This is a genomic window from Myxosarcina sp. GI1(2024) (genome assembly GCF_053543375.1).
This window is the reverse complement of sequence record NZ_JBKGTY010000002.1, coordinates 152,295-209,798: the sequence shown is the minus strand read 5'-3', so window position 1 is coordinate 209,798 and position 57,504 is coordinate 152,295. Positions and strand designations below refer to the sequence as shown.

Sequence of the window (57,504 nt, the reverse complement as noted above, 5' to 3'; positions counted from 1 at the left end):
TTATTTTTTAGGTATAATTTAAAGTTGTTATATAACTTATTTCAAATATACAAAGTACGTACGAGTTTGTTCCCAAACCAAAATTTCTGTTGTGTAGTTTGTCGGTAGGCGAGCATTCGAAATTGATTTTAACCGAAGTGTAGTTCATCAATTTAAAAACCGCTATATTACCTCGACTCTTGTTGTTTTGCTAATATTTCAACCAATCTTTTGTTGATGGTCGACAATGCCGAGCGAAAAATACCAAATACCTTTGCAGAAACGGTTCGATTGGTAGAACGATATGCTTTAGAGCAAATCGCAAGTGAGACAGTCAACAAACAGCTTTACTATCACACTGTAGCTCATGCATTAGCAGTCAAACGTAGGGCTAATTTTATATTTGGGGCAATAGAACCAGTTTTAAAAGAAGAGAGAAAATCGTTAGACTATAGTAGACTTAACAACCTGCTCGAGCTTTGTGCCATCGCCCATGATATGGTACAAAACTTTATCGAGTCGAGCCAACTGCATACTTCGAGAAAACGCCCCGTAGGAGTTAGCGAAACAAAAACCATAGCCAAATTAATTAAATATATCCAGGACTTAGATCGAAAATTATCAACTTGGAAAGTCCCCAATTCGGTAAGATTTACTAGTTCCGATCTAGAAACCATTCAAGAGTCGATCTCCGCTACTATTTGCGAACGAGATCCCCTAGCTGGTAAGACAGACTATAGTTTTTCAGAATATTCGATTTATCAACCATACCTTTACAATTCGATTGATAACAACTCGATAGTAGCTCAAATTATTGCTCTAGCCGATCTCGGTACCTTGGGAATAGATGGCATCGAATCTTATCTTCAAGAAGGAGTATTGATTCTGTTAGAAGATAATCCCGATCTAGTCAGGTTAATTTTAAATCGCGAACTTGCCGATCTTACTAATGATTTAGAGCAGGTAACCAAATTTAGACTGGTCGAAATGACTCGGTTTATGGTCAATTTCGCTAAAGAAAGATACTCTCGTTTTCCACGAGAAATTGCTGGATTTAGCACTCGCGCCCAAGATATTCTGCGGCATCGAGTGTTTAAACATCTAACTTTAGAAAACGTTCGTCAAATCGAACGGTTAACGCCAACCAAAACAGACACCAGTTTAACCGAGTTACTGAGTTTTTTTAGCGAGAAATTAGAAAAGACCAGCTTAGATCCGTTTAGAAACCTCTAATAGCAGTCAATTGTCCCCCAGGACTTTACTCAGAGAAGACGATTGAGAAATATATTGAGTAAAATTGAACTTATATATATGAAATGGTTTATTAAACAAATTAAATGCTTACTTGGGTTAGGTTAGGCGGGTAGAAAATAGCATAAATCTTCGCTAGCAAAATTTATCTTTCAGGTTACCGTTTGCCGTCACCCAAAATTTATTAGATACTCTAATATGACATCTATTGGTTCTTATTCTAAAAAAGAGCGAGAAAATAGCCTTACTGTCGGTAAACAATATCAATCGCTTTCAATTATTTTAGCAATTAGCTTACTACTGTTTGGCGGTATTGGTTGGCGTTTGAGCTATTTGCAACTAGATCGAGGAAAAATCAACTTAGCTAAAGCTGAAAATAATCGCATTCGGATCGTTCCCAAACCTCCCGTAAGAGGTAGTATTTTAGACCGTCAGGGAAAAATTTTAGCCACAACTCGCTTATCTCACTCAGCTTATTTGTGGCCTAAAGCACAAAAACAGGAAAATTGGTTGGAGATTAAAGCACTGCTCGCCCAAATCTTAGCAATTCCCGCTTCAGAGCTACAGCAACGAGTAGAGAGCGCAGGTTACAACTATCCTAGCTTAATTCCTATCGCTCGCAATCTTAGCCCCGCCCAAGTAACGGCGATCGAGGAATATCGTCCTCAATTACAGTGGGTAGAAGTGGATATCGACAAAGTACGCTATTATCCCCAGAAAAATCTAGCCGCTCATATTCTAGGTTATACCGGAGAACTAGATCGAGAAGAACTAGCCCTCAAGAAGCCAGAAGGTTATCGTCTGGGAGATGTGACGGGTAAAATGGGAGTAGAAGCTGCCTACGAACACTTGCTCAGAGGCGAATGGGGCGGCTTAAAATTAGAAGTCGACGGAACGGGAAGTGTCTTAAGCTTTTTAGGAGAACGTCCTGCTAGATCGGGACGAGATATTACTCTTACAGTTGATGCCAAAGTGCAGCAAGCTGCTGAAGCTGCCCTAGGAACGCAAAAAGGGGCGATCGTCGCTCTAGATCCTAATAATGGTGCAGTATTAGCAATGGCTAGCTATCCTAGTTTCGATCCTAATATTTTTTCCTCTCGCGTTACGCCTGAAATTTGGCAAGAATTACAAGCTCAAGGCAATCCTTTCTTAAATCTAGCTTTACGGGGCTTCCCCCCCGCTTCTACTTTTAAAATTGTCACCGCTACAGCAGGAATAGAATCTGGTAAATATCCTTCTAATACTTTGTTGTACACTGGTGCTTATTTATCCGTAGGAGGAACGAGATTTGGCGAGTGGAATAAAGCGGGCTTTGGTACGATTGGTTATGTGACGGCTTTGGCTTGGAGTAGCAATACTTTTCACGGTCAAATCGGGCGAGGAGTCGGTGGTGAAACTTTGATTAAATGGGCACGGCTATATGGTTTTGGAGAAAAAACCGGCATAGAAATCAATGGAGAAACCCCTGGGTTGATTGCAGATGATGCTTGGAAACGCCGTAACTTTAAAGATTGGGGTTGGACTGTAGGAGATACCGTAAATATGTCCATCGGACAAGGTTTTACTCTAGCAACTCCATTACAAGTGGCGGTAATGTTTGCCGCAGTTGCTAATGGCGGCTATAAAGTGCAGCCACATTTGTTACAAGCCGACAATCCAATTTACCAACAGCAAAAAGTAAGCTTGAATCTTCAGCCAGAAACCATATCCACCCTGAGAAAAGGTTTGAGAGCAGTGATAACTAACGGTACGGGAAGTAGACTTAACGTCCCAGAATTACCTCCCATAGCCGGAAAAAGTGGTACGGCAGAAGCTCCTCCGAGAGAATCTCATGCTTGGTTCGGGGGTTTTGCGCCCTTTGACAAACCAGAAATTGTCGTAGTGGCTTTTGCCGAACACTCTGGTGGTGGTGGTAGTTCTATGGCTGCACCATTGGTACGTCAAGTTATGGAAGCTTATTTCCAAGAGTAAGACAAATCTAGGGTTCTCCTAACAAAATTACCGAACACTTCAAACTTTCCAATAGGGGTTTAGTGGCAGCATTTAACGCCAAACCATCGGCACCAATACGCTGACGTTGCGATCGCAATATTACCAGTTGTTGGTTTTGGCTGGCATTCAAAATTGCCATAACATAGAAATTCTGAGCGGTTACTCTAACATCTACAGTGGTTTCGCCAGAAAAACGAGTAGCTAATTGCTGTAATTGACTATACAGTCTCTCTCTGCGCTCTTTAGAAGTTCCCGAAGAACAAACGTGGAGTAGGGTTATTTCCTTTCCTGGGGTTGTAGCTAGTTTTTGTGCTAAACCCAGTGGATGCAGTCCCTCAGATGACATATTTTCTATGGGAACTAAAATTCGTTTGATTTTCAATGGTGAGTCTAGTAAACGCGCTACGGCAACCGAGCAGTGAGCCGACCACAACACGCTGTCGGCGATCGAGCCAAACAATCGATATTGAAGCATATTACGAGATCCAAAACCGAGAAGAATTAGATTGGCATTGACTTCACGGCTAGTATGACTGATACTCTGAGCTACATCATAATCAATTCTCAGTTCCGATCTGACGGTAGTATTTAATTCTTCGCCAATCTCTCTGGCTTGAGTCAGCAGTTTTTGACTGCGTTCGACCGCTTTATCTAATTGAGGAGAGTCGAGACGAGCTTGCGCTTTGGCGATCGCTAGAGTAATAATTTCACCTTTTTCACCTTGAACTAGTAAAGATGCTAATTCTAATAAGTAACGCTGTGTCTGAGGATTGTAGACGGGGACGACTACTCGCACCGATTCGACGTTGCCAGACAAACTATCTGCTTCAGATTCGGGATCGCTATCTGAAGTAAAAGTTAGCCTTTCGGCAGCCCGAGCCGTAATTAACGGTCCTGCAACTGCGGTCACCAGCATGAGCAAGATAACGCTATTGAAAACTCTTTCGTTAATAATTTGGGCTTGAAACCCGACTAAAGCTGCAGCTAGAGTAGCGGCCACTTGAGGCAAAGATAGCGACCACATAGTCAAAGTTTGCTGCCAACTGTAGCGATAAAGTATCTTAGCTACATATGCGGCTAAAAACTTACTGACGATTAAAACAGCCAAAATTGACAGAGGAATACCGACCGAGCGAAAGATATCTTCAAAAGCCTGGAGATCGAGCAGCAATCCCATCTGCACGAAAAAGATCGGGATAAACAAAACCGACCCAAAAAACTCAGTTTTTTCTTTTACTGCACCTTCGCCAACCACATCGTTAACCGCCAATCCTGCCAAAAAGGCACCGACAATTTTTTCAATCCCAATTAATTCGGCAGTTACAGAGGAGAGAAATACGGCGAGAAGCACGAAGAGAAACTGATTCCCCCCCTGTTTCGAGCGACGAAAAAATGCTCTGCCTAAACTATCCAAGCCAAATAAGACTACCGAAGCGTAGATAATCAAAGATATAAATAGCTTTGCCAAGTCAAAAGCAGTAAAATTACCTTGATTGACTCCTATACAAATTGCTAGCATTAGCAAAGCACCGATATCAGTAAAAATTGTCGCTCCTATAGTAACGGTGACTGCTTCATCTTTGACCACTCCTAACCGTTGGACAATTGGGTAAGCCAGCAATGTATGAGAAGCTAACAACGAACCGATTAACACCGAGGTATTCCAGCCAAAATCAAACCAGCGTCCGACTAAAATTCCTGCGATTAAAGGTATGGCAAAAGTTGCCGCCCCAAAACCAAGAGAGCGATTTTTAGTTCTGCGGAACTGCTCTAAATCGATTTCTAGTCCCGCTACGAACATGAGGTAAATCTTACCAATGTCTGAAAGCAGTACCATAGTTTCCGACTTACTGTTGAGAAAGCCCAGTCCGCTAGAGCCCAATACGACTCCTGCTGCTAGCAATCCCACTAATCCAGGTAACCGCAGTTTTTCAAATACAGGAGGCACTAGCAAAATTACAGCCAAAAGTAACGCAAAGGTAACAATTGGTTCTCGTATAGCAGCAGTAATTGTTTCCATAGTTTCTCTTCCAAGGATTTAAATATCGAGCACTTACCTGCTCGTGGCATTGCTCGAGTCGCTGGTTGGATATGCCTCACTCTAGATCCCACTCAAATTTTCACAAACCTGCTGAGTAGAAAAGTTACAACTTTCTACCAGTACCTCTGAAAACGTCAGTTCGATAAATTCTGAAACTTGAATGGTGTAGATGGTTAAAGGGTAAAGGAGAAAGGGAAAAGGTATATTTTTCGTTCTAACAATTACTCCATTTCCTCAAATTGTCTCTGAAAAATCTTTCGTCGAATTGACGTTCTGAAAGATTTGGCATCGATCTCAAAATAGCAATGAGATCGCAAAGCATCAAAATACTATTGCTGCTAAGAACCTTAAAATGGGAAGAATTGACCCTTTTATTTTTATTTACTGTTGCTGGATATTCGATCGCTCTCCTAATAGTATTAAAAGCGATCGAATTAAATAAATATTTCATTTGCCATGTCTCCACTCAAAAAGCAGACCGTTTGAAATAAACTGGTATCGTTGAGAATTCCGTCGAGTTAGACATTGCAGGCAAATGTTCCCTCTTCAGTCTTCTCTCAAAGCTGACGAAGTTAGCTGAAGGGCTAGGATTGAGAGATCTCCCCTTCTTACTTCTATTTAAGACACTAAATATAAAGATAAGAAGTGCGCCCCGAATTTTGGATCCTCCGCTCTAGCCAACCTTCGATCGGGCAAAGTTCGCTAGATTAAGCTGACCGATGCTCCAAGATTAAATCTTTGATTCAAAAAAAAATACACTTTGTCTAAGCAAAATGTTAACTCATTCTAAAAAATAATTTTAGTATTATTATAAAATTTTTATGTAGTATAAAATTGTAGCTATAAGTAGGGTTGCTTTATGGCAATCATCCTCTAACAGAGGCACTGGCTACAAACCTTTAAAAAAGTAAACAGACAGTAGAAATTTCAACTAAACTTGCGTTTTGTAACGATAAGAAAAGTTCGAGCCTGGAAGTTTGAAGCAAGAAGAGAAAAGTTTTTGCCTTCTTACTTCTTTCTTCCTACTTCTTACTTTGGTGTCAATTATCGTACCTTGATTCAGCAACGCTAGACATCGTTTATCTTGCCTTACTCACTGAATGTATTCACTAATATCTTCACCGCATTCATCTGCTAAATACGATAGTGAACGAAAGCGTAAAGTTGTAAATTGTTCGTAAAGTGGGTTTAATTTGCACAACGGCGGGATATGAGCGATGGTACGCCCAAAAAGATTAATGTCTCTCTCAAAAGGACATTGAGGCGGAATTACCTTACACACGAAACGAGCTAGACGGGGATCTTTGATTTCCATGTCGTCTAGCCAGTCTTTAACGGGATGGAGTAAATCTGGACGACTTTTCGATCTATCGTGAGAAGGTGGAGATAAAGGAGATGCAGTGGAGCTTGTTTGCGATTCTGGATGATAGAGGGTTTGTTCTAGAGATTTGAGTGCCTCTACTTTAATTTCTAAAGCCTCACTAAACTGATAGAGCAGTTTGTATTCGGGAGTAGAATAAACCCCGTCGGCGACAGCTACCAGTACAGCGGTTCTGAGAAAGTTTTCCGCGGTTTCGGATTCTTTTCCCAAAGCAGTTGCCAATTCCTGGGGATTAATTGGCTTGAGACCGTCTATATCGTCAATTTCGGCTAATTCTTTGGTCAATTGGGCGATTAATTCTTCTTCTTCTGGGTCGTAATTTCCATCTGCCCAAGCTACTGTATATAAACCTCGTAGCCAAGCAGAGATTTGACTATCGGTGTAAATAGATTTTGTAGTGTCGATCATCAGAATTGATTGAATTTTGATATTTAGCTAATTCGAATGTAAATGAGCTCTTTTAAGAAAGTTTTAATAACATTATTTATTGTAAACTCTAGTTTGTCCTAGGTAGCTTAGTTTTCAGTTCGGTTATTTCCCTCCCCATTTTCTCTAAAATGGAAACATAGGAACAGTAGAGTTTAATGTACCAACTATTATTCAAGAAATTAATTTACAAGTAGCAAGGGGCGATCGCCTCGATCGCTGGCTGTCGCAACAACTACCCGATCTTTCTCGCTCGCGCCTACAAAAACTCATTGAGGAAGGCAAGATTGACCTCAACGGTAAAGTATGTACCAGCAAAAAAACTAAGTTAGTTACTGGCGATCGCCTAAAACTAACCATTCCCCCACCACAACCGCTAAATCTAACCCCAGAAACTATTCCTTTAGATGTTCTCTATGAAGACGAGCATCTAATTATTATTAATAAGCCTGCTGGTTTAGTAGTCCATCCCGCACCAGGACATCCTACAGGCACCCTGGTTCATGCTTTATTGGCTCGCTGCGATCGCCTGGCGGGAATTGGGGGAGTAGAACGCCCAGGTATCGTACATAGACTCGATAAAGACACCACCGGAGCAATTGTCGTGGCTAAAAGCGATCGCGTCCATCAAGATTTACGAAGTCAAATTCAAGCCAAGACTGCAGTCCGAGAATATTGGGGAATAGTTTGTGGTTCCTTTACAGCGAACGAGGGGACGATCGACTTGCCTATTGGTCGTCATCCTGTAGACCGAAAAAAAATGGCTGTAGTTCCTTTAGATGGCGGCGGTAGAGCTGCAACCACTCACTGGAAAATTCTCGAAAGATTGGGCAACTACACCTTAATGCAATTTTGTTTAGCAACGGGACGTACTCATCAAATTCGAGTTCACTGTAGCCATACAGGACATCCTATCGTCGGCGACCCTTTATACAGTTCTGGTCGCGGTATTAAGGTCAATTTATCCGGTCAGGCTCTCCACGCCCGTCAACTCAGTCTAGTGCATCCAGTATCGGGGGAGTTAATTGAAGCGATCGCCCCTTTACCCGCAGAATTTGTCAAGCTGTTAAAGGTGCTGCGAAACAGAATAAATAAGTAGATCTTGAGGGAAGCTAAAAGGCAGCAGGTCACAGACAATAAGTTTTATAGTTTTTGGGTCTACCTACAACTATTTAGAATTCCTTAACCCAAGAGAGATCGCAAATTAACAACGCAATCTAGCTTTAATGCCAAACTACTCTGCTAATCTCCAATCTCTCTAGCTGAATCAGTTAAATAGTATAACGTAACTATTATTTTTTGCGATAGGGAACTTTGTCCAAGCTAATATTCATTGCCGAGACTCTAGGAGGCATATTGCCTTTGTTAGAACCAATGCTACGCGCCATATTTAAATATAGAGCGGGACTTCCCGGACGGGTCTGTTGTTCCTGGGGAGTAAAACGACGAACTTCGGTTTGCCAAATAATTTGAGGAAAACCTAAAATACTCCGATAGTATTCGTCATAACGAGGAGATTTAATATTAAAAGGTCTTTCTCCTTCTTGACGACCTGCTAGAATGCGACGGCGTTGGAAAGGTACGACATCGTAACCAAAGTTTTCCATGTACTCATCGCTGTCTAAAAGAGCATCGATAAAGCCTTCATAACCTAAAGTCGCAATTTTGATCGACCAGGCAATTTTTTCTCTTTCGTTATAGGGATCGCGTCCTAGAGCGCGTTGGATACACTGTTCGACGAAACGATAGTTACTGTTTTTCTCGTAAAAGCTATTTCTAAAAGTAGAAGAAAGCATCAAGCCGCGAATAAAGTCACGAACTGTAATTTGACCATCGCGTAATTGAGATTCGAGAAAAGTTTCGCGATCGCTCTTAAAAGCGTAGAAAAACATCTGACGATAGGCTGCATCAATCAACTCGTTTTTTTCTGTTGATGAGAGCAAATTTTCCGCAGAATAAATTCTAGGTTGGTCGTCAGTGCCGACTTCAAATCCTTCGACACGAGTGTTCTGGGATCTGGGTTTGTATTCTAATAGAGGGATAGACAAATTGAAACCTCCGTTTATTTTTGTCAAATATTAAAAAAAGGCTTAATCCCAATCATACGGCAGTTTGGGACTATAAATTAAGGAAAGTAACAAACTATTACAGAACCTGGCGTTAGAACACGGCGAAAAGCAGAGCGAGTAGGATAAATCTAACAATCTAGAATTATGAGCAGTCAGAACTTAATCTAAGGAGCGAGTAGCAACCATTTCTGCTTTTACTCTTGCTTGCTCCTCAGTCAAATTATCTGGCAAGCGTAATTTATCAACTACCCAAAACCATCAGAGCGACTATTTTTGCCACGAAACTACAATACTGTTGGGTTGACCGAGATTACCTTCAACAATTAAACTGCGATCGTTAGCATCGAGATGGCGGATTATCTGATAAATAGTTTCAATCTGGTCTTCGGATTTAGCGGTTGCTGCGAGTTCGGCTAGGGATAGAGAAGACTCTGTGTGTTTTAAGATATCGACGATGCGATCTTGGAGTTTGAGTACTGAATTAGCAGCTTTTTTGCCTGCTTCTACTCCTGGTTGATGATAGGCATTAATATTAATTAGAGCAGCGTAGATGCTCACCGTACGTTCGTAAAGAGCGATTAGAGCACCGACATTTTTTTCATCCACTTTAGGAATGGTAATCGTAACTGACTCTCTTTGCTTATCGTACAGTGCTTTACGAGTTCCCAATAAAAATCCTAGTAAATAGTCTCCTGAAGTAATTCCTGGTTCGATTTCTACTGGTTCGCCTTCTCTGTCTTGCAGCACCTCGATAAAGGTTACGAAGAAATTATTTATCCCTTCTCTTAACTGCTGAACGTAGGCGTGTTGGTCGGTAGAACCCTTATTACCATACACGGCGATTCCCTGATTGACTACGTTGCCATCGAGGTCTCGTTCTTTGCCTAAAGACTCCATGACCAACTGCTGGAGATAGCGGCTAAACAGCAAGAGGCTATCTTTGTAGGGTAAGATAACCATGTCTTTTTCTCCCTTGCCATTTCCTTCATAATACCAAGCCATAGCTAATAAAGCGGCGGGATTGTCTTTGAGGTCATGTTTTCTGGTGAGAGCATCCATAGCTTTGGCTCCTGCCAGCATTTGCCTGATGTCGATGTCTTGAAGCGCTGCGGCGACTAGACCTACAGCCGATAATTCAGAAGTACGACCGCCTACCCAATCGTGCATGGGAAAAATATCCAACCAACCTTCTTTTTTAGCAATCGCTTCTAATTTGCTTCCTCTACCGGTAATTGCGACGGCATGGGCGGCAAAGTCTAAATTTCTGTCCTGATAGGCTTTTTCGACTTCTAACATCCCGTTGCGGGTTTCTGCGGTTCCTCCCGATTTAGAAATTGTTAAGACTAAAGTAGTATCTAAGCGATCGCCAAGTTGAGCTAGAACCGTATCGATGCCTTGAGGATCGCTGTTATCGATAAAGTAAATGTCTAGAGGTGCATCTAGGGGAGCTAAAGCCTGAGCAACAAACTGAGGACCTAATGCCGAACCTCCGATACCGATGGAGAGAATATCGGTAAATTTGCCGCCTGTAGGCGCCGCAATTGCACCACTGTGAACTTTTTGGGCAAACTCGAGAATATGGTCTAGAGTCTCGATAATGTCTTCTTTAAGTTCGGAAGTAGGAGAGAGATCGGGGTCTCTCAACCAATAGTGACCGACCATCCGGTTTTCGTCTGGATTGGCAATTTCACCTGCTTCAATAGCGTCGATCGCTTTAAATGCCCGCTCGAATTTAGGTTTCATTTCTCTGACAAAGCCATCGTCAAAGCTAATCCGGCTAATGTCCAAGTAAAACTCTAAATCTTTGTCGTAGTAAAGCCAATCTTGGTAGCGTTGCCAAAGTTTAGCAGTATCCATAAATTTCTCGTAGTCTCAGCAAGCAGTTCAATAGTTAAGTGTAGTAGAAGCTATCTCGACTTCTCTAGCTACTTTAGATTTTCTCTAATTTTGAGCAATGGCAATAATTAATTACCTATGACTCCTTCGATAATTGTTTTGCCACTATTAGAGTCGAAGAGAAATAATTTGTCTGCATCAAATTGAACTTTTAACAGATCGCCTTTACTTCCTTGCCAGTTAGGAGTTGCAATCAGATTGAGGTTTAGAGGACAGTGAGGCAAACTAGCTTTAATCAAAGTTTCTCTGCCCAAAGGTTCGATTAAGTCTACGATTAGAATAATCCCCGAGGAAGATTCTGGCGGCAATACGGTAATATGTTCTGGTCGAATGCCCAATTCGAAAGTCTGTTCCCTCAAGCTCTGTAGTCGATGAGCGATCGCTGAGTAAACTGGGATTTTTTGCTCTTGGAAACCGTTAGAGGATAATTCTCGATCCCTAGTAGCATTTGAGCGGCGATTGAGAATAATCAACTGATTATCTCGATAGGTTGCTGGCAAAATATTCATCGGTGGATTACCCAAAAAGCTAGCTACCATGCGATTGGCAGGATGAGCGTAAACTGCTTGAGGACTACCGATCTGCTGAATTTTACCGTTTTCTAATACTACAACGCGATCGGCTAGAGTCATAGCTTCTACCTGGTCGTGAGTGACATAGACTGTAGTAATGCCAACGCGATCGTGTAAGCGTTTTAATTCGGCTCTAGTATCGTCTCTTAATTGAGCATCTAGGTTAGATAGAGGTTCGTCTAGTAAAAATACTTGGGGTTGACGGGCGATCGCTCTACCCAATGCCACTCGCTGCTGTTGTCCCCCCGATAGTTGTTTGGGTTTGCGCTTGAGCAAATGTTCGATATTGAGCGTTTGCGCTACTTCTTCGATTCTGGTCGTGATTTTACTCTGGCTCTCATTACGCATCTTTAAACCAAAAGCGAGGTTTTCTGCTACGGTCAAATGGGGATAGAGGGCATAGTTTTGAAACACCATCGCTACATCTCGCTGTCTGGCAGGAACTTGGTTAACTAAGCGATCGCCAATATAGAGTTTGCCACTGGTAATCGATTCTAATCCCGCGATAGTTCTTAAAATAGTCGATTTACCACAGCCCGAAGGACCGACTAAAACCCAAAAAGCGCGATCTTCTATATCAAAAGTTATATCTTCGATCGCCGTTACATTTCCAAATTTACGAGTAATTCCTTGCAAGCTAACTTTTGCCATCTGCGATCTAACTTAGTTATCTATTTTCAGTTACTTATTATCGACGATCCCTACCTCCGGTACTCAAAACCGTAGCATCAAAAACTCGTGCCATTTAGATCGATAATTTACTTGCAGAGCAGAGCGATTTGCCGATTATTTGATTAAACTGAAGTTAGCTTGACGAGTATAGCAATCCATACCCTAAGCAGTAGCCTAATCGCGTCCAAAAAAACAAAAAACATTTTTTATTTCGCTCGTAATTTTCTCTCGATGAAAGACAAAATTAGTCAATCGCAACCGCTCTTACATCGTAGCTGGATACGTTTTTTACCTTATACAGCTTTGGGAGCTTTTTTAATTTCTGTTAAATCTGCTGCTAATTTGAGTTCTTTAATGACGATTTATTTGTCACTAATGGGAGTACAGCTAGGAGCAATCGCCATTTATTTTTTGCTCAATTGGACAAAAGAGCGTCAAAAATAAATTAGTTGACCACGTTTGACTCATCCCTCACCGAAAATAACTCTTTAAGAGTAAAGAGTTGGCTATCTTCTCTGCTTCCATCACCTTCTCTAATGATTTTGTACTCCTCATTAAATGTCAAAGTAATAGCGTACTGCTCCCGTGTCGCGATCGTTGTCAATATAAGCTAAGCCTTCTTTTAAGGCTCTTTGTAATAGTTTTTCAACTGTTTCTACGGAAAGTTCTGTAGCAATGATTGCTTGTCCGATTGATAGTACATTATTATGAGCCTCAGCAGCTTTGAGTAAAATTAACATGGGATCTGTTTCGGATTGGGCTTGTTGATCTGTAGTCGCAACGACATGCTGCTCGAGCATTGCTTTTTGGGTATTAACTAAATTTGTTAGCTCGTCGATTGCCGCGTGGTGTAAGAGATGGCGATTTCTTTCCGCGGTCATCCCAGGTATCAAAAATAAGTCGATAAATTGACCGAAGCCGAATAAACCAAAAGTAAACAGATATAGTAAACCACTAACAATTTTTCCCAGATAAAAACGATGAATTCCACAAATTCCAAAACAGCCAAAAATCCAAAGAATATAAGCCGTTCCTATATTAAGCTTTTGTTGTCGATAATTCATTATTAAGCCGATACAATTTATCCTTAATCTTATTTATAGCTTGTTTAAATTTATTTAGTACGGTGGTTTTTGCTCTACGTCGCCCAAAATGTAGTATACTGTCTATAATACGAGCTTATTTTTAAAGTTATTTTAAAGTTAATAGTTTAGACTATATGGATTTTAATTATTTAATTAGTTAAATTTTAAGCTAAAAACAAAGAATTCAACCTAAATTTTGTAAAAAAAATTATTATTTAAATTTGTAATTAGCGCTCGATTTAAATAAATATTTACAACCCTAAAATTGTCTTGGCAATATTGAAGTAAATAAGTACCCCCAAGACATCGACGGCAGTAGTAATAAAAGGCGCAGACATCAAAGCGGGATCGAGACTGAGAGAACGAAATAAAAATGGTAAAGCCGAACCTGCTACCGAAGCTAGAAGAGCAATCGCGACTAAACTAGTGCCTACGGAGATCGCAACAGCTAGATCTCCCTGTAAAAAATACGCCCAAACAGTCGTTATGATTCCCAAAACTAGTCCTAGCAGTATTCCTGCTAAAGCTTCGCGGAAAACTACTTTTCCCGCTCCCATACCTCTAATTTCTTCCGTATTTAAACCGCGAATTACGACTGTAGAAGACTGGGCACCGACGTTACCACCAGTGCCTGTTAGTAAGGGAATAAAAGCAGCTAAAATTACTGCTTGTTGTAACAAACTTTCTTGAGAACGAATGATTGCTCCAGTAACCGTATTAGTAATTAACAAGACAAACAACCAAACCACGCGCCTGCGGGCTACAGTTAATAAATTAGTTTGAAAATAACTATCATCGTCTGACTGCAATCCACCCAGGGCATAAATGTCTTCTGTCGCTTCTTTTTCCAAGATATCGATCACATCGTCTACAGTAACCACTCCAACCAGGCGTTCTTCTTTGTCAACTACTGGCACTGCTAATAAATCGTAGCGTTGTATAGTTCGAGCCACATCTTCTCGGTCGGTATCGGTATAAACAAAGACCACATCGCGAGTCATGATTTCACCTAGCCTTTTTTCTGGGGAAGCCGTTACCAAATCCCGTAAAGAAACGATTCCCGTTAACCGCCGCAAGGCATCGGTAACATATAAATAGTAAACAACCTCTGAAGCATTAGCCAAACTGCGAATTCTCTCTATAGTTTGACTGACAGTTAAGTTTTCTTTTAAAGAAATATACTCAGGGGTCATAATGCGCCCCGCTCGATCCTCTTCATAGCCAAGTAGAATATTGGTAGCCTGTCTTTCTTGAGGACTGAGCTGTGCTAGGAGGCGACTGACAACCTTAGCTGGCAGTTCGTCGAACATTCTGGCGCGGTCATCTGGAGACATTTTATCGACCACATCTAACACTTCTTGACGCTTGAATTTTTGGATCAAAGCCTGTTGTACGTCAGAATTAAGGTATTCATATACTTGAATTGCTTCCGATTTAGACAATAAACGAAAAGCGATTACTTGCATCGATTCTGGCAAACCTTCGATCGCTTCAGCTATGTCTACAGGCTGTACGGGAACCAACAGGGCTTTTGCGCCCTCTAAATTGCCGCGATCGAGTAATAATTCTAACTGAGAACGAACTAACTGCCGTAGTTCGTTATGTTTGACTCCATTTGCTGTCATAGATTTATCCCAATAATATCTATATTGTGGTCAGAATTTTAACTTTCTCAAATTTGCCTCTAGACATATAAAAGTTATGGGTATTATACATTTTTGTATTTTTTAACATTGTTTTCCATCTTCCTATTCTTCGTTTCAATCTTGCTGTGTTAACCTACTAGAAAAAGAGATTTGTTCGGTAAGCGTGTTTGCCCTGAGGTGTCATGACTTTTAGGCTATTAATAGATTGGCAAGCTAGTTTCCGCAATACATATCTCGAAGCAATTAGATCCAAGGAGACAATCGATGTCAATCTACGTTGGAAATCTTTCTTATCAAGTTACCAAGGAAGATCTCACTAGTGTATTTGCGGAATACGGAACTGTAACTCGTGTTGCTCTACCTTCCGATCGCGAAACTGGTCGTCCACGAGGCTTTGGTTTTGTCGAAATGAGCAGTGAAGAGGAAGAAGCTCAGGCAATTGAAAGTTTGGATGGTGCAGAATGGATGGGAAGAGAATTAAAGGTAAACAAAGCTAGACCCCGGGAAAATAACAAAGGCGGCGGCAGTGGTAACTATCGCGGTAGCAACAGCTTTTCTCGCAATTATTAAACTAATAAACAAGACGATCGATTTGTAATAGTTTATTTAACAATCACCTATATTCTCTATCGATAATTCAACAATTTTAGCGATAAATCGGCGAGCGGTCTAACTCTATCGTTGATTTTTAGGGCTCTCAAGTGTTTTTTTGACTGACTTTGCCTCCTCATATCCATTGTTTGACCATTCCTAAAGAGGGGGATAAGTTTTTCTTTCTTGTAGTAGCAACAGACAGGCGGACTAGCTGTTGGTGTAAACGAGGAATTGAAGCATGAGTTAGTTGGGATAGGGAAACTATTCCCGAATGAAGTACCAGTCCACAGTATTGGCAATTAATGCTAGGTACCCGAGCTAAATCTGCCAAAGCTAGCCATTTGTTGACAGATTCTAGTCTTAACTTCAAACTATTGGCTAAATTTTGCCTGTCTCGAAAGGTAGCAGCTCGTTCGATTAGTTCTTTAGAACTTACGATACCATAAGATTTAAGCAATTCAATTTCTGTGGGTTTTAATCCTGGTAATTCCTCAATCCCACAATAGTAAGGCTGCATAAAGAACGAAAATTGAGCGAGAAACCGTAAACGATGACTAGCGATCGCCAGATAAATCTCTTTCTATTAAAACATAGAAGACAAAAATTAGCAGAGGCGGTTAAAGCTCCAATTATTCTGTGGTCTGGTAGTTCTATTGGACGTAATTTTCCCGCTAATACTTTTCCCTTTCGGTGTAGCAGCCACTTTCTCTACTTTACTGGCTTACCCTTAGAAAATGCGGCAATTAGGATTATTGACGGTAAATTCGAGCTATTTATCGAAGAGCCACCGCCTCAAGCAACTCTCTGGCAAGGAGCAGTGCCGACACGAGAACAAGTTGCTACTATTATTGATGCAGATGATGCCTACCCCTTATCGGAGTTACCCTCAAAAGCAGCCAATGCTGCTACAGTCGCAGTACAGGATTTAGCCACCTATCAGCAGCAGTGTCGGGTCTTAAATCGAATCGTTCCCAGTGGTAAAGAATTGACAGGAAGCGAACAGCCCAAAGGCGATCGCGATTTGGCTTACGCCATCGTAAAATTACGACTACAACACGATGAACTAGCAGTACGAGAATTACGCAAGGCTACTGCTGTAACGATAAAAGCCCATCAGGCGGGTATGAAGGCAACGTTGACTGCTAAAACCGAAGCGGAAATACGCGCAGCAATGGAAGGTATCATTATCGCTCATAACTTGAGTTGTGCCTATAATAGTATAGTTACCGTACACGGAGAAGTACTGCACGACCAGACTTATAATAATGACCTAGAGCCTGGAAATTTGTTACTTGCCGATGTGGGTGCCGAAACTGCTGGGGGTTGGGCTAGCGATATTACTCGTACTTGGGCGGTTTCTGGTAAATTTTCCCCCACTCAAGCAGATATCTATGAAATAGTTTTAGCTGCCCACGATCGCTGCATTGCTAACATGCAACCTGGGGTTGAATATCGTGAAATTCACTTACTGGCAGCAACTACAATAGCAGAGGGGTTAGTAGATATCGGTATTTTGCGGGGAAATCCTGAAAATTTGGTGGATCTAGACGCTCATGCTTTGTTTTTCCCCCACGGTGTCGGACATCTACTCGGACTAGACGTTCACGATATGGAAGACTTAGGAGATCTAGCGGGATATGCGACGGGTAGAAAGAGAAGCGATCGCTTTGGTTTGGGCTATTTAAGATTAGATCGTCCTTTACAGACAGGAATGCTCGTCACCATCGAACCGGGTTTCTATCAAGTACCTGCAATTCTGAACGATTCTCGTTTTCGCGATCTGTATCGAGATGTAGTAAATTGGGAACGCTTGACCCAGTTTGCCGATGTTAGAGGGATTAGAATCGAAGACGATGTGTTGATAACCGCATCAGGAACGGAGGTGTTAACTGCCGATTTACCCACTAAAAGAGCGCAAATAGAACAATTAGTAATTAATGATTAGCCAATGTCAGCTATTGTCAGTCGAGAGAGAGAACTCAGTGATGTCATCAGTCAGAAGGTATTAATTACTCGATTTATCTAACGTCGGTTCGGGTTAAGATATTCAACGGGAAGAGAAGTGTTTTAGTCTATCTCGAACTCGGGTTATCTGAGTTATCTAAAGCTTTAATTTTTTCAATTACTCGAACGGAATCCATGGTTTCTAACAAATAATCCTCGACTCCGTTGTCAAAAAAATCTTGCCATTCTCTAGCAGTTAACTGAGAACACCATAAAAGCAATCTCAAGCGATCGCTTTGAGATTTTTGTTGGTTTTTATGATTTAATATTTCAATAATTTCGGCATTATTTTTATCTACAATTACTATTTTGGGGTCTAATAATTCAGTTTGATTTACAGCTGTATCCCCATCGAATAGCCAAACTACCTTAAAACCAATTACCGTAAGTAAGTTACAAATAAAAGTAGCATTGGATTCATTTTCTGTGATTAACACAACTCGATCGCCTTCGGGGAAATGATGACATGTAGATTTCGAGCGAACTTTCCTCAGCTGCTGTAAATTTCTGTCTGGTAAATAAACAGTAAATATCGAGCCTTTCTTAGGTTTAGATCGCACTTCTATAGTGCCACTATGCAGCTCGATCAGTTGTTTGGTTAAAGCCAAACCCAAACCAGTTCCACCATGAGTGCGCCGCCGAAAATCTTCTAATTGTTTGAATTTTTCGAACAATAAGGGAATTTCTCGTTCGGCAATACCTATTCCAGTATCTTCAATTTGAAAAATCACTCGTTCGGTTTCGCGCCAAATTCTTAAAGTTACCTTACCTCCAGAATTAGTAAATTTAATGCCATTATCAATTAAGTTGAGTAAGATTTCTGAGAGTTTTTTTCCATCGCCGTTGAATAAATCTTGTTGGGCATCAATGTTTTTTAGCTCCAAGCACAGTTCGATTTGCTTTTCTCGAGCATTTTGTTCTAGGGTTTGCAATACTTTATTCGCCAAATTACTAAGAGAAATTTGCTCGATATTTAATAAATAATTACCAGATTCTACTTCTGAAAAATCTAAAATACTGTCAATCAACGCGAGTAAATGCTTGCCGCTTTCGTTAATAATTTTTAGATATTGCTGTTGTTTTTCTACAGCTAAGGGAACGCGATCTCTTGCCGATGATGACTGTAGCAAAGTGCTAGATAAACCAATTACCCTAGTTAGGGGAGTACGTAGTTCGTGACTCATGCTGCCGAGAAATTCGTGTTTGGTTCTAGCAGCAGTCTGTGCGGCAATAAGAGCATTCTTAATCTGCTGTTCTTGAATCTTAACTCGTCTTTCGAGGAATCCTTTTTGCTGTTTGAGCATTTGATATGATTGACTGTGTTCCACGGCAACTGCTAATTGCTGGCTCAGATGACGCAAAAATTTAATTTCATCGCCCCGCCACTCTCTAGGTAAAAAGCATTGATGGGCGATCGCCAAACCCCATAATTTACCCTGTACGTTAATTGGGATGACAACTTCAGCCTTTACCTGCAGTTTCTGCATTAAAGATTGCAGACAAGTAGATAGATGAGAACGATCTACATCATTAATAATTAGACTAAAACCCTGATGATATTTATGCCTACACTGCTCGGAACTGCGAAAACAACTTTCTTCTTGAAAATATAAAGTAGACAAAATATCTTGTCTGGATTTAGCTTCATAAGTTACGACATCAACAAGCTGATTCGGTTGGCAATTAGTATAGTATGAATCGAAAGAAACGTTTAGCTGGTAAATTAGCAAACGGTCTAGCTGTAGTAATTTACATCCATCTTCGATTGCCGTTTGAATAATTTGCCAGAGGTCAATACCTTTGGCGATTTGAAACTTGAGTCGAGTGAGCAACTGCTGTTGCTCTGTTTGACGATATAATAATTCTTCCATTGGATGTGTGCTATGAAAAACAAGTCGCTATCGTTGTCGTCTTCGCTAGTTAATTAATCAATTGTTTTTGTTGAGTAGCAAACTCTTATAAACAATCGGGATTGCCATCGGGTTTATTTGTTACATTTTTTTGTAAATCTTGAATGACAGTAAAATTCGATCGATTAAATTCATCTAATTTTTGTACATATGCCATTATTTTTTTGCCAGGATCGAGCAATTTTTGTTAGGTATTTGTTACTAAGTAATTTAAATTCACTGCAGAATAAGACAAAAAAGTCTGCAGTCATTAATAGACAAAACTTTTGTGTCTTAGATTGTCTATTTAAATTGGCTTTTCTATACTGTTGAATCGAACCAGATCCTCTTACTTCTATATTTAATCTTGTGTCTTCTAAAATTGCTTCTGCTGTTTTATACCATAACGAATATAGCGGTACAAAGACTCGTTCGTTAATAGCTCGTTCGACCACTAAAGAAAACTGAATTAGACACACAAAATTTTATTAAGGATTACATGACTCGTTTACTATTATCTAGCTTCTCTTATTTTTATTCGTCTATAGGGATCCGTAATTATTTCTCAAGATTAGATTAAAAACGATATACAAAAGTTTAATTACCGATTGAGACTAAAAATTAATTATGCACAAATTAGCTACAATTCCTGGCGGTTGGAATCCTAATGTCGAAGGTGTTGTATTTGTCGAACAGAATCCCGCACCAATTGTATTTATTACTGCGGCAGATAGCGATATTCAAACCCTCGCCCATTCGCTTCCCGAGTTACTCGCAGAACCAGATTTTCCTCAAATTAGAGTAGTCAATCTGTTAAATTTACAGCAACAATTAAGTATCGATGCTTATGTTGATACTGTACTATCAAAAGCTCGGATAATTATCTTACGTCTTTTGGGTGGAAGCAGTTATTGGTCTTATGGTCTAGAAGCGATTAAAGAAACAGCCAAGCTTCATAATATTGTTTTATTTGTGCTACCGGGTGATGACACTCCCGATCTCGATTTAATCGATCATTCTACTGTAAGTTTGCCGGCGGTCAATCGACTATGGCGTTATTTTGTCGAAGGCGGCAAGCAAAATTATCTTAACGGACTAAAATTTGCTAGCGATCTAGGTTTAAATACTAACTACAATCCTTCCCAACCAAAACCCGTACCCAATATCGGTCTATACGATTTGGAGCGTTGCGATCGTCATCTAGGATTTACTTCAGCGATCGCCATACTATTTTATCGCTCCCATTATTTAGCCGGCAATACTTTACCCATAGACTACTTGAATCGAGCTTTAATAGCCAGAAATATCCAGCCAATACCGATATTTATTACCTCGTTGCGAAAACCAGAACTTCAGTCCGAATTACTAACGCTACTACAACAAAGAGCGGTTGAAGTATTGCTCAATACTACCAGTTTTTCTCTAGCCAAAATAAGCGATCGCCTGGGAGTAAAGTTTTGGCAAGAACTAGATCTACCAGTTCTACAGGCTATTCTTAGCGGCAGTAGTAAAGAACAATGGCAATCGAGTTGGCAGGGGTTGACTCCTAGAGATGTAGCGATGAATGTGGCTCTTCCCGAAGTTGACGGTAGAATCATTACCCGCGCTATCTCTTTTAAATCGGTACAAACTTGGAACCAAGAATTAGAGACTAATGTAATCGTCTATCAACCAGAAAGCGATCGCGTTGAATATGTCGCCGAACTTGCCGCCAACTGGGTTAAACTCCGACAAACTCCCAACCGAGATAAAAAAATTGCGATAATTTTAGCTAACTATCCCAACAAAGATGGCAGAATCGCTAACGGAGTCGGTTTGGATACTCCTGCAAGCTGCATTAAAATTTTACAGGCATTAAGGGAAGCCGGATACTTGGTCGAGGATCTTCCCAGTACGGGAGAAGAATTAATCCGACGTTTGACGGCAAATATTACCAACGATCCTGAAAGCAGAAAACGTCCCGTGCCGCAATTTTTGTCTGTAGCAGAATACGAGCAATATTTTCAAAGTTTACCCCCCCAAGTACGGCAAGCAATTGGCGATCGCTGGGGAAAAATTGAAAATTGCCAGACTATCACCCAATCGACAATTCCAATTCCCGGTCTTCAGCTAGGAAATATTTTTGTCGGTATTCAACCATCGAGGGGATACGATCGCGATCCCAGTTTAAACTATCACGCCCCAGACCTAGAACCAACCCACGAATATTTAGCTTACTATTACTGGTTGCGAACCAAATTTCAGGTTCGAGCCATAGTACATTTAGGCAAACACGGTAACTTGGAATGGCTGCCGGGAAAAAGCCTGACTTTATCCGCCAACTGCTATCCAGAAATTGCCCTACAAACTATCCCTAATATTTATCCTTTTATCGTCAACGATCCTGGAGAAGGTTCTCAAGCCAAAAGGCGATCGCAAGCGGTAATTATCGATCATCTTACCCCACCGTTGACCCGCGCCGAACTCTACGGCAGTTTGGTCAAACTCGAAGCTTTAATCGATGAATATTATGAGGCTCAAAGTCTCGACCCCTCACGCTTGAGCGCGATTGGCGATCGCATTACTAACTTAGTTCGAGAAGAACACCTCGACCGCGATTTGGGGATCGAACCGACTAATAGTAAATCCATTATCGAATTCCTTAGCGTTGCCGACGGCTATCTTTGCGAATTAAAAGAAGCCCAAATTAGAGACGGCTTGCATATTTTCGGGCAATGTCCTCAAGGAACTCAACTGAGGGATTTAACTGTAGCGATCGCCCGTTCTCCCCGTTTTAACCGCCTCGGACTTACTCAAGCTCTAGCCAAAGACTTAAACTTAGACCTCGATCCTCTCGTAGATCTAGAAGCAACCCCGAGCGACTCTTCTCAAACCATCGCAACTTTAAGCTCTCTGTTGACATTATTTCAACTCGAGCCACTAGCTAACATCCGCAACACCTCTGACATCATCGCAACTTTAGAACAAATCGCCACCGAACTAGTAGCACAAATTATCGCTGCTACTCCACTCCCAATTACAGCATCTCAATTTCCCCATACTCATCGACAACTGCAATGGATCGCCGATAACTTACTGCCCAATTTGAGGCAAAGCGATCGCGAAATTGTTAACTTAATTAGAGCGTTAGATGGCAAATATATTCCTAGTGGCGCGTCGGGTGCTCCCACTAGAGGTAGACCAGAAGTCTTACCTACAGGACGCAACTTTTATTCGGTAGATATCCGCAGTATTCCGACCGAAACTGCTTGGGATGTGGGACGCAAAGCCGCCGAAGCCGTTATCGAACGCTACACCCAAGAACATGGAGAATACCCCCAAACTCTAGCTATTTCTATCTGGGGAACTTCCACCATGCGTACTGGGGGTGACGATATCGCTCAGGTTATGGCTTTAATGGGAGTCCAGCCAGTCTGGGATGGAATGTCTCGCCGAGTGGTAGACTTCGAGATTCTCGATGAATCGATTCTCCAACGTCCTCGAGTTGATGTTACCGTTCGAGTGTCGGGCTTTTTTCGCGACTCTTTTCCCAACTTAATTAATTTACTGAATAATATCGTTCGGGCGATCGCCAAGTTACCAGAATCGCCAGCAATCAATCCTCTGGCAGAACGGGTCGAAAATGAAACTCGGCTTTGGCAACAACAGGGATTGGAAGAAAATATGGCATTTACTAAAGCTAGCTATCGCATCTTCGGCTCTAAACCAGGTGCTTATGGCGCTGGTTTACAAGGTTTAATTGAGGCGCAAAATTGGCAAAATGAAAAGGATCTCGCTCGTGCTTACCTCAGCTGGAGTGCTTACGCCTATGATGGCAGTGGCAAAGGTTATGCCACACCAGAGTCTTTCAAGCGGAGACTCAAACAACTACAGGTAGTTTTGCACAATCAGGATAACCGAGAACACGATTTATTAGACTCTGACGACTACTATCAATTTCAAGGGGGAATAACTGCAGCGGTACGTAGTTTAACTGGTAAAAATCCCGAAGTTTATTTCGGCGACAATTCAATCCCTGCCAACCCTAGAGTTAGAAAGCTAAGCGAAGAAATAGCCAGAGTATATCGCTCTCGCGTTATCAACCCTAAATGGATTAAAGGAGTAATGCGTCACGGTTATAAAGGTGCCTTTGAAATGTCGGCAACCGTTGACTACCTATTTGCTTACGATGCTACTACTAAATGCGTACCAGACCACATGTATGAAGGTATTGCCGAGGCTTATGTTTTAGATGAAGCAGTCCAGCAGTTCGTTCGCGATAACAATCCTTGGGCATTGAGAGATATGGCAGAGAGATTGCTAGAAGCCAATCAACGCCGAATGTGGGACAATGCTAACTTACAAAAACTCGAAAAGTTAAAAGCTGTGGTCAACAGTGCAGAAGGAATTATTGAAGAAATTTAAAACTTTAGATAAACAAATATTATCTATTACAAATTCTTATCACATTTAGTGTATTTTCAAAAACAATTTTGACTAACTTTGCATCTTTGCTAACATCCAACCAACTTAGATTGAGCCATTATGAGTAAATATGGGGTCTAAATTCAGTTAAGAACTAATACATCTAGTTAAATTTAAGTTATAAGATTGGTTAGATTTATCTATATAGTTTTTTGGGGTTATGTGTTAGTCTGAAACAGTCCACCTTGACTGAATGAAGGACGGCTTTATCTACCGCTCGATAGATAGACTACCAATCAATAGTAAGTAGATTAATCTAAAACGCTGAAAAAAAAATCTTAAAAAAATATTAAACTGTATACAATAATGACGTGGTGTTCGGAGGAACAAAGTGTTTATCAGACTCGCACAGCAACACCGTCAATTCGTTCGCGATTTGGTGATGACGCTTAAAGCTCTAGCGATCGCGCTAGAAAATAAAGGTTATTTGGCTTCTTGCTATACCTGTGGTGGAGAAATGAATAGTGCTTCGTTTATGGTGAGTTTAAAAGACGAGCATTTAATTCGTTTTTTGGTTTCTGACTATGGAATTACCTGGACAGAAATGCGTGACGACCGCGAACTCATGAAGCTAGAAGGTGCAGAAGCGATCGCCCAACTACAGGATTTAGCCGATTTAATTAAATATCAAATTCAACCGCCTCAGTCTCAATCTCAAAACGTAGAACGGCAAACAGAGTATCTGCCTTCTTTGTAAATAAAAAAGCGATGGAAGCGAGGTTAATTACTACTAAAAACTCTTAATTTTTTAGCTTTCCGATAGCAGTACTAACGACTAAATTCGATATTTCTCGCTCTTAATTGCTGCATAAAAAACTCTTCGAGAGAATGACGTGCTAGTTGCAAGCTTACCAATCTTGCATCGATTCGATTGAGATGCGCCACGAATTTATCTAGTTCTCCCGTCAGTTGACCAGAAGCGCGACCGTTTTCCCAATTCAAATCGCTCATCCAAGGTGCTAAAGTTTCGGGATCGCCTCCTTTGACAATTGCTTGGTAGGCATCGGACGTACCTAAAAGTTCGTCGAGAGAACCCTGGCAGATTAATTCTCCTAAAGCCAAAAAAGCAATACGATCGCATATTTGTTCGATGTCTGAGAGGACATGAGAATTAAAAAAGATCGTCTTTCCCTGGCGTTTTAAAGATAAAACTATTTCTCGCATCCGGTAACGTCCCATAGGATCGAGTCCCGACATCGGTTCGTCGAGGAAAACTACTTCGGGATCGTTAATTAATGCTTGCGCCATTCCTACTCGTTGCCGCATCCCTTTAGAATATTGCTTGAGCTTTTTGCGGCGAGCAGTAGATGTTGCCAATCCTACTAAATCCAATAGTTCGGCAATGCGCTGGCGTTTTTGAACTCGAGGAATTTCAAACAGTCCGCCGACAAAATCTAGAAATTCCCAGACGGTCAAATGCTCGTAAAGATAGGCATTTTCTGGTAAATAACCGATTTTTTGTTTGACTTGGCGATCGCCGATTGGTTTTCCTAAAATTGCACCTTTGCCGGCTGTGGGATTGACGATCCCCAATAGGGTTTTTAACAAAGTGGTTTTTCCCGCGCCGTTAGGACCTAGTAAACCAAAAGTTTCGCCTTGGTAGACAGTTATGGAACAGTTTTTCAAAGATTCTATTTTTTGATTCATCCAAAAGCCAGTGCGATACACTTTTTGGAGATTCCAAGTTTGAATCACTGGTGTCGAATCAACTTGGGGAGACTGAGTTGATAAATCAGCTACGTGTTGCATAGATAGCAATCTCGGAGAACAAAAACTATAGTTGCATAACTATAATTCCCAGATGTCTACAGTTTTTTAACAATTTAGTTTAATGGCGATGTATTCCACTTATCTCCCGTGACGGTGGTATGTACTTGCCATTGGGGATCCCGATTGGGATAGTCCAAACGATAATGTCCGCCGCGACTTTCGGTACGAAAAGCAGCACTGTTAAGAATTAAATAGCCGATATCGAGCAAGTTGAGGGTTTCGGCGTAAAGTCTCAGTTGAACTTCGGCTAAAGCGGATTTAAACTTAATGCGATCGCTCGGTGCTAAATCCAAGACATATCTACCTAAAGAAAGAGAATGCAATTGCTCGCGCCACTCTGCTACTTGGGCGATTCCCCGTTCCATAATTGCCTTGGTACGACAAATCCCCGCACTTTGCCAAACTAAATCTGGTAAAGCTTTTCTAACTGAAGTGACGAGCTCGATTTCTGTTGCCCAGTCTCCTTCGATTTCTACAATCGAAGCGGTTTCAATCTGAGTAACTGACTCGACTTTCAAGTTACTCAATTGCGCGGCGTACACCACGCATTCCAGTAAAGAATTACTTGCCAAGCGGTTGGCACCATGAACCCCCGTACTGGCTGTTTCTCCCACCGCATACAAACCAGGAATAGAAGTACGATTCATTGTATCCACAGCAATGCCACCCATCCAATAATGCGCCGCAGGTGCTACGGGAATGGGTTGCTCAAACAAATCTACCCCCCAGTGCTGGCAGACGCGAATGATGTTGGGAAAGCGGTAACGAATTTTAGCTTCTGGGATCGTTCTTAAATCTAGATAGACATTACTGAATTGCGTATTTTGGAGGTGAGTAAAAATTGCTCTACTGACTATATCTCTGGGTGCTAATTCCCCTTGAGGATGATAGTCAAAAGCAAATCGCTTGCCCTCCTTATCGACCAAATGTGCCCCTTCTCCCCTAACGGCTTCGCTGATTAAAAAACGCGGTGCTCCTGGTTTGGTCAAGGCTGTAGGATGAAACTGCACGAATTCTAAATCTCTGACTGTAGCACCACTACGCCAGGCGATCGCTACCCCATCTCCCGTACTCACCGGCGGGTTAGTAGTGCGGGCAAATACCTGTCCGCCTCCTCCTGTAGCTAAAATCACTGCCCCCGCGGCAATCGAGATAATTTCTCCCTGGTATAAAATACTAATGCCCTGGCAATTGCCCGTAGCCGGATTGCGCCACAAACTCAGCGCGAAAGCCTGAGACATTACTTCAATGTTGGGTCGTTCCAGTACTTTTTGAGTTAGAGTGTTGACGATCGCCCTGCCCGTAGTGTCGGCAGCATGAAGTACGCGAGGACGGGAATGTGCCGCTTCTAAAGTCATTGCCAGTTGGTTATCGCGGCGGTCGAAAGCCACTCCCATTTCTACTAGAGAAGCGATCGAACTAGAGGCGTGTTCTACTAAAAATTCCACGGCAGTGCGATCGCACAATCCCGCACCAGCCTTTAAAGTATCTTCTAGATGTAGCTGAGTCGAATCTTCAGGGGCGATCGCTGCAGCTATCCCTCCTTGCGCCCAGTCACTAGCCCCTGTCTGCAATTTCTCTTTGGTAATCAAACCAACACGATAGGAACTATTCAAACAAAGAGCCGCATACAATCCTGCCGCCCCAGATCCAATTACAACAACATCAAACTGAGAATAATCTTTCAACTTAAATTATTTTAAATTATTTTATTTGGAAATATTTTATTGGATTTTATGATGACACAAATTGCTGAGTTACGTAAAATACCGCTCGTTGCTTAATCCCCTATTTCTATCCCGCGTCGGATTTGCCGAGTGCGATGAGATAGCTAATGTTTAAAAAGTAGCGATCGCCGCTAAGCATAACAAAAAATATTTTATATTGACGAATGACGGTTTCCCATGCAAATTCCACCATCTGTAACCTATCGCAATCTCGAAAAAACTCCCGCGATCGAGGCTTTGGTTGAAGAAAAAATTGCCAAACTCGAACGGTTTTGCGACTACATCAATAGCTGCAGAGTTGTAGTGGACAAAGTGAAAGAACATCCCGATAGTGGTTCTCCCTATCGAGTCAGCATCGACATTACCATACCCAATAGTCGGGAAATAGCGGTAAACTATAGCCCTGACACGGGTAAACAATATGCACCACTAGAGGCGGTAATTCGCGATGCGTTTGAGGCAGCTATCCGTCAGATCAAAGATCTGAGTGACGAACAGCAGGGTGAAAGAAAAATCCATCCCCAACAGGAAATGGACGCAGTGGTAACTAAATTATTTGCCGAACAAGATTATGGTTTCTTAAAAACTATCGATACTGGGAAAGAAGTTTATTTTCACCGCAATAGCGTTATTCATGATGATTTCGATCGCATAACTGTCGGTACTGGAGTTAGATATCGCGAAACTCAAGGAGAGATGGGACCTCAAGCAACTACAGTTCAGATAGTCGACAAACAAGGATCGCCAGAAGAAACTGAGGAAACGCCAGACGCAGCAGAAAAACCGCTAGGCTGGAGTTAAATAAATATTAAAATTACTAGCTCGGATATCTACTTACACTAGGTTCTGTTGACACAATTAACGCAACCAAATTAAAGCCGAAGCAAATTCGGCAAATCCCAAATAACATTCGTCAGTTTTGTCAAAACGGCTGAAAACGCGACGATAGTATTTAAGTTTGTTAAAAAAGCACTCAACTAGATGTCGCTCCTTGTACAGATGTGAATCGTAATCTCTAGGGTTGAGGCGACCAGAACGAGGCGGAATCACGCCTTGAGCACCAGTTTCCTCAATCAAGACCACAAAAGCATCACAATCATAGCCTTTATCGGCAATTACCTGTTGAGCTCGATAACCAGCCACCAATGCCTCTCCTTGACTGATATCGGCGGTTTGCCCTGGAGTCAGAAGCAACCGCAGCGGATTGCCCAACGCATCTACCACAGCATGTAACTTGGTACTAAATCCGCCACAAGAACCTCCTAAAGAGTGTTTTTCTGACCCCCTTTTGCTCCTGCTGCACAGGGATGAGCACGAATCATGGTGCTATCGGGAATTAAACTTTCTAAGTCAGCAGAGTGGGACATTTCTTGCAAGAGACGATGCCAAACTCCCTTCTGACACCAACGCCGATATCGTTTGTAGAGGCTGTTCCAGTTGCCAAAACGTTTGGGTAATTCACGCCATTGAGCACCTGTGCGAGTAATCCAGAGAACCGCATTCAGAAAACGACGACAAGCTTTGGGGTCTTTGATACGGATGTCTTGTTGGTGGCTCAGAACAACGAAAATTTGCTGCCAAGCAGAATCGTCCAACTTAACACGAGATTTCATGAAGAATTTTTTGACTAAAATCAGCAACTTCAGGTACTTTCTCATCTTTGCCTCTTTACGTCAACAGAACCTAGTGTTTATCCAAATCGAAAACAAGCTTTGAATAATTCGCCAAGCAAACCCACAATCCAGAGTAATGAGTAATATCGATTGAGAATAAGGAGTAAAGAATAAAGAGTATTTTACTTATTACTCCTTACTTATTACTTAAACTCTGGCGTAGCTAAGATCCAGCACTCGAGCTTGCCGATCGTTTACTCTTGATAAACAGTCTCTTAAGTAAGTTTTATCGGCGCTACCGATCTAGATCGATGTTTTCTTATCTCAAACCCGCCTATGTAACCATTGCTCGTCGCCGATATTTTAATTTTGCAGGACAAATCTATCCCTCAGTAAGTAAAATTTTAGCCGCCACTAAACCACAAAAAGACCGAGAGGCATTGCAAAGGTGGCGCAAAAAAGTAGGCTACCGACAAGCAAAACAAATTAGCACTGCTGCTTGCAAGCGAGGTACTTCCTTGCATACGGCAATAAAATATTATTTCGAACGACAGCCTCTACCAGAAGATATCCAAGATAATGATTTTTGGCACTCAATCGAGCCAGTGTTAGCTGCAGTAGAGCAGGTTCATTTAATTGAATCTGGAGTTTACCATTCACAGTGTCAGTATGCTGGAGTGGTTGACTGTCTGGGAGAATGGCAAGGCAAACTATGCGTGTTTGAATGAAAAACAGCTTCTAAGCCCAAAAAAGTTGAATGGATAACTGACTATTGTTTACAGGTGACGGCATACACCGCAGCCATCAATCACCTATATAACGCCAATATCGATCGCGCTACTATCGTCATTGCTCTGAGCGATCGCCAGGCACAGACTTTTCATTTAAATAGTGACGAGCTTAATAACTATTGGCAACAGTTTCAAGAGAAATTGCGCCTCTATCAACAACTAACAGTTACTCACTGATGCGATCGCCTGCTAAAAATATAAATTCATCTTATCTTAAATATAAGATTTAAATATAGTAAGCTCATCGGGATCTTATTACTTCTATGAACTTTTTCACTAATATCTTGCACGTCCTCGGTTCTGGGGCAACTGCTTATATTTTGGCAAATCGGTTGCGGGATCGCGCTACTCGTGCCAATACTCTAGCGGGTTTTCAATTAGCCGAATCGGGTTCGGTACCTTTTTTGACTACTCTTTCTGAAAGAGCCGCCACTGAGGGAGATACTTGGCTTGCAGAAAAATTAGCCATTCACGCTGCCGACGAAAAACGTCACGGTCAAATATTCGCTCATGGACTCAAACAAATGGGAAAACAGGTGATGGATACTGAAGAACTGAAGCAACAAAAGACATCCCAGACAGAAGCAGAAAAACCCAGCCCTTTTTTTTCTAACTACTTTCGCGATTACACTCCAGAAGATTTAAAAGCTGAAAACATCGACTGGATCGTATTTATGGGCAGTACCTATATTCTCGAATTGGATGCTAGTAAAGACTTCATGCGGATGGCGCGAGCTTTACCTGAAAACGAGCCACAAAGCCACAATCTCAAACATGGCATTCTCAGCATTGCTCGAGACGAAACCAGACACGCAGCCTATCTTTATCAAGCCTTACACCGTCGTTTGCCAGCTACTCAGGTAGAATCAATTGTAGGGGAATGGCGCAAACGCAAGATAGATTCTATGTTCGCCATGGTAAGTAACATGATTACCAATGGCGGTAATTCCCGCTCGTTAGTTAAAGACGGCGCATCAACTGAAATCGAGGAGAAAACACTAGAATTAGTCGAAGCATAGAGATAGACGATCTATATTGGTAATTATGCGATCGCGTCAATCGTATCATTACCAGACCCGAAAATATGAAGCTAGCTAACAAGAAACTACGGCGTACGATTAATCGAATTGCGATCTCAATTGGAGGAACGACGGGATTAATCGCGCTAATTCTAGTTATCGAACATTTTTTCGGCGGCGAACCAACCTGTAACCCTACTGAGACTTGGATTCTCTGCCAAATTAGAGAATCGACACTGCTAAGCTTGGTAGAAGGCTTTAGTATTTTGGTAGCAGTGTGGCTCTTTTTTCTCGAAGCTCCAGAGCGCAATAAACAAGCGCATTACGAAGCCTGGAAAACTATCGATGCAGCAAATGGATTGAGAACCAGCTATGCGAGATTTCAAGCTCTACAAGACTTAAATGAAGATGGGATTAGTATTAGAGGGTTAAGCGCGCCAGAAGCAGACCTGAGAGGAATTAATCTAGCAGGAGCCGATCTAAGCAATGCCTATTTGTCTGGTGCCGATCTTAGCTTCGCCAATCTCGCTCATGCTAATCTGAGTCACGCCAATCTAGTTGAAGCCAAATTAAATAATGCTAATTTAAGCTACACTCATCTAACTGCGGCAGATTTGACTTATACGGATTTAATCGAAGCAAATCTACAACATACAGATTGTGTCGGTGCAAATTGTTTGGGGACTAATTTTATTAGAGCCGATTTATCTCAGGCTTATTTTGGCGATATCAACTTTAGTGAAGCTTGTTTTCAAGATGCCAATCTCAGACAAACTAAATTCTTCGGGATTGAATATTTAGATGTAGCACAAGTTAAAGCCGCCAGAAATTGGCAAGAAGCTATTTTTGATATCAAAATGACTGCCAAGCTGAGTAAAGGATAATTGAGTGGCGATCGCAAATCATCCTACTACTCTCTAGGTTTTACTCCCGCCATAATTAATTCAATTGACTGTTGAGTGTGTAATTCGAGCATCTGCTTGCCTAACATTCGTTTACCAGGGTAAAGATGACTTAGACCTTCTCTACTTAAGAAATAAAATACACAAATACCAATAATATCGTTGGCGGTCATCTTGGGTTCGAGAGAACGAAAGCTATTATCAGCGATACCACGCTCCAAGATACCAATCAATATTTCATCGATGCTGTGAATCTTAATTTGTTTATAATACTTACCCTGATTTTGCAGTGCTTCGTAGCACATAATCAGCGGCCAGTTGGGATTTTTGACTAAATTTGCCAGAAGACAACTTACATAATGTTCTAAAGCCTTTTCGGGAGAAAGATTATCTAAAGAAAGTTGTTGAAGTGGTCGCATATAGCTATTAAATCCTCGTTCTAGCACCGCTATATACAAACCCTCTTTACTTTTGAAGTAGTAGTAAATCATCGCTTTAGTAACACCAGTATTAGCTGCGATGGTTTCAATACGAGCGTTATTCAGACCATGTAAGGCAAACTCTTCTACTGCTGCATCTAGAATTTCTGCTTGAGTAGCTTCGCTATCTCGACTACGAACGGGCTTGTTTGACGAAGAATTTTTCTTCTTTGAGTCAGCCATAGACAAATTTTTAATTGACCATCGGGTTAATTAGCATAAAGAGAAGTTCCTTTTTGTGTCAATCTACAAAAACAGAAAACTGACCCAATTGCAAAACTTGACAGAGCAACTAAACTTCGCGTAAGTTGATTGACAACTAAATAACGCGTAAGTTAGTTATTGAGTAAGATATAGTCTTTAAGAAAATGCATTCGGCTAAAAAAAAAATCATTGTGATTGGTGGAGGGATCGGAGGAGCAGCAACAGCTTTAGCTCTTCAGTGTAAAGGCTTCTACCCGCTTGTTTACGAGCGTGTCAAAGAACTAAAATAGGCAGAAAAAAAGAGTTGGAAAATATGTTTCAAGATTGATTCTACTCAATTCCTGAATTAATTGCTACCACGGACGAATCTAATATTATCAAAACCGATCTTTATGACCGAGTACCAGCTTTACCTTGGAGTAAACAAAATATAACTTTACTGGGTGATGCTGCACATCCTACCCTACCAACTTTGGGACAGGGTGCTTGTATGGCACTAGAAGATGCTCTGGTCGTAACTAAATGTTTATCAGAATACTCATCACCAACAAAAGCTTTTCAAAATTATGAATTCCAAAGATTTTCACGTACCAAGTCAATTGTCGAACAGTCTTTACGTTCTGCTCGAATGGGGCAGTTGGCGCATCCACTTGCGGTCAAGTTACGAGAAATATTAATGAAAGTAATGAAACCAGCAATTGCGAATAGTTTTAAGAATTTTCATGCTTACAGAGCTTAATCCTAATAGCTATCGATCTAAAAAAAAAATGAGAAGATCGGGAACGAGGTGATTTTATTCTTACTATATTTGCCAAAGGCTTGAATTGAGTTTTAATTGCTTTCGCCAACAGTATCTTCGCGCTTGTCGATCCCTACTCAAAACGGCTAGTAACTTTACCCAGAATATGTTTCAAATTTACTGCACCAAAAGTTCTACTGTCGCTACTCTCAGCAGGATTGTCTCCTTGCAAAAACAAATTGCCATCTGCTCTTACTAAAATAACTCGCTTAACTATGATTAATTCTGGACGTAAGGGATGAGTGGCAATTACGATATCTCCAACTTGAGGCAAAGACTTTTGATAGGCATGGCGATCGAGCAAGATTTCCTCTCCTGGTTGCAACAGTGGCTGCATCGAATTTCCCGTAACTCGAAACCTTTTGCGACGACGCAACAGCCAAAATAATAATTCTCGGTAACCAGTTGCAGGTAATTGCTCCATAACTTCTTGAGAATAAATAAGTTTTGCTACTCAAGATTGCTAAGCAGCAAAATTCCTAGATCTTGACGATCGCTACACGCCAAACAGTCTTAGATATTGTATCTTGAGGTTTGTAGATGAAAACTTATAAAAATTGTTATGAGCGCAACTGACTTTCGCATCGAAAAAGACTCGATGGGCGAAAAACCAATTCCTGCCGATGTCTATTATGGAATACAAACTCTACGAGCGACGGAAAATTTTCCGATTAGCGGGATTAAACCCCTACCTACTTATGTCGATGCTTGTCTGTTAATTAAAAAAGCCACGGCGATCGCCAATGGCGAATTAGACTGTATTCCTCAAGATATCAGTCGAGCGATCGTTACTGCTGCCGATGAAATTTTAAAAGGAAAATTACGCGATCAGTTTGTGGTCGATGTCTATCAAGCAGGTGCGGGGACATCCCATCACATGAATGTTAATGAGGTGTTGGCAAACCGCGCCTTAGAAATTTTAGGCGATCGCAAGGGAAATTACCAACGAGTTAGTCCCAACGACCACGTTAATTACGGTCAGTCTACCAACGATATCATACCTACTGCGATTAGGATTGGGGCATTATTAGCACTAGAACATACTTTCTATCCTAGTTTAAAAGCTGCGATCGCTACAGTTAACCAGAAAGCCGACGAGTTTCAAGATGTGGTTAAATCTGGACGGACTCATATGCAGGATGCCGTTCCAGTTCGGCTAGGAGAAGGATTTAGAGCCTGGAGTCAGATTCTTGGCGATCACCTTAACAGAATTGAAACCGCCGCCCAAGACCTTTATGCTTTGGGTTTGGGAGGTAGCGCTACTGGTACTGGTTTGAACACCCATCCCCGATACCGCGATCGCGTCGCTCAATTACTTTCAGAATTTATCGGTAAGCCTTTATATCCTGCGCCGCACTTAATGGCAGCAATGCAGAGTATGAGTCCTTTTGTTAGCATTTCTGGTTCTCTACGCAATTTAGCCCAAGATTTAGTTAAAATATCTCACGATTTGCGCCTTATGGATTCGGGACCTCAAACGGGATTTAAAGAAATTCAACTGCCACCCGTACAGCCAGGATCGTCAATCATGCCAGGGAAATACAATCCCGTAATGGCGGAAATGACTTCAATGGTTTGTTTTCAGGTGATGGGTTACGACACGGCGATCGCTTTTGCCGCACAAGCAGGACAATTAGAGTTAAATGTGATGATGCCTTTAATTGCCTACGATTTAATTCACAGTATCGAAATCTTAGGTAACACTGTCGCCAGCCTGAGTAAACGTTGTTTGGCGGGAATTACGGCGCGGCGCGATCGCTGTCTGCAATATGCGGAAGGAAGTCTGGCTTTAGTTACAGCCTTAAATCCTCATATCGGCTATCTTCAAGCGGCTGAGGTAGCGAAAAACTCTCTAGAGACGGGAAAGTCAATTCGGAAAATAGTTTTAGAACGGGGTTTGATGGATGAAGCTCAATTAGCGCAAATTCTCGATCTCGGCAAAATGAGTAGTCTGCCTAAAGAGTAAGATCTTGACTAAATGAAATTTATCGGAATTGATTTGGGTTGGGTGTCGGGTGCTAGCGGGTTATGTTGTTTGGAGTGGCAAAATAATCGTTTAGAAATACTCGAACTAACAACCGAAAGAGAAATCGCTCTCATCTTAAACTGGATCGATAACTTACTTACTGCAGACGAACCGGCTTTAATCGCTGTAGATGCACCGACGATTATTCCCAATCAAACGGGAACTAGATTACCAGATAAACTAACCCACAAATATTTCGGTCGCTATCATGCGGGTTGCTATCCGGCGAATTTAAATCGTCCTTTTGCCCAGCGTACCGTTGATTTTGGTCTGAGTCTAGCCGCCAGGGAATTTATGCACGCGCCGACAATTGAAGCGCGAAAATTAGGTAGATATCAAATCGAAGTATTTCCCCATCCCGCCATAGTAAATTTATTTAGTTTAGAGAAAATTTTAAAATATAAAAAAGGAAAACTCGCAGAGCGTCAAGCCGAATTAATCGAACTACACGGCTATATTTTCAATCGCTTACCGCAATTGGAACCGTCTCTAGCAATTCCTAGTACAGAACGAGTAGCATCGTTGCTGCCCGAATTGAACAGCTTACTGACGATTCCCGGCAAAATAACCGGAAAAGAACTCAAAGCGATCGAAGACCGATTAGACAGTCTCATCTGTGCCTATGTGGGTACCTACTGGTGGTATTGGGGTGAGGCTAAAAATTTGGTTTTGGGAGATGTAAATACCGGCTACATCGTCGTTCCCGCATCGCAGTAAGATTAAAACATGGCACAATAAAAAACGTTTCTTAAAAAAATCCTTAATCACACTAGAAGCAATTCTCTCCTAGTAATTTTTATTTACAGTTAGACAAAAATTAATATGACTGCAACATTACCCGCACCTGCCAGAACTCGCCGCATAGTTTTTCCCTTTACTGCAATTGTCGGTCAAGAAGAGATGAAGCTAGCACTGTTACTTAATGTTATCGATCCCAAAATCGGCGGTGTAATGATTATGGGCGATCGCGGTACGGGCAAATCAACTACCATTCGTGCTTTAGCCGACCTCTTACCAGAAATTGAAGTGGTAGCAGGAGATCCCTTTAATAGCGATCCGCAAGATTCTGACTTAATGAGCGAAGAAGTCAAGGATAAAATCGAACGGCAACTTCCTATTGAAATCGTTAAGAAAAAAGTTCAAATGGTCGATTTGCCCTTAGGTGCAACTGAAGACCGCGTCTGTGGCACGATTGATATTGAAAAAGCTCTAGCAGAAGGGGTAAAAGCTTTCGAACCGGGATTATTAGCTAAAGCCAATCGCGGTATTCTCTATGTAGATGAAGTGAATCTTTTAGACGACCATTTAGTAGACGTTCTGCTCGATTCGGCTGCTGGCGGTTGGAACACCGTCGAAAGAGAAGGAATTTCCGTGCGACACCCCGCTCGTTTTGTCATGGTCGGTTCGGGAAACCCCGAAGAAGGAGAATTGCGTCCCCAACTATTAGACCGTTTTGGCATGCACGCCGAAATCCATACAGTCAAAGAACCAGAACTAAGAGTCCAAATAGTCGAACAACGAGCCGAATTCGATCGCGATCCCGACGCTTTCGGTCGAAAATATTCGGAGGAACAAGAAGAACTCCAGGCTCAAATCGTACGGGCGCAAGAATTACTACCTCAAGTTATTATAGACCGAGATTTACAGGTTAAAATTTCCGAGATTTGTTCCGAACTAGATGTAGACGGATTGCGGGGTGATATCGTAACCAACCGTGCTGCTAAAGCACTTGCCGCTTTTGAAGGTCGTACCGAAGTAACGATTGAGGATATTCGTCGGGTAATCGTCCTCTGTCTGCGCCATCGCCTACGCAAAGATCCTTTAGAAACCATCGACTCTGGCTACAAAGTAGAAAAATCCGTAGCGCGAGTGTTCGGTTTGGAGGTTGCCGAATGAAATTGAAAACTTAAATTACTCTATTCTCAAACAGCTATGGTCGATACTAATAACGGCAAAGAACCTCCCTTAATCGAACTCAGAAATGTCAGCAAATCTTTTGGTAATAAAGTAATTCTAGAGCGAGTGGATTTGCAGGTCGAGCGGGGTGAAGCCTTGGTAATTATCGGTCCTTCTGGTACTGGTAAATCTACCATTTTGAGAATGATTGCCGGTTTGCTTCCAATAGATAGCGGCGAAATTTACATCAAAGGAAAAAAACGTAGGGGCTTAATTGAAGATGAAGAAGACCCCATTGGAATTAGTATGGTTTTTCAACAAGCAGCACTGTTCGATTCTTTAACTGTAGAGCAAAACGTCGGCTTTTATTTATTCGAGCATTCCGCTCTCAGCTATCACGAAATTAGAAAATTAGTTGACGAAAAGTTGGAAATGGTAGGTCTATCGGGAACTAACGACAAATATCCCGCAGAATTATCTGGCGGTATGCGTAAACGCGTTAGCTTTGCCCGTGCCGTTATGTCCAATCCTCAAGATGAAAAAAGCAAAGCCGAAGTGGTGCTTTATGACGAACCGACGGCAGGATTAGATCCGATCGCTTCCACCGTAATTGAAGATTTGGTGCGCGATCTACAGTGTACTGAAAGAGGTTGTGGCACTTATTTAATGGTTTCCCATCAAAATAGCACCATCCGTCGTACTGCCGATCGCGTTATCTTTTTATATGGAGGCAAAATCCAATGGAAAGGAAACGTAGAAGATATCGATACTACTGATAACCCTTTAGTTAGGCAATTTTTTAGTGCCAGTATCGAAGGACCAATTGGCATTGGCGATTAAACCATAGTTCAATAGAGTGAGAGGATAACAGATATCATGCGATCGCGCACAGTAAGAGAGGGTTCTGTCGGTTTGTTAATTATTGTCGGCGTTGCTTTGGTGGCAGGAATTGCTTTTTGGTTGAGAGGTATTAGATTTGGTAGCCAAAGTTACCAAATAGCTGTAGAATTTCCCGATGTTAACGGCATTCAAGTAGGGGATGCAGTTCGCTATCGTGGATTGAGGGTAGGTAAAATTGAGAGTATTCGACCGAGTAGCAATGGGGTTGACGTGATCCTGGAAATTACTTCCTCCGATTTGGTCATTCCCCAAGAAGTTACTATTAAAGCTACCAGTTCTGGCTTAATTGGCGAAACTTTTATCGATATCATTCCCGAAACTCAATTATCTGCGGCGCAATTAGAATTAAACCCCGTTGCTAGCGACTGTAATCCCGAGGAAATTTTGTGTGACGATCAGCGTCTTTCTGGAGAAAAAGGTTTAACTCTCGACGATTTACTACCATTAACTTATCGTTTTAGCGAGCTTTACGGCGACCCAGAATTTTTTGCCAAAATTGACTCGGTAGTAGTTAATGCCTCTCGAGCTGCATCGGGAGTAGCCGATCTTTCTCAAGATGTTTCCCTATTAGTCAAAGATGTCGAGCGCGAACTAGCGCAAGTTTCAGATATAACTGACAATTTAAATGATATTGCCAATAATACTTCTAGCGAATTAATTACCACTGCTCAAAAATATCAGACTACTGCCGATAGCGTCAGCCAATTAGCTAGTAACGTCAATCGCCTGCTAGAAGAAAATCAGGGCAGTTTGACCGCTACTTTGAACAATATTAGTGCTACTAGCGATCGCTTGCAAACCTTAGTTAGTAATCTAGACGAAGTTCTTGGTACTACCGACACTCAGCAGTTAGCACGAAATTTAGAGACTTTATCGGCTAATGCTGCAACCGCTTCAGAAAACCTCAAAGATATTTCGGAAACATTTAACGATCCCGACAACTTAGTCACAATTCAACAAACTCTAGATTCGGCAAGAGTCACTTTTGCCAATGCTCAAAAGATCACTTCGGATTTAGAGGCTTTTACTGGCGATCCAGCGTTCTTAGAAAATGTTAGAAATTTAGTTAATGGCTTGAGCAATTTGGTTTCTTCTACCGACAACTTAGAACGACAAGTTATTCTTGGCAGCGAGAGTCAACTAATGAAGCAAGCTCGATCTTTTTCCGATTTTTCTTTCGGTTTCGAGCAAGAAGACGGACAAACAAATTATTTTTGGCAGGAAAACTAAGCTTATTTTTGATAGCCAGAGTTGCTATTCCATACCGAACTAGATTTGCAAGTTATTTTATCTAAGCGAGTAGAATTTAGACTTTTAAGCTTAGCTTGTGCCAAATAAGGTTCGATCAATTTAACAATTTCTGTCCAAGAAAATTTGCCATTGGGCAAGTATTCAGATAACTCTTCGAGGGCTTGTCTTGCTTGGGCGATGTTTTCTAGTTCGTCTTTTATAGTCGGCTCTGCTGTTTCCACTAAAGGAGTAGAATAGCGCAATAGATCCTGTTGTACAGCAGCAAATCCACGTCGAACCGCTTGAGTGATTTCGATGCCATGTTGCGAACGTCCTTTAATTTTTTGTCTGTTAAATCCCTGCTGAGAAGAAGCATATAAAGCTGGCAATCTATTTAAAGCATAGGTAGCTACTTCTAGAAGGTTAATATGCTTAACAATATTAGCTGGATAACGACCGATCTGTCTGTCAATTTCTTCTTTAACTAAAATTTCCATGACATTACGATTAACCCAGTCTTGATTTGGCGTTTTTATTTTCATTTATTTCTCTCTCACTTAAATGGTTTAGTTTAGTAATTAAAATTAAAAGTAGATTATTATTTTTAGTTGACCTATCCTCGAATAATTAGCTTATTACACATTTAAATTAAATGACTTCTTCTCTCTATATAGCCATAAATAATTGTTAATGGCTAGATATGCTGACATAAAACGGTCAAACTTCATCTAAGTTTTATTTACTGGGATTTGAAATCAAATTTACTTAATAAAAGCCTCACATTAGTTCTGTAAATGTAACTAAAAGGTTTTATTCTAAAATAAAAATTCTTAAGTTCAGACCAAAGAGAAAACAATGCGCTTACAACAAATGCTATTTGTCACGTTGCGAGAAGATCCAGCGGAGGCAGAAATCCCCAGTCATCAGTTACTGTTACGTGCCGGTTACATTCGCCGTATCGGTAGCGGCATTTATGCTTATTTACCCTTAATGTGGCGGGTTTTGCAGAAAATATCTCAGATCGTACGAGAAGAGATGGATAAAACAGGAGCAGAAGAATGCTTGCTCCCCCAGCTACAACCTGCTCAACTATGGCAAGAATCAGGACGTTGGGATACCTATACTAAAGCCGAAGGAATTATGTTTTCCCTAGTCGATCGCCAGGAAAGAAAGTTGGGTTTGGGTCCTACCCACGAAGAAATAATTACCGCAATTGCCAGAGAGCTAATTCGTTCTTATCGTCAGCTACCCCTAAATTTATATCAGATTCAAACTAAATTCCGCGATGAAATTCGTCCCCGTTTCGGTTTGATGCGGGGCAGAGAATTTATCATGAAAGATGCTTATTCATTTCATGCTGACGAAGCCAGTCTCAAACAAACCTATCGAGAAATGGATCGCGCCTATCGCAATATTCTCCAGCGTTGCGGTTTGCAGTTTCGGGCAGTAGAAGCAGATTCTGGAGCGATCGGTGGTTCTGGTTCTCAGGAGTTTATGATTTTAGCTGAAGCGGGAGAAGATGAGATACTTTACACCGAAGACGGCAACTATGCGGCTAATGTTGAAAAAGCAGTCTCTCTCGCCATCGATCCTATAGCTTCTCCTTTCACTAGCTATGAGAAGGTAGCAACACCAGACACAGCAACTATCGCTAAATTAGCGCAGAAGTTGGAATGTTCTCCTACTGCCATAGTCAAAAACGTTCTTTACGAAACTATTTATGACAACGGCATCAAAGTCCTAGTTTTAATCAGCATTCGCGGTGATTTAGACATTAATGAAGTCAAATTACAAAACGAATTAGTTCAACTCGCACCCCAATATAATGCCAATACTCTCATCAGCTTAAGCGTGCCTGACGAAACTGCTCAAAAGAAATGGGCAGCTAAACTAATACCTCTGGGTTATATTGCTCCCGATCTCGATGATGACTATATCAGTCCCACCAAAGAGGTTGTACCAAAGTTTGTCCGAATAGCTGATAAATCGGTAGTAGATTTAAAGAATTTTATCACCGGTGCCAATGAATCTGGCTATCACTTCGTGGGAGCAAATTGGGGTCGGAATTTCATTCTTCCAGAGCTAGTGGTAGACATTAAGGCCGCCCAAGCTGGCGATCGCTCGATTCTCGATCCCAGTCAAACACTTAAGAGTGCCAGGGGAATAGAAGCAGGACATATTTTCCAATTGGGTACCAAATATTCTCAGGCGATGGATGCTACTTACGCCAGCGAAGCAGGTCGTGAAGAACCTTTATGGATGGGATGTTATGGTATTGGAGTTTCTCGCCTAGCTCAAGCTGCGGTGGAACAATCCTACGATAAAGACGGCATTATTTGGCCTGTGGCGATCGCACCATATCAGGTAATTATCGTCATTCCTAACGTTTCCGATCCTCAACAGGTAGGTGCTGCTGAAAGACTCTATCGGGAACTGAACCAAGCAGGCGTAGAAACTTTGCTCGACGATCGCCAAGAAAGAGCGGGAACTAAATTTAAAGACAGCGAACTCATTGGTATTCCCTATCGGATCGTGACCGGACGCTCGCTAAAATCGGGAAAAGTTGAGGTAGTCAAAAGAGCCAACAGAGAATCGCAAGACATACCGCTAGAAGAAGTAGTTGCCACGATTAAACAGTGGCTGAAAACTGATTTGGGAAAGTAGGAAGAGCAAATTAAAAGTAGAAAGTTTCAAGGCGATAGGGAGTGGGTAATTGGAGATTGGGAATTAGAATAGAGTGCGATCTCAATTCTAGCTCTTAGTCACCAATCCCCAGTTTTCCGTTGTTAGTTTATTAGGTTCTCTGGTGTTTCTAAGCTCTCAGATTTTTTATTCATAACAAACTGGAATTAAAAAAATATTTAATAGTAAATTTTGATTCTTAGTTTGAATTTAAGATGAATTAACTATGAAGTGGATGAAGTTTTGGTGAATAAATAAATTGCCGTGAGTGCTAAGCAAAATTCTACAATCTTTACCATATATATAATTCAGGCGTTCGAGCTATAAACTTACCTTTTCAGAAGCAATTTTTTAAATCAGGTCAGCTAATAAAAACTATGGCAGTATGGGTGTAATTACGTAAGTAAAAGCACTTGCTTTTAATAATTTAGTTTTTATTTATTAGTTGAATATGTTTTTTCTTCGCCTACTTAAACTAATTCCAACTTTACCTTTTGCTTGGTTTATTTGTCTGACTGGAGTAATTACCTTACAAATTCAACAAGATCGTCATTCCTTAACTCAATCATCAAACAATTATCAGCAGCAAGAACGAGCACAACAAAGTTTGCTGAAAGCACAACGACAAATTCCTGCTTTAGATTACGATAATTTAGTTGCTAATTGGACTTATTTGAATTTTATTCAATATTTTGGCGATAGAGCTGCTAGAGAACGAACGGGGCATTCATTAATTACCGATTATTTCGAAACGATTAGCACTTTCGATCCTCGTTTTACTCAAGCTTATTTAACTCTAGCTACCGCAAATACAATTCATGCTGGTAAGCCAGAAGAAACAGTCATTTTAATGGAGAAAGTATTAAAGTCAGTTGCTCCCCAATCTCCCGATGGTTCTTTACTTTGGACAGCCAAGGGTTTAGATGAATTGTTATATTTAGGAGATATTAAAGCGGCTCAAAATTCCTATCAAACAGCAGCTAATGTAGCATCTCGTCAAGGCGATCGCGGTGCCGATTTAGCTAAACGCTATCGGAATACTGCCAAGTTTTTAGCACAGAATCCCGATATCACCGAAGCCCAAGTTCTTGCTTGGTCGATGGTTTTACCTAATATTAAAGACGCGCAGCATCGACAAGAAATTATCGCCAAAATAGATGAACTAAAAGCCAAATTGCCGTCTGCAAAAGAAACTCCATAAAAAAATGAGTTGTTGGTTACTAAGTAGCTAAGATAGTTGTTATCAGAATATAGCGCTCGCAACGCGACACTAACTTTAAATCCGATAGACGTACAGAGCCAAATTGCCACTCTCGATGAAAATGTAGAGTTTGTCGATAGCTAAAGATTAGATAGCGATTTTGACCGGGATCGAATAGACTTTAATCGAGATTGTCATCCTCCACTTACTATGCTAACTACTACTACACCATCACAACTAAGTGCCCTCACTACCGATAACTTGTTAGTAGTATTTGCCGAGTTTCTCGACATCGATGTCAGTGCGGGAGATGCAGCTTCTGATACGCTTAAGACTTATCGCCGTCAGCTAGAGCAGTTTTTGACCTGGTGCGATCGCCAGGAATTAAATCCTGCTGCCGTTACCAAAGACGATCTTAAAAAATATCGTCACTGGATGGTAAGCAAAAAGCAATACAAACCTGCTACAGTCGCTTTAAAATTGGCAGTGGTCAGAAGATTTTATCAAGCGGCAGTAGAAAAAGGACTTATCGCCTTTAATCCCGCTACGGGAGTTAAGCCACCGAGGGAAAAGCGCGATCCCGCTGAGAAAATCACCTATCTAGAACGCGCCGAAGTAGAAACTTTACTGCGAACTATACCCCAAGATGGCACTTTAAAAGCCGCTAGAGATAAAGCCATAATTGCAATCATGGCTTTAGAAGGTACGCGAACGATCGAGCTACATCGCGCCAATATTAGCGACTTAGTAAGACAGGGAAGAAATTTGGGGGTGAGGGTAGAAGGAAAGAGAAGTATTCGAGTGGTGCCTTTAACGTCGGATATTGCCAACTCGTTAGTGGATTATTTGCATCTTAGAGAAACATCGGGAGAAGTATTAAAGCCAAACTCGCCAATATTTATCGGTGTAGGGAACAGATCGAAAGGCAAAAGAATCTCTCGTCGCGGAATTAGACTAATCGTAGATCGCTACCTAGAACGAGCGGCTTTAAAATATACTCCTGGTAGAACTATTTCTGCTCATAGCTTAAGACATACTGCAGGTACCCTAGCTTTGCGTTCGGGAGCAGAATTAAGACAGGTACAAGATTTATTGGGACATAGCGATCCGCGCACTACTTGTATTTATGCTCACGTAGCCGATCGCTGGGAAAATAACCCCGCTTTAAAACTTAATATTGAAATTTAATATAAATACTTCTGGAAAAAAAGAGGGATTACAACGGAAATAAATTCCGCAGACAATTTTTCACGAATCGGCTGTATACATTTTAGTCACACAATCTTTATGTACCAATGGTTTTAACTTTTGTATAATTTATGTAGTTTGACATAATTAAACTTCAAATTGAATTGATATTAACGTTCGACCACCGCATCCATCATAGAAGCAACTAAGCGACTAGAGCTTTTAAAGTAAATAATTTATTTGGGTACTGAATAATGATGATGATTCAAGGTACGACCTTTAACGATTTTTTAATGTACGCTAGCGAACCACAAATAGTAGTTATAGCAGGAAAAGGAAACGATATTGTTGATTCTTCTATGTATTTCAAAGATACATCTGACAACACGACAGCCACTTTACACGGTGAAGCGGGAAACGATTTGTTAATGGGTAGAGATGGTGGAGAAACTATTCGCGGTGGTTTGGTAGATGATAATTTACTTGCCGATAGTAGCGACGATTTTTTAGTTGGGAATAATGGTAATGACTATCGTCGTGGAGACGATTGTGATGACACTCTATACAGAGGAAATCAACAAGACAATCTTGTCGGTAGTTCGGGAAACGGCAAGCTATTTGGTGGTGGAGATGATTATCTCAATGGCAATAGTGGGAACGATTATCTAAAAGGTGGTATCGGTAGTGGCACCTTAATTGGAGAACATGGTGCAAATATACTAGTAGTTACTAATGATGATTTAATCAATATTGAAAATACTGATTTAGCTGAAGATACCATACTTTTTCGTACTGACGGGCAAGCTCCAGAATCGATTTATGCCACAGTAGAAGGATTTTCAGCTGAAGATTGCATAAAATTAGAAGCTATAAACTCTGGAAGTATTACCAGTCATTTCACTACTAACAATGGTTTAGGTGATACTTTACTATACATTTCTCATGATGAGGGATACTTGTCTGTAATTAAATTTAATGGCGTTGAAGAAAGCTTGGTGAGTGACAAAATTAAGGTTTTATATTAATTACAGCAGTTTGCTATTAGGTAGTCAAGATCTAAATCATTGAAGGAGAGCCATCGCACCACGAAACTATTTCAGAACTGGGACTAGAAACAATTTTTCGGGCAGTGAGGTATTCTTGAAAAGTCAAAGAGTAAATGCCCTGACTGCCTGACACATCTTAGGAAAAGTCAATTGGAATAACATTTGATTTCCTGAATACGACTGAACCAGATAGCATCATATTGGTGTTTCTTAGCTTTTAGAGAAGCAAAACAAGGTTGAACATCTTGAGATAACAAAGCACTAGGAAAGAACAAATCGCGACCTTTATGCAAAACGCCCTTGAGCCATCGCCAACCAATTTTGAGATAGCTTAGGCCTCTTTTCCAGTGAGGGTCTACCTGAGTTCTAAGTCCTTTTAATTGAAGCGTTATACCATGACAAGTGGCAAAAAGAAGAGCCAGTGCGACAATTAAATATAGACGTTCTAAAGCTTTAGCATGGCGGATTTTCGAGTCTTCCAACTGAAATACTCCTGATTGAGAATCTAAAAATAATTCTTCAACACGGAAACGCAGTCCGTATTGCCAAAGAGTCTGTAAGGATGGATTTTCATCGGTAATCATAGCCCAAGGCTCTTTGACTCCTTTAACGTTTGCCAGGACAACGTTGCAACGGTATTTACCATCGAGCCATAAACCAACGTCATGACACAGAACTGCTTGAGCTTTTGGCGGACAGAGATACTTTAATTCAATTGGATGCTTTCTGACTCCGTGTAGAATGACATCGCAGGGTAATCGCAGACAGTAATGCCACTTACTATCTTGCAGCCAATTGACTAATTCATGATTAGCGAAACCACGGTCAGCTAAGAGCATGATATTGGAATAATCAGATAGTAATTTTGCGGCTAATCTCAACATTAGTTTGTATTCGGTAAAAGCGACTGTCGAACTTTTGTGTTCTAATACTTTCCACAAGAATGGTCTTGCCCTTCCACCGCAAACAATTGAAAGGTGAATGTAGAGGTAGACATGGAATACAAAGCTTAAAAACATCTATTTTTAGCTAACCATGAATTCTCTCCCTTTTCTTTTCAGTTACCGTATATCAGTACTTTTAGTTACTTGTGTCAGGCAGTCAGGTAAATGCCTCTGGCTCTTTCGACTAATAATCCGTGCTGAAATTCAATCACTCTCAAGCTGGCTTCGCTATCCAAGCGAAGAGTTTCTCGATCTTTGGGAGTATCGGGTAGAGTCGCTAAATAGTCGGCAATTGTTTGTAAAAGCCGATTTTTTTAAAAAGTAGTTACCCCGCCCGAACTTAACTGCAGCAATTTGACTCACGGTTCGCTCATTTAGAAAATCACTAGAGAAATAAAGAAGCTAGAATCAAGTGAAGATAGGGGGTTGAGCGATTAAGGTCAGTCAGGAACTAGCTGAGGAACTATGTAAATAGATTCGGGGATTTTCATCAGCTGTAAAATTTGTCTTTGAAGAGAGTTGAGAGAGGTAATTTCTCTTGAGCCATCAGGATAAAGATACAAAGTCAGCCCTGAAAAAGCAGCTCACAACTTTTCTGCGGTAGGACGAGAAGTACTACGTTTAGGTAATCCAGGATAAAGTCCCGAAAGAGATTGCTGTGTCACCGCTAATTGGCGACGTACCACAAATTCCATTAAGGTGAAAAGCGTTAAAGCGATCGTGAGCAAAAACATCAACCCTAGAATCCGCTCTTCATCCGTTCTGACCAACAATACCACTGTCGATCTTCTTTGTCATAGCAGAGACTAGCCAAAGGAACTTCAAACCCCTTACCAATAGGAGATTTGGAGTCAGCTTCTTTCGAGTCAAGGCAAATGTCTTCTAGGGCAGTTGGGGGATTAGCTACCCATTGCGATAACAATTTGGGACGAGGTTGATGCATCGCTAAAGGAAAGCAGTAAATTCTTCCTTCTTGGTTAATTTTAGCCCGATTATTCCATGTTGAACCTTTAGAATCGGCTAGAAACAAGAAATCTTTGTGACCAATAATCTCTACCAATTTCTGCCATGTCGGTAGATAATGAGACTCATCTGTCCCATTTCCTGATAATGTAGCCCCCAATCGCGGCATTCCCATGGGGTCTAATGTAGCGAGCAGCTGACGGTATTGAACACGATCGGGGCGACGCTCTTTGCTATAACCAAAATTCAGCAAGTTATTTGCTTCTGTTTCTTTTGTGGGCTGATGATAAACACTAAAACTTGTAGTATCGCTTCTCGCTTTGTCCGTTGGCAATTCATAAGCTCTGATTGTACTTTGTCCTAATCTAAGAGCTATTCTGTCTCGTCTCTCTTGTTCCGATGACCCGATTACACTTAACAAGTTCGCTAGTCGGTCATCGGTAGCATCTTTGACCCCAATGTTCCATCCTGTAGCCATTTCTAAGGTTTGCCGATGTTTTTCTACCCATGGTTCTACTGCACATAATCGGGGATCTGATTGACTTGCTACATAAGCTAACAATAACACCGCTAGTTGACCATAACTTAGCCCCTGTCGATTCCCATGAGGAGGAGCTAGCTCTTGGTCGATGATTGATGCTATTTCCATTTGCTTTAGCCAATGGATAATTAGAGGTAGATCCTCTGCTCTTTCTGAGTTGGTTCCTTTCAAGAATATTGGTCTCTCTATTCTCTCAACTTCTTTCTCAGCATACACTTGAGCTATTTTATTTCCTTAGCAATTTTTGATTTGACTCCTCAGTCCGTCTCACCCTCTGTGACTGATTTTGTTTCTTAGGAGAGGGTTAATACCCTACATTTATTCTTCAACCTGCGAAATGCCCGTTTGGCATTGCTAGAAGAACTATTAGCGATATTAAGGCGAACAAAAAATGGAGACATGTAACCCTCTATCAAAACCAGGGAAATATCGCCAGTTAATATCAACCAAAAAATAAAAAATAATTATATTCAGTTAAGAATAGATAAGTTAATCAAATTTGGTTCTTATTTGGTTCTACACTGGATTTTATTTGTAAACGCCAGATAAGACCAAGTGACTAAAGTATTGACTATATATAATATCGGGATGACAGGATTTGAACCTGCGGCATCCTGCTCCCAAAGCAGGCGCGCTACCAAGCTGCGCTACATCCCGTTGCGATATAAATATCTATATCCTGAATTAATTTAACACAAAACCCTGTTAATAGGTAATTACGGAGTAATCAAGCGTTCTAGGATTCAAGTAAAGTAGATAAAAAATTTTTACTTATAGAGTCACACGATTGTAACCAATAGGCTTAAATTAGCTTTCTCTCTAAAAATTGGTGCGGAATTGGTGCGGTTTTTATTAATCGCTCAAAGCCATGTATATCAACAACAAAGAGAGAAAAGCCAGGATTGGAAAAATTGAAGCATCCATGATGGTTTATTTTAGAGAAAGAATAGGGATAAATTTGGTTAAGAAAATTAATTCATATATGGTAAAAGATTTCACTGAAAAAGACGAAGAGTCCAAATCAGAAAAAAAAACGAAGAATCAGAAGTTGAAGAAACCCAAAATAAAGGGAAGCTAATATTAGATGCTACGGCTGCGCCTGCTGATATAACTTACCCTTCAGACCTAGGAATGTTAAATTAATCCAGAATTCAGACTGAAAAAATCATAGATTCTCTTTATAAAGCTTGTCAAACAAAGCGAGAAAAAAAGCCAATAACTTATAAAAAGAAAGCTAAAAAAGATTACTTAAAAGATTATTTAAAAGTAGCCAAAAAACGTCGTCCGACTCGAAAAGAGAAAAGAAATGCTCTTGTCAAACAACTACAATATATCAAAAGAAATTTATCTCACATAGACAATTTAATTAGAGGTAGCTAAATGGGTCAATAGAGTCTCAGTTGTCCAAGTTGCTATACCACAACCAAGAAAATCATTATCTGTAGTCCAAATATCTCCTACTATAGCTAACGCTAATGCTACGGTAAACCAATCATTAGGATCGTGGGGGATACGTTGTCTGCCAATGTTTTCGTATGCTGCATAAACTTCATGGGGTATTATAGATACTTTGGCTTCAGCTAGAGCGATCGCATCGGCTAATAAACTCTTTCCAACTTGTTGAGAAAATACCCCTTTTTGTATCATTTTCTCAATTCTCTTATTCAGTTCATAAGTCGCTTCATCCCAAGCTGTTTCAGCCATATGAAGTTCCAATTCTGGACGAACGATTAACTTTCTGCCTCTTACTCTAATTAGTTCGGCAACCAAAATATTGGCATCTACAACCAAGCGCATTGCTTATTTCTCTTGCTGAGATAAATCTAAAGCACGACTGATAGCAATTTCATCCAGTCCACTTTCAGCTATAGCTGTCTCTACAGTCTGAGAAAGTCTTTGTAATGCCCGTTCTATTTCTATCTCGTCAGATTGTTCGACGGGAACATAAAAACCAACCAACTTGCCATGACGTTTTACGGCAACAACTTCTTTGCTAGCCAAGTATTGAGTAGCTTTATCTCTAAACTCTCGTATTCCGACACTTTTCATAACCATGCCTGTTTTTAATGTGGTCATTATGTGGTCACACTTTAATTATAAGTTTATTCAAAATTAGTACACTAAAACTTAAGCAAATTATAGACTGCTGATGAAAGCTTCTTGATAGTTCGCCGTCGTTTATTCAAAAATGTTGAAGATACTACTTTGTTTACTGCTCGTGACTCCGTAATTAGAGCTTTCAGCCAAATGTACCGCGACCAAAAAGGGGATTTTACAGCAGAATGCCGCGACAAAGATTATGAAAGGCGGATGAAAGAGGCTTATCCAATTCATCCCGAACTATTTGAACGTTTGTACGAAGATTGGTCGAGTTTGGAGAAATTTCAACGTACTCGCGGAGTTTTGCGTTTAATGGCTAAGGTTAGTAGTTACCTATGACAAGAGAATGATAAAAACTTAATGATTTTGCCTGCTAATATACCGATGATGGCAGACTCTCAGGTACAGTCAGAATTAAATCAATATTTAGACGATAATTGGCAATCCATCATCGATAAAGACGTAGATGGCACTAACTCCCTTCCCATGTGTCTCCGATCGTCAACATTCAAATTTAGGACGCTATTCTGCCTGTCGTCGGGTAGCTCGAACTATCTTTATGGGTTCGGCACCATTACGACAAGCAGCAAACATAAGAAATACAAATCACGCACTTTGCCTAGTTCGCTCCATTCTAGGCAAAGTATCATGAGAATATAAACGCAGGCATGAGGACTTGACCCATGCTATTATTCACTGCCCAACTTCCATTGAATTAGTGGCTCTCAAGTGGACGCAGATTGATTTAGCAGGTGGCTACATCGAAATTCATCGAGTCAAACATGGTCGTGACAGCATTCATCCTTTACGTTCTCCCGAACTCAGAGCTTTACGTGCTCTCCAGAGAGATTATACCGATACGAGCTATGTTTTTGTCTCAGAACGCCAAGCTCCTTTATCAACCCGTTCCATTCGCCACATCATAGCTAGAGCAGGAGAACTAGCGGGTATTCCCTTTCAGGTTCATCCCCATCAACTGCGCCATGGGTGCGGTTATTATTTAGCTGCGAGCGGTCATGATACGAGAGCGATTCAGGATTACTTGGGTCATAAAAACATCCACCACACGGTTCGCTATACTCAAATGTCACCCCAAAGGTTTGAAAATTTCTGGATGGATTAGGTCATATATTTATTGATTTTAGGCATTCTAAGCCACTAATGGTTGCGATAACCTAGAAATTCTCTCATTACGGGTTCTAAATTGGGATAAGCATTGGTTTGACCAGCATGAGGGCGATAGAGCTTCTGCACCTTGATTCTTTTCAGCCTGGGCATTAACTGAAACCCTAATAAGTGCGTATTTGTGGATATAGCGACGGCGGACATAAACTAAATCTTGATAATTTTCCCCATCTATTCCCGTGTTGATTCTTTTTAATCCTGTATTCGTCCCCATACCAAACAGACAGAGTAGCAATCGCTTTTGTAAGGTTTCTCTGTCTAGTATTTCTTCTGAGAAGATAGGGAGTTTCTGTCGCTGCCCTATGACGATAGGTTTTGAGCAGTTTGGACGATTTAAGAGAGAAATTACAGTTGAAGAAAAGCATAAATGGATGAAGAGTTTCGTCCGAAAAAGTTTATTAAAAATGCAGATTTGTCATTTCATTTATTGTCAAATAAGCTTAAAAAGATATATTTGGAAAACTTATAAATTTAAGGATGAATGAGCAGGGTAAGCGCAAGAAAAATGAAGCTGTAATATGCTAAGAGAATCCATTGATAATAAGGATTGTCGATGGCTAAAGGTTTCGCTGAAGCATCTCTCAACAACCAAAAAAATAGCAAATCCTCGTCAATCAAGCCGAATATTGATTGTGAGCAAATACAGAAACAATGGGCAAAGCATTTTGAGGATTTAACAGATCCCAGAGGTTCTCAGGGTGTTCTTCATCCGTTTATGAGCATTGTGATGATTGCCCTCTTGGCTACAATTGGCGGAGCTAAGGGATGGGAAGATATTGAGACTATGTACTGGCACTTAAAACTAATCATCCCACCTTGTACCAAGAGGTTGCACAATGGTTTGAAAATGCTGAAGCTTCAGACTTTCAAGGTATTGATTACAGCTATGATGTTCGGATTGAATCGGGACATCATCGCCGTGAAAAACGTCAAGTTACAGCAGTACCTCTTAAGCAAATGGGGGATCTATACAAGCAGACTCAATGGTCTGGTTTGCAAACCATAGTTCGAGTTGTTCGCACTCGTCACCTCTGGAACAAAACTACTACCGAAGTGATGTTTTATCTCAGTTCCTTGCCACCTGATGCTCAACAGTTAGGCAAAGCAATCCGACAGCATTGGTCGATTGAGAACCAACTCCATAGGGTATTGGATGTAACTTTTGGGGAAGATGCCTCTCGTGTTCGTCAAGGCAATGCTCCAGAAAATGTGGCTTGACTCAAGCGATGGAGCATTAATCTCCTCAATCAAGAAACGAGTTTTAAGCGTAGCACTCGTCAAAAGGCGAAGCGAGCCAGCATGGATGTAACGTATTTGCTGAAAGTTCTTAACGCTTCGATTCCCTTATAGTCTAACCCATCTAATGTCTGAATTTTCTTGCGCTTACCCTGTGATTGATGGTTTCTACAGCATTGATTTTTAACAGATACAAAGTCTGTGCTTTGGCATATCCCAATCCAGTTTTTTGTGCTTCATCAGAGATTTTAGTTGCTCTACTGATTCAGCAATTCCTATCTTAGAAACTCCTGGCATTGACAAACACTCTAGGTTTTTGTTAGTTTACCAAGTCTCTCGCTACTTTTTCAAATTGGTATTACGTGCCTCGGTATTACGTGCCTCGCTCTTCTCGGTCTTCTTTATTAGCGGAAATGTAATTGGCTACCTCATCCAAAAAGAAAAAATCAGGAATGAGCAAACTAAAACTATGACGGTACGAGAGTTTAATCGATACGTAGACGTACTTGAATACATTGTTAATGAGAAAATAATCCTACTAATGGCAAATGTACTCAAGGCGGTCGTTACGTTAATTTGCCTGAGTATAAAAGGGATTGTACTGTCACTAAACTTTGCCTATAAAATTACTGGCGGTGATAGAGTTGATGCTGCCAAGGAATTTGCGAAGAACGTCAAGGAAAATTCCGAATCAAGATCGCAAGATGATGTTTGAGCAATTGGTATTTCTTACTTGAAAAAACAGGGTCGAAATATTCTACAAGTCTTAACACAAGTTCTCAATGGCGAAGTCATTGTTTTTTCCTAGATGTAACTAACCTCGGCAGTTACGAAGAGACTGAGAACGGGAAATGTGTAATCAAATAGAGATTTTCAGCTTGAAATTAAATTTGTGGTTTTCTCTCCCATAGAAATTTCCTTTCTGATTCTTTAATCGGAACATCGTTGATACTGGCTTCTCTTCTTCTCATTAAGCCATTTTCGGCAAATTCCCAGTTTTCGTTACCGTAGGCACGATACCAAAAGCCACTATCATCATGCCACTCGTATTCAAAACAAACGGAGATGCGATTATCCATAAAACTCCAGAGTCTTTTTTTAAGGCGATAATCTAATTCTTTTGCCCACTTACGTTTTAAAAAGGCAATAATTTCTTCTCTACCGTTGATAAACTCAGCGCGGTTGCGCCATTGAGAATCGACAGTGTAGGCTAAGGCAACTTTTTCTGGGTTGCGCGTGTTCCAGGCATCTTCTGCACCTTGAACTTTGACTTTAGCAGTTTCGAGGGTAAATGGCGGTAGGGGTGGTTTGGTTTCCATTTTGGTGAATAGGTAAAACTACACGAATAAAATCAACTTGATGCAGTCGATCTTTAGTGGTTAATGGTTAGTAGGAAATCGTAACAACATCACTAGAACAATTTGAAGCGTTAAACCAAACAAGCCTTAAAATTTTGTCGTAACTGGTCTGGCTCGAGATCGCGACCGATAAATACTAATTCATTTTTACGAAATTCTTCTGGTTTCCAAGGACGATCTGGTCTGCCATCGAAGATCATGTGGACTCCCTGAAAGACAAAGCGGTTATCTTCTCCAGCGACATTGAGAATTCCTTTCATACGAAAAATATTAGGACCTTGAGTTTGCAATAACTCCGTTAACCACTTATTTAATTTTTCCAGGTTGACTTCTCCTGGTTCGACTATGGCAAAAGAGAAGACCGATTCGTCGTGTTCGTGTGCGTCTACTCCCAAAAGTTCTGGATCGATTTCTAAAGCTTGTTCGAGATTGAAGGCTTTGACTCCCAACACAGAATCCATATCGATCGCGGAATTTTGAGTACGATAAATTTTTACCATACCGTTCATCGCGCGAATACGCCGTTCTAGTTCTTCTAGCTGTTGCGGTTCGACTAAATCTGTTTTATTGAGCAGAATTACATTGGCAAAAGCAATTTGTTCTTGTGCTTCATCGCTGTCCCAGTGGGACCAGATATGTTTGGCATCGACTACAGTGACTACCGCATCTAAATTTAACTGAGTTTGAATTTCTTCATCGACAAAAAAAGTTTGAATCACTGGTGCGGGGTCAGCAAGTCCTGTGGTTTCTATGACTAGGTGGTCAAACTTGTCGCGCCGACGCATCAAATTGCCAATAATTCGAATTAAATCGCCTCTCACCGTACAGCAAATACAGCCGTTATTCATTTCAAAGATTTCTTCATCGGCATCGATGACTAACTGATTATCAATGCCAACTTCACCAAATTCATTGACGATGACGGCGACTTTTTTCCCGTGTTCGTGAGTCAAAATACGATTTAATAAAGTGGTTTTACCCGCACCGAGATAGCCAGTTAAGACAGTGACGGGAACAGTTTTAGTTTCAATGGCTGCAATCATGTATATGTATATGCTTATTTGTTAGTAGTTAGCTGTTTTTTAGATTTCTTATTCACAAACTGCTACTTCCTGATTTTTTGAGGGTTATTATATCTGCTTCGGCAATTTGAGATAGTGGTTTGTGTATTTTGTATTGTTCTGAGGGACTAGTCATTACGGCAATGAAAGTTTCTAGAGGAGGACAACCTGGTTCGTGACATTGAAGTTGATTTATAGAAATAGCTATTTGTGTATCTATTTCTAACTTGTGGTAAATCCAAGCTTTAATTTGTTTGAGGGTGTGGGCATCGGTTTTATAAGCAGACTTGGTAAATAAATTCATAATCTCGATTTGAAACTAAACATAATTTTTGTTGAGTGGTGCTACTGCTAACTCAACCTACAAAAAACTGTCTTTTTTAACCAAACCCTTTACTAGCAAAAGATTGCTGCCAAATAGTTAATTCCCCATCCCGACTTCCTGCTGCCAGATATTTTCCCGTAGGATGCCAAAGCAAACAAGAAAATCCCACTTCTCCTGAAAGAGTTTGTATGAGTTTTTTTCCTTGCTGCCAAAGTCGGACACAGCCATCATCACCGGCAGAAGCTAGTAGTGAAGAATTGGGGGCAAAAGCGATCGCCCTCACCGTTTTTTGATGTTGGAGGATCTGACTCTGCCATTTTTTTTGTGTTTCATTAAACTGCCAGATAATAATCCCCTCCTGACAGGAAGTCGCCAGCAATGGTTTATCGCCGTTCTGCGACCAGGCTACCTGACTGACTTTGCCTGGAAAACCCTGCATCAACCAGGGGGGAGGATTATTCCAGTGGAGTATGGACATCGTGCGATCGAGATTGCCAGAAGCTAAATATTTGCCTTGGTACGACCAGGCACAGTCAAGACTGGCACCAGGAACTTCTAACAAATAGGGTTTTTGTAACCAGTTACCCACCTGCCAAACTTTTACGCCACCATGTCCGCTAGCGGCGAGCAAATGTCCTTGAGGATGCCAAGCCAAGCTAAAAACAGAAGAAGCCTCAAAATTGAGATCGGCAACTATCTGTTGAGTTTCAGCATCCCAAATTTTTATTTCACGGTTTATCGCAACGGCTAAAAGATTCTTTTGGGGATGCCAAGTCAGCGAATCGATCCAAGCAGAACCACCATCAATAGTAGCAGTCAACTCAAATTTACCAGAGGTGGCAGAGTGCCAAATTTTAACCCTACCTGCTTGTCCTGCTACAGCTAACCATCTTCCATCACCAGAAAAATCCACACAGTCTAGAGAATTATTAGGATCTAAAGCTAGTAAATTGACGGTTTCCTCCTGCCGTAAAGCTAATTCTCCACCTGCCGAGACAATAGCCAGGCAATTACTATCGGGCGACCAGGCTAATGCTCTAAGATACTCAGTAAACTGCTGTTTACTTTGTAATTCGAACGATCTTTTGGCAGTGGATTTAACGATTTTTCTCAACTCGTCTATCTTGCTCGCTGTGGTTTACCCATAGGTTAGATAACCCGAAACCGCCGTAGAGAGAAACACTATACCCAGCGCCGCGATCGCACCGCCTGCAAAACGAGTCAAATATTTTACAGGAATACTAGCGATCGCTCGACTGGCAACTAGATATACACCTAAAGAGATTACCAGTTGAATCACTGTAAAACCGATGAGATAAGCGACTAAAGGAGTTGGTTCCGCGCCAAAAATTCCCTCACCGTAGGCGTGACCGTGAAAAATACCCGCCAGTGCTGCCAATCCCGTTACCGTAAGTGTGTAGTTAGCAGCCTGCTGTCTTTGGTTACGCAAGATGAGTAAAACTCCAAACAGTACTACTGAAGCAGCAATGATGATTTCGGGGACGGGCAAATCGATAGCGAGTAAATGAATGAACGCACCGATACCCGTAGCCAAGACAAAAGCCACGGGAATTAAAAATCCTCCAGCTATCCCTACGGCGATTAAACCGCTAGCAACGATAAAAGCTAAATGGTCTAAGCCAATCGTGGGATGTCCGAAGCCAGACATAATGCCTTCAAAGAAATTGGCTGGAAGCTCGCCCTCAAGAGGATGATGAGCAAAAGCAGGGGCGGCGAGCGCCATTTTGGTGCCAACGATTGCGGTGGCAATTGCTAAATTACGCAGCAGCGAATTATGTCTTACTGTTTTCATGTTTGTATCTCTTTAAATTAAACAAGTGAGAAAGCCTTCTCGAAGTTCAGACTCATTGAGGTTGCGTCCGATAAATACCAGTTCGTTGGTTTTGGTTTCATTTGGTTTCCAGGGTTTTCCCGGTCTACCATCGAGGGTCATATGTACTCCTTGGAACACAAATCGTCGCTCTTCATCATCTACATTGAGGATACCTTTCATACGAAAAATATCCTGTCCGATCGCCTGAACTAATTGATACAGCCAGCGATTGAGCCGTTCGCCATTGACGACACCACTGTGCTTAATAGCAATAGAACCGACTGATTCATCGTGTTGGTGTGCGTCTTCTTCTAGAAATTGAGGATCGATCGCCAGAGCATTTTTAAGATCGAATGCTTGTCTATTCAAAATTGAATCGATCTCGATCTTACAGTTTTGGGTTGAGTGAATTTGCGCGATCGCATTGATGCTACGAATCTTGGTAGTTAATTCTTGTATTTGTTCGGTAGTAACTAAGTCGGTTTTATTGAGTAAAATTACATCGGCAAAAGCAATTTGTTCT

At 41.1% G+C, this 57,504-nt stretch carries 52 protein-coding genes, 1 tRNA gene, 5 pseudogenes and 1 riboswitch (1 of these 59 cut by a window edge); of the genes and pseudogenes, 30 read left to right on the top strand and 28 right to left on the bottom strand.

Annotated features, from left to right (window positions below; genetic code table 11):
* The first annotated feature begins 216 nt into the window (after positions 1-216).
* Together ACLFKQ_RS09950 and mrdA are read left to right on the top strand one after the other, a co-directional pair.
* The gene (locus tag ACLFKQ_RS09950; protein ID WP_448999670.1) at positions 217-1,212 is read left to right on the top strand and encodes a hypothetical protein; all 996 of its coding nucleotides are present in this window, start codon (positions 217-219) and stop codon (positions 1,210-1,212) included.
* 216 nt (positions 1,213-1,428) lie between these two features.
* Positions 1,429-3,201: a penicillin-binding protein 2 gene (mrdA, locus tag ACLFKQ_RS09945; protein WP_448999669.1), complete on the top strand. Its 1,773-nt coding sequence runs from the start codon at positions 1,429-1,431 to the stop codon at positions 3,199-3,201.
* A gap of 7 nt (positions 3,202-3,208) precedes the next feature.
* On the opposite strand, the gene ACLFKQ_RS09940 is transcribed toward mrdA, so the two are convergent.
* Positions 3,209-5,242 (bottom strand): cation:proton antiporter domain-containing protein, encoded by a 2,034-nt coding sequence (locus ACLFKQ_RS09940; protein ID WP_448999668.1) that lies wholly within the window; start codon positions 5,240-5,242, stop codon positions 3,209-3,211.
* Between the two features lie 568 nt (positions 5,243-5,810).
* Positions 5,811-5,968: riboswitch (cyclic di-AMP (ydaO/yuaA leader) on the bottom strand.
* Positions 5,969-6,356: 388 nt separating this feature from the next.
* Positions 6,357-7,052: a Mo-dependent nitrogenase C-terminal domain-containing protein gene (locus ACLFKQ_RS09935; RefSeq protein WP_448999667.1), complete on the bottom strand. Its 696-nt coding sequence runs from the start codon at positions 7,050-7,052 to the stop codon at positions 6,357-6,359.
* 190 nt (positions 7,053-7,242) lie between these two features.
* Here ACLFKQ_RS09935 and ACLFKQ_RS09930 point away from each other — a divergent pair, with 190 nt between their 5' ends.
* Complete coding sequence (locus tag ACLFKQ_RS09930) at positions 7,243-8,169, top strand: RluA family pseudouridine synthase (RefSeq protein WP_449000326.1); 927 nt, start codon at positions 7,243-7,245, stop codon at positions 8,167-8,169.
* Between the two features lie 193 nt (positions 8,170-8,362).
* Here the strand turns inward: ACLFKQ_RS09930 and ACLFKQ_RS09925 are convergent, their stop codons facing one another.
* The 3 genes from ACLFKQ_RS09925 to ACLFKQ_RS09915 form a co-directional block, all read right to left on the bottom strand.
* Positions 8,363-9,118 (bottom strand): phycobilisome rod-core linker polypeptide, encoded by a 756-nt coding sequence (locus ACLFKQ_RS09925; protein WP_448999666.1) that lies wholly within the window; start codon positions 9,116-9,118, stop codon positions 8,363-8,365.
* A gap of 288 nt (positions 9,119-9,406) precedes the next feature.
* The gene (locus ACLFKQ_RS09920) at positions 9,407-10,996 is read right to left on the bottom strand and encodes a glucose-6-phosphate isomerase (protein WP_448999665.1); all 1,590 of its coding nucleotides are present in this window, start codon (positions 10,994-10,996) and stop codon (positions 9,407-9,409) included.
* Between the two features lie 107 nt (positions 10,997-11,103).
* Entirely contained in the window at positions 11,104-12,258 is a 1,155-nt protein-coding gene (locus ACLFKQ_RS09915) for an ABC transporter ATP-binding protein (protein WP_448999664.1), read from the bottom strand.
* Between the two features lie 252 nt (positions 12,259-12,510).
* Here ACLFKQ_RS09915 and ACLFKQ_RS09910 point away from each other — a divergent pair, with 252 nt between their 5' ends.
* Positions 12,511-12,723: a hypothetical protein gene (locus ACLFKQ_RS09910; RefSeq protein WP_448999663.1), complete on the top strand. Its 213-nt coding sequence runs from the start codon at positions 12,511-12,513 to the stop codon at positions 12,721-12,723.
* Between the two features lie 110 nt (positions 12,724-12,833).
* On the opposite strand, the gene ACLFKQ_RS09905 is transcribed toward ACLFKQ_RS09910, so the two are convergent.
* The gene (locus ACLFKQ_RS09905) at positions 12,834-13,343 is read right to left on the bottom strand and encodes an NINE protein (protein WP_448999662.1); all 510 of its coding nucleotides are present in this window, start codon (positions 13,341-13,343) and stop codon (positions 12,834-12,836) included.
* A 272-nt stretch (positions 13,344-13,615) separates the two neighbouring features.
* Positions 13,616-14,989 (bottom strand): magnesium transporter, encoded by a 1,374-nt coding sequence (gene mgtE / locus ACLFKQ_RS09900; RefSeq protein WP_448999661.1) that lies wholly within the window; start codon positions 14,987-14,989, stop codon positions 13,616-13,618.
* A gap of 285 nt (positions 14,990-15,274) precedes the next feature.
* Here mgtE and ACLFKQ_RS09895 point away from each other — a divergent pair, with 285 nt between their 5' ends.
* Positions 15,275-15,580 carry an RNA recognition motif domain-containing protein gene (locus tag ACLFKQ_RS09895; RefSeq protein WP_448999660.1) on the top strand — a complete coding sequence of 102 codons (306 nt, stop codon included), beginning with the start codon at positions 15,275-15,277 and terminating at the stop codon, positions 15,578-15,580.
* Positions 15,581-15,737: 157 nt separating this feature from the next.
* On the opposite strand, the gene ACLFKQ_RS09890 is transcribed toward ACLFKQ_RS09895, so the two are convergent.
* Positions 15,738-16,121: a DUF4332 domain-containing protein gene (locus tag ACLFKQ_RS09890; RefSeq protein WP_448999659.1), complete on the bottom strand. Its 384-nt coding sequence runs from the start codon at positions 16,119-16,121 to the stop codon at positions 15,738-15,740.
* A gap of 33 nt (positions 16,122-16,154) precedes the next feature.
* Between ACLFKQ_RS09890 and ACLFKQ_RS09885 the strand changes: the two genes are divergently transcribed.
* Entirely contained in the window at positions 16,155-17,549 is a 1,395-nt protein-coding gene (locus tag ACLFKQ_RS09885; protein WP_448999658.1) for an aminopeptidase P family protein, read from the top strand.
* 127 nt (positions 17,550-17,676) lie between these two features.
* Here ACLFKQ_RS09885 and ACLFKQ_RS09880 read toward each other — a convergent pair whose 3' ends face one another.
* Positions 17,677-19,479 carry an ATP-binding protein gene (locus tag ACLFKQ_RS09880; RefSeq protein ID WP_448999657.1) on the bottom strand — a complete coding sequence of 601 codons (1,803 nt, stop codon included), beginning with the start codon at positions 19,477-19,479 and terminating at the stop codon, positions 17,677-17,679.
* Positions 19,480-20,124: 645 nt separating this feature from the next.
* On the opposite strand from ACLFKQ_RS09880, the gene cobN reads away from it, so the two are divergent.
* Both cobN and ACLFKQ_RS09870 read left to right on the top strand, forming a co-directional pair.
* On the top strand, positions 20,125-23,901 hold the full coding sequence (gene cobN / locus ACLFKQ_RS09875; RefSeq protein ID WP_448999656.1) for a cobaltochelatase subunit CobN: 3,777 nt from the start codon (positions 20,125-20,127) through the stop codon (positions 23,899-23,901).
* A gap of 391 nt (positions 23,902-24,292) precedes the next feature.
* Entirely contained in the window at positions 24,293-24,658 is a 366-nt protein-coding gene (locus tag ACLFKQ_RS09870; protein ID WP_448999655.1) for a DUF1815 family protein, read from the top strand.
* Between the two features lie 71 nt (positions 24,659-24,729).
* Here the strand turns inward: ACLFKQ_RS09870 and ACLFKQ_RS09865 are convergent, their stop codons facing one another.
* From ACLFKQ_RS09865 to ACLFKQ_RS09855, 3 genes are all read right to left on the bottom strand, one after another.
* Positions 24,730-25,710 (bottom strand): ABC transporter ATP-binding protein, encoded by a 981-nt coding sequence (locus tag ACLFKQ_RS09865; protein ID WP_448999654.1) that lies wholly within the window; start codon positions 25,708-25,710, stop codon positions 24,730-24,732.
* Positions 25,711-25,784: 74 nt separating this feature from the next.
* Positions 25,785-27,419 carry an L-aspartate oxidase gene (gene nadB / locus ACLFKQ_RS09860; protein ID WP_448999653.1) on the bottom strand — a complete coding sequence of 545 codons (1,635 nt, stop codon included), beginning with the start codon at positions 27,417-27,419 and terminating at the stop codon, positions 25,785-25,787.
* A gap of 106 nt (positions 27,420-27,525) precedes the next feature.
* Positions 27,526-27,651, bottom strand: a complete 126-nt coding sequence (locus ACLFKQ_RS09855) for a hypothetical protein (RefSeq protein ID WP_448999652.1) — start codon at positions 27,649-27,651, stop codon at positions 27,526-27,528.
* Here ACLFKQ_RS09855 and ACLFKQ_RS09850 point away from each other — a divergent pair.
* A complete protein-coding gene (locus tag ACLFKQ_RS09850; protein WP_448999651.1) occupies positions 27,636-28,259 on the top strand; it encodes an HPF/RaiA family ribosome-associated protein in 624 nt (207 codons plus the stop codon). The genes ACLFKQ_RS09855 and ACLFKQ_RS09850 overlap by 16 nt on opposite strands.
* Before the next feature lie 57 nt (positions 28,260-28,316).
* Here the strand turns inward: ACLFKQ_RS09850 and ACLFKQ_RS09845 are convergent.
* Positions 28,317-29,071, bottom strand: a protein-coding gene (locus ACLFKQ_RS09845; protein ID WP_448998612.1) for an IS5 family transposase whose coding sequence is annotated in 2 segments (ribosomal slippage) — positions 28,317-28,748 and positions 28,751-29,071 — 753 coding nt in all. Because the reading frame shifts where the segments join, the coding sequence is not laid out codon by codon here.
* 311 nt (positions 29,072-29,382) lie between these two features.
* On the opposite strand from ACLFKQ_RS09845, the gene ACLFKQ_RS09840 reads away from it, so the two are divergent.
* The 4 genes from ACLFKQ_RS09840 (at position 29,383) to ACLFKQ_RS09825 (ending at position 31,765) form a co-directional block, all read left to right on the top strand.
* The gene (locus tag ACLFKQ_RS09840; RefSeq protein ID WP_448999650.1) at positions 29,383-29,799 is read left to right on the top strand and encodes a hypothetical protein; all 417 of its coding nucleotides are present in this window, start codon (positions 29,383-29,385) and stop codon (positions 29,797-29,799) included.
* Positions 29,800-29,853: 54 nt separating this feature from the next.
* Positions 29,854-30,039: a hypothetical protein gene (locus tag ACLFKQ_RS09835; protein ID WP_448999649.1), complete on the top strand. Its 186-nt coding sequence runs from the start codon at positions 29,854-29,856 to the stop codon at positions 30,037-30,039.
* Positions 30,040-30,125: 86 nt separating this feature from the next.
* On the top strand, positions 30,126-30,881 hold the full coding sequence (locus tag ACLFKQ_RS09830) for a ferritin-like domain-containing protein (RefSeq protein ID WP_448999648.1): 756 nt from the start codon (positions 30,126-30,128) through the stop codon (positions 30,879-30,881).
* A gap of 65 nt (positions 30,882-30,946) precedes the next feature.
* Complete coding sequence (locus ACLFKQ_RS09825; protein WP_448999647.1) at positions 30,947-31,765, top strand: pentapeptide repeat-containing protein; 819 nt, start codon at positions 30,947-30,949, stop codon at positions 31,763-31,765.
* A 26-nt stretch (positions 31,766-31,791) separates the two neighbouring features.
* Here ACLFKQ_RS09825 and ACLFKQ_RS09820 read toward each other — a convergent pair whose 3' ends face one another.
* Positions 31,792-32,445, bottom strand: a complete 654-nt coding sequence (locus tag ACLFKQ_RS09820; protein WP_448999646.1) for a TetR family transcriptional regulator — start codon at positions 32,443-32,445, stop codon at positions 31,792-31,794.
* Positions 32,446-32,630: 185 nt separating this feature from the next.
* Here ACLFKQ_RS09820 and ACLFKQ_RS09815 point away from each other — a divergent pair, with 185 nt between their 5' ends.
* Both ACLFKQ_RS09815 and ACLFKQ_RS09810 read left to right on the top strand, forming a co-directional pair.
* Positions 32,631-32,756 carry an NAD(P)-binding protein gene (locus ACLFKQ_RS09815; RefSeq protein WP_448999645.1) on the top strand — a complete coding sequence of 42 codons (126 nt, stop codon included), beginning with the start codon at positions 32,631-32,633 and terminating at the stop codon, positions 32,754-32,756.
* Positions 32,757-32,803: 47 nt separating this feature from the next.
* A complete protein-coding gene (locus ACLFKQ_RS09810; RefSeq protein ID WP_449000325.1) occupies positions 32,804-33,205 on the top strand; it encodes an FAD-dependent monooxygenase in 402 nt (133 codons plus the stop codon).
* A gap of 133 nt (positions 33,206-33,338) precedes the next feature.
* Here ACLFKQ_RS09810 and sodX read toward each other — a convergent pair whose 3' ends face one another.
* Positions 33,339-33,689 (bottom strand): nickel-type superoxide dismutase maturation protease, encoded by a 351-nt coding sequence (gene sodX, locus ACLFKQ_RS09805; protein ID WP_448999644.1) that lies wholly within the window; start codon positions 33,687-33,689, stop codon positions 33,339-33,341.
* 138 nt (positions 33,690-33,827) lie between these two features.
* On the opposite strand from sodX, the gene ACLFKQ_RS09800 reads away from it, so the two are divergent.
* From ACLFKQ_RS09800 to ACLFKQ_RS09780, 5 genes are all read left to right on the top strand, one after another.
* Entirely contained in the window at positions 33,828-35,231 is a 1,404-nt protein-coding gene (locus ACLFKQ_RS09800; RefSeq protein WP_448999643.1) for an aspartate ammonia-lyase, read from the top strand.
* Positions 35,232-35,243: 12 nt separating this feature from the next.
* Positions 35,244-36,008: a DUF429 domain-containing protein gene (locus ACLFKQ_RS09795; RefSeq protein WP_448999642.1), complete on the top strand. Its 765-nt coding sequence runs from the start codon at positions 35,244-35,246 to the stop codon at positions 36,006-36,008.
* A gap of 105 nt (positions 36,009-36,113) precedes the next feature.
* Positions 36,114-37,187, top strand: a complete 1,074-nt coding sequence (gene bchI, locus ACLFKQ_RS09790) for a magnesium chelatase ATPase subunit I (protein WP_448999641.1) — start codon at positions 36,114-36,116, stop codon at positions 37,185-37,187.
* 36 nt (positions 37,188-37,223) lie between these two features.
* Positions 37,224-38,027: an ABC transporter ATP-binding protein gene (locus tag ACLFKQ_RS09785; RefSeq protein ID WP_448999640.1), complete on the top strand. Its 804-nt coding sequence runs from the start codon at positions 37,224-37,226 to the stop codon at positions 38,025-38,027.
* Positions 38,028-38,063: 36 nt separating this feature from the next.
* A complete protein-coding gene (locus ACLFKQ_RS09780; RefSeq protein WP_448999639.1) occupies positions 38,064-39,317 on the top strand; it encodes an MlaD family protein in 1,254 nt (417 codons plus the stop codon).
* 2 nt (positions 39,318-39,319) lie between these two features.
* Here ACLFKQ_RS09780 and ACLFKQ_RS09775 read toward each other — a convergent pair whose 3' ends face one another.
* Positions 39,320-39,859, bottom strand: a complete 540-nt coding sequence (locus tag ACLFKQ_RS09775; RefSeq protein ID WP_448999638.1) for a late competence development ComFB family protein — start codon at positions 39,857-39,859, stop codon at positions 39,320-39,322.
* Between the two features lie 313 nt (positions 39,860-40,172).
* On the opposite strand from ACLFKQ_RS09775, the gene proS reads away from it, so the two are divergent.
* The 4 genes from proS to ACLFKQ_RS09755 all read left to right on the top strand — a co-directional run bounded on the left by proS (position 40,173) and on the right by ACLFKQ_RS09755 (position 45,413).
* Positions 40,173-41,981, top strand: a complete 1,809-nt coding sequence (gene proS, locus ACLFKQ_RS09770; protein ID WP_448999637.1) for a proline--tRNA ligase — start codon at positions 40,173-40,175, stop codon at positions 41,979-41,981.
* Between the two features lie 469 nt (positions 41,982-42,450).
* On the top strand, positions 42,451-43,200 hold the full coding sequence (locus tag ACLFKQ_RS09765; RefSeq protein WP_448999636.1) for a hypothetical protein: 750 nt from the start codon (positions 42,451-42,453) through the stop codon (positions 43,198-43,200).
* A 210-nt stretch (positions 43,201-43,410) separates the two neighbouring features.
* The gene (locus ACLFKQ_RS09760; RefSeq protein ID WP_448999635.1) at positions 43,411-44,388 is read left to right on the top strand and encodes a tyrosine-type recombinase/integrase; all 978 of its coding nucleotides are present in this window, start codon (positions 43,411-43,413) and stop codon (positions 44,386-44,388) included.
* Positions 44,389-44,642: 254 nt separating this feature from the next.
* Complete coding sequence (locus tag ACLFKQ_RS09755) at positions 44,643-45,413, top strand: calcium-binding protein (RefSeq protein WP_448999634.1); 771 nt, start codon at positions 44,643-44,645, stop codon at positions 45,411-45,413.
* A gap of 167 nt (positions 45,414-45,580) precedes the next feature.
* On the opposite strand, the gene ACLFKQ_RS09750 is transcribed toward ACLFKQ_RS09755, so the two are convergent.
* The 3 genes and pseudogenes from ACLFKQ_RS09750 to ACLFKQ_RS09740 form a co-directional block, all read right to left on the bottom strand.
* Positions 45,581-46,453, bottom strand: a complete 873-nt coding sequence (locus ACLFKQ_RS09750; protein WP_448999633.1) for a transposase — start codon at positions 46,451-46,453, stop codon at positions 45,581-45,583.
* Between the two features lie 365 nt (positions 46,454-46,818).
* Positions 46,819-48,053: pseudogene (locus tag ACLFKQ_RS09745) on the bottom strand (IS1634 family transposase).
* A gap of 412 nt (positions 48,054-48,465) precedes the next feature.
* Positions 48,466-48,539 (bottom strand) — tRNA-Pro (locus ACLFKQ_RS09740).
* A 211-nt stretch (positions 48,540-48,750) separates the two neighbouring features.
* Here ACLFKQ_RS09740 and ACLFKQ_RS09735 point away from each other — a divergent pair.
* A complete protein-coding gene (locus ACLFKQ_RS09735) occupies positions 48,751-48,960 on the top strand; it encodes a hypothetical protein (RefSeq protein WP_448999632.1) in 210 nt (69 codons plus the stop codon).
* Positions 48,961-49,244: 284 nt separating this feature from the next.
* Here ACLFKQ_RS09735 and ACLFKQ_RS09730 read toward each other — a convergent pair whose 3' ends face one another.
* A complete protein-coding gene (locus ACLFKQ_RS09730) occupies positions 49,245-49,679 on the bottom strand; it encodes a PIN domain-containing protein (RefSeq protein WP_448999631.1) in 435 nt (144 codons plus the stop codon).
* 3 nt (positions 49,680-49,682) lie between these two features.
* The gene (locus tag ACLFKQ_RS09725; protein ID WP_448999630.1) at positions 49,683-49,958 is read right to left on the bottom strand and encodes a hypothetical protein; all 276 of its coding nucleotides are present in this window, start codon (positions 49,956-49,958) and stop codon (positions 49,683-49,685) included.
* A gap of 66 nt (positions 49,959-50,024) precedes the next feature.
* Between ACLFKQ_RS09725 and ACLFKQ_RS09720 the strand changes: the two are divergent.
* Positions 50,025-50,574 (top strand): annotated as a pseudogene (locus tag ACLFKQ_RS09720) (DUF499 domain-containing protein); the annotation flags it as partial.
* Positions 50,575-50,691: 117 nt separating this feature from the next.
* Positions 50,692-51,105, top strand: a pseudogene (locus tag ACLFKQ_RS09715) (tyrosine-type recombinase/integrase); the annotation flags it as partial.
* A gap of 47 nt (positions 51,106-51,152) precedes the next feature.
* On the opposite strand, the pseudogene ACLFKQ_RS09710 reads toward ACLFKQ_RS09715, so the two are convergent.
* A pseudogene (locus tag ACLFKQ_RS09710) lies at positions 51,153-51,417 on the bottom strand (Tn3 family transposase); the annotation flags it as partial.
* 303 nt (positions 51,418-51,720) lie between these two features.
* Between ACLFKQ_RS09710 and ACLFKQ_RS09705 the strand changes: the two are divergent.
* The 3 genes and pseudogenes from ACLFKQ_RS09705 to ACLFKQ_RS09695 form a co-directional block, all read left to right on the top strand.
* Positions 51,721-51,894, top strand: a pseudogene (locus ACLFKQ_RS09705) (ISAs1 family transposase); the annotation flags it as partial.
* Between the two features lie 89 nt (positions 51,895-51,983).
* On the top strand, positions 51,984-52,385 hold the full coding sequence (locus ACLFKQ_RS09700; RefSeq protein WP_448999629.1) for an ISAs1 family transposase: 402 nt from the start codon (positions 51,984-51,986) through the stop codon (positions 52,383-52,385).
* Positions 52,386-52,755: 370 nt separating this feature from the next.
* The gene (locus ACLFKQ_RS09695) at positions 52,756-53,118 is read left to right on the top strand and encodes a hypothetical protein (RefSeq protein ID WP_448999628.1); all 363 of its coding nucleotides are present in this window, start codon (positions 52,756-52,758) and stop codon (positions 53,116-53,118) included.
* Between the two features lie 169 nt (positions 53,119-53,287).
* Here ACLFKQ_RS09695 and ACLFKQ_RS09690 read toward each other — a convergent pair whose 3' ends face one another.
* The 6 genes from ACLFKQ_RS09690 to ACLFKQ_RS09665 form a co-directional block, all read right to left on the bottom strand.
* On the bottom strand, positions 53,288-53,722 hold the full coding sequence (locus ACLFKQ_RS09690; RefSeq protein ID WP_448999627.1) for a nuclear transport factor 2 family protein: 435 nt from the start codon (positions 53,720-53,722) through the stop codon (positions 53,288-53,290).
* Between the two features lie 110 nt (positions 53,723-53,832).
* A complete protein-coding gene (locus ACLFKQ_RS09685; protein ID WP_448999626.1) occupies positions 53,833-54,804 on the bottom strand; it encodes a CobW family GTP-binding protein in 972 nt (323 codons plus the stop codon).
* Positions 54,805-54,856: 52 nt separating this feature from the next.
* Positions 54,857-55,126, bottom strand: a complete 270-nt coding sequence (locus ACLFKQ_RS09680; RefSeq protein WP_448999625.1) for a hypothetical protein — start codon at positions 55,124-55,126, stop codon at positions 54,857-54,859.
* 76 nt (positions 55,127-55,202) lie between these two features.
* Positions 55,203-56,261 carry a WD40 repeat domain-containing protein gene (locus ACLFKQ_RS09675; RefSeq protein ID WP_448999624.1) on the bottom strand — a complete coding sequence of 353 codons (1,059 nt, stop codon included), beginning with the start codon at positions 56,259-56,261 and terminating at the stop codon, positions 55,203-55,205.
* A gap of 24 nt (positions 56,262-56,285) precedes the next feature.
* Positions 56,286-56,891: a HupE/UreJ family protein gene (locus ACLFKQ_RS09670; protein WP_449000324.1), complete on the bottom strand. Its 606-nt coding sequence runs from the start codon at positions 56,889-56,891 to the stop codon at positions 56,286-56,288.
* Between the two features lie 81 nt (positions 56,892-56,972).
* Positions 56,973-57,504: the 3' portion of a CobW family GTP-binding protein gene (locus ACLFKQ_RS09665; RefSeq protein ID WP_448999623.1), read on the bottom strand. 440 nt of this gene lie beyond the right edge of the window; 532 of the gene's 972 nt are visible here — the last part of the coding sequence; its start codon lies off the right edge, out of view; it ends in the stop codon at positions 56,973-56,975.

Excerpts from the sequence above, each read along its gene's own strand:
- ACLFKQ_RS09825 (WP_448999647.1), top strand. The coding sequence starts at position 30,947 with ATGAAGCTAGCTAACAAGAAACTACGGCGTACGATTAATCGAATTGCG.
- ACLFKQ_RS09815 (WP_448999645.1), top strand. The coding sequence starts at position 32,631 with ATGCATTCGGCTAAAAAAAAAATCATTGTGATTGGTGGAGGGATCGGA.
- ACLFKQ_RS09885 (WP_448999658.1), top strand. The coding sequence starts at position 16,155 with ATGACTAGCGATCGCCAGATAAATCTCTTTCTATTAAAACATAGAAGA.
- sodX (WP_448999644.1), bottom strand. The coding sequence starts at position 33,689 with ATGGAGCAATTACCTGCAACTGGTTACCGAGAATTATTATTTTGGCTG.
- ACLFKQ_RS09795 (WP_448999642.1), top strand. The coding sequence starts at position 35,244 with ATGAAATTTATCGGAATTGATTTGGGTTGGGTGTCGGGTGCTAGCGGG.
- ACLFKQ_RS09850 (WP_448999651.1), top strand. The coding sequence starts at position 27,636 with ATGCAAATTCCACCATCTGTAACCTATCGCAATCTCGAAAAAACTCCC.
- proS (WP_448999637.1), top strand. The coding sequence starts at position 40,173 with ATGCGCTTACAACAAATGCTATTTGTCACGTTGCGAGAAGATCCAGCG.
- ACLFKQ_RS09840 (WP_448999650.1), top strand. The coding sequence starts at position 29,383 with ATGTTTTCTTATCTCAAACCCGCCTATGTAACCATTGCTCGTCGCCGA.
- ACLFKQ_RS09935 (WP_448999667.1), bottom strand. The coding sequence starts at position 7,052 with ATGATCGACACTACAAAATCTATTTACACCGATAGTCAAATCTCTGCT.
- ACLFKQ_RS09890 (WP_448999659.1), bottom strand. The coding sequence starts at position 16,121 with ATGCAGCCTTACTATTGTGGGATTGAGGAATTACCAGGATTAAAACCC.
- ACLFKQ_RS09755 (WP_448999634.1), top strand. The coding sequence starts at position 44,643 with ATGATGATGATTCAAGGTACGACCTTTAACGATTTTTTAATGTACGCT.
- ACLFKQ_RS09915 (WP_448999664.1), bottom strand. The coding sequence starts at position 12,258 with ATGGCAAAAGTTAGCTTGCAAGGAATTACTCGTAAATTTGGAAATGTA.
- ACLFKQ_RS09865 (WP_448999654.1), bottom strand. The coding sequence starts at position 25,710 with ATGCAACACGTAGCTGATTTATCAACTCAGTCTCCCCAAGTTGATTCG.
- ACLFKQ_RS09910 (WP_448999663.1), top strand. The coding sequence starts at position 12,511 with ATGAAAGACAAAATTAGTCAATCGCAACCGCTCTTACATCGTAGCTGG.
- ACLFKQ_RS09920 (WP_448999665.1), bottom strand. The coding sequence starts at position 10,996 with ATGGATACTGCTAAACTTTGGCAACGCTACCAAGATTGGCTTTACTAC.
- ACLFKQ_RS09780 (WP_448999639.1), top strand. The coding sequence starts at position 38,064 with ATGCGATCGCGCACAGTAAGAGAGGGTTCTGTCGGTTTGTTAATTATT.
- ACLFKQ_RS09855 (WP_448999652.1), bottom strand. The coding sequence starts at position 27,651 with ATGGTGGAATTTGCATGGGAAACCGTCATTCGTCAATATAAAATATTT.
- ACLFKQ_RS09950 (WP_448999670.1), top strand. The coding sequence starts at position 217 with ATGGTCGACAATGCCGAGCGAAAAATACCAAATACCTTTGCAGAAACG.
- ACLFKQ_RS09895 (WP_448999660.1), top strand. The coding sequence starts at position 15,275 with ATGTCAATCTACGTTGGAAATCTTTCTTATCAAGTTACCAAGGAAGAT.
- ACLFKQ_RS09905 (WP_448999662.1), bottom strand. The coding sequence starts at position 13,343 with ATGAATTATCGACAACAAAAGCTTAATATAGGAACGGCTTATATTCTT.
- mrdA (WP_448999669.1), top strand. The coding sequence starts at position 1,429 with ATGACATCTATTGGTTCTTATTCTAAAAAAGAGCGAGAAAATAGCCTT.
- ACLFKQ_RS09800 (WP_448999643.1), top strand. The coding sequence starts at position 33,828 with ATGAGCGCAACTGACTTTCGCATCGAAAAAGACTCGATGGGCGAAAAA.
- ACLFKQ_RS09820 (WP_448999646.1), bottom strand. The coding sequence starts at position 32,445 with ATGGCTGACTCAAAGAAGAAAAATTCTTCGTCAAACAAGCCCGTTCGT.
- ACLFKQ_RS09830 (WP_448999648.1), top strand. The coding sequence starts at position 30,126 with ATGAACTTTTTCACTAATATCTTGCACGTCCTCGGTTCTGGGGCAACT.
- ACLFKQ_RS09765 (WP_448999636.1), top strand. The coding sequence starts at position 42,451 with ATGTTTTTTCTTCGCCTACTTAAACTAATTCCAACTTTACCTTTTGCT.
- ACLFKQ_RS09750 (WP_448999633.1), bottom strand. The coding sequence starts at position 46,453 with ATGTTTTTAAGCTTTGTATTCCATGTCTACCTCTACATTCACCTTTCA.
- ACLFKQ_RS09730 (WP_448999631.1), bottom strand. The coding sequence starts at position 49,679 with ATGCGCTTGGTTGTAGATGCCAATATTTTGGTTGCCGAACTAATTAGA.
- ACLFKQ_RS09735 (WP_448999632.1), top strand. The coding sequence starts at position 48,751 with ATGTATATCAACAACAAAGAGAGAAAAGCCAGGATTGGAAAAATTGAA.
- cobN (WP_448999656.1), top strand. The coding sequence starts at position 20,125 with ATGCACAAATTAGCTACAATTCCTGGCGGTTGGAATCCTAATGTCGAA.
- ACLFKQ_RS09670 (WP_449000324.1), bottom strand. The coding sequence starts at position 56,891 with ATGGCGCTCGCCGCCCCTGCTTTTGCTCATCATCCTCTTGAGGGCGAG.
- ACLFKQ_RS09775 (WP_448999638.1), bottom strand. The coding sequence starts at position 39,859 with ATGAAAATAAAAACGCCAAATCAAGACTGGGTTAATCGTAATGTCATG.
- ACLFKQ_RS09680 (WP_448999625.1), bottom strand. The coding sequence starts at position 55,126 with ATGAATTTATTTACCAAGTCTGCTTATAAAACCGATGCCCACACCCTC.
- ACLFKQ_RS09685 (WP_448999626.1), bottom strand. The coding sequence starts at position 54,804 with ATGATTGCAGCCATTGAAACTAAAACTGTTCCCGTCACTGTCTTAACT.
- ACLFKQ_RS09690 (WP_448999627.1), bottom strand. The coding sequence starts at position 53,722 with ATGGAAACCAAACCACCCCTACCGCCATTTACCCTCGAAACTGCTAAA.
- ACLFKQ_RS09760 (WP_448999635.1), top strand. The coding sequence starts at position 43,411 with ATGCTAACTACTACTACACCATCACAACTAAGTGCCCTCACTACCGAT.
- ACLFKQ_RS09880 (WP_448999657.1), bottom strand. The coding sequence starts at position 19,479 with ATGGAAGAATTATTATATCGTCAAACAGAGCAACAGCAGTTGCTCACT.
- mgtE (WP_448999661.1), bottom strand. The coding sequence starts at position 14,989 with ATGACAGCAAATGGAGTCAAACATAACGAACTACGGCAGTTAGTTCGT.
- ACLFKQ_RS09940 (WP_448999668.1), bottom strand. The coding sequence starts at position 5,242 with ATGGAAACAATTACTGCTGCTATACGAGAACCAATTGTTACCTTTGCG.
- bchI (WP_448999641.1), top strand. The coding sequence starts at position 36,114 with ATGACTGCAACATTACCCGCACCTGCCAGAACTCGCCGCATAGTTTTT.
- ACLFKQ_RS09785 (WP_448999640.1), top strand. The coding sequence starts at position 37,224 with ATGGTCGATACTAATAACGGCAAAGAACCTCCCTTAATCGAACTCAGA.
- ACLFKQ_RS09725 (WP_448999630.1), bottom strand. The coding sequence starts at position 49,958 with ATGACCACATTAAAAACAGGCATGGTTATGAAAAGTGTCGGAATACGA.